Origin of the sequence: Candidatus Symbiopectobacterium sp. NZEC127, assembly GCF_025962675.1 — a bacterium.
In the GTDB taxonomy this organism is placed as follows: domain Bacteria; phylum Pseudomonadota; class Gammaproteobacteria; order Enterobacterales; family Enterobacteriaceae; genus Symbiopectobacterium.
In genome coordinates, this window is record NZ_JAGFPG010000001.1 from 461,374 (window position 1) to 519,044 (window position 57,671).

Sequence of the window (57,671 nt, forward strand, 5' to 3'; positions counted from 1 at the left end):
CACGGCTCCCCGCTTTAAGGGCGAAACCTCACCGCTGACCAGTGTCATTTTGCAACAACCGCACACGCCCGCCCGGCACGAATAAGGCACGCGCACGCCGTGCTGCTCCAGTTGCTCTAACAAAATCTGCTGATTATTGCCTGACAGCGTTTGGCCCTGATAGTGCAGGGAAAGGCCTTGTTCCGCCTGAACCGGCGCATCCAAGGTGGCGGCTGGGGTCCCTGCACCATAGAGACGCGGTGGCTTGGTTGCCAGCACCTCAACGCTATCGCCCACGCGAATGATACCGCTTTGACGCGCCACCATATTCTGACCAAAATCCACGTCGCCGTTTTCCGCCGTGCGGAAGGCTTGCAGCGTGGCGAGCGGCTCTCCCGAGGGATGCTTGCGCCCGCGCTCGGTGCTCACGGTGGTTAATATGCAGCGGCTACACGGTTTGACCACATCGAAGGTCACCTCACCGATACGCAGTGTCTGCCAACTGTCTTCCGCGAAGGCATCCGCGCCGGTCACTACAATATTAGGGCGGAACTGAATCAGCTTGATGCCTGCATTACAGCGCTGGCGCAGTGCTTGAAAAGAGGCTTCATTGACCAACAGAAAAGGGTATCCATCGGCGAAACCCAGCGGGATATCAGGAAAGCGTTTCACGCGACGAGAGGGCGCATCACCTACCCAGCGCAACTGTACCGGACGTTTAAAATAACCGCTCAGCCACTGGTTGATGTTATCGGGAGCGATGCAGGCAGAAAAGTGCGTGCCCCAGACTTCGGTCGGCTGCGGCGTGTGGGCGAAATCTGTATAGCGTACTAGCGCCTGCGCGCCATCGGGTGCAGTGAGAAACAAGCCATCAGGCAGCAACGCCGGTGTAAACAGCACCATCTCGGGAAACTGGCGCGCGGTGATAAAAGTCCCATCGGGTTCCGTCACCATAAAGGAACGGTCATACGCCAGACCGCTGGGCGTTGCCAACGCATGGGAAAGTTGCAAGCCGCGCAAGGATTTGACCGGATGAACGTACAGTTGGGAAACACCAATCATCAAGAGTGCCTATCTGTTCGAAGGTTTTAACGCGGCAACTTTATGACAAGTCGCTGGGATTAGCTATAATGCGCCTCAATTTTATGTTTTACACCCGTGATACTTCACATTGCAGGTGCGCTGGCTGTGTCGGTTTACCCGAACCACTCACCGCGTTCAAGCAACCCGAAGTCGTCTGGGTCTACCCTTTTACCTTGGTGGTCGTCGTATTATGAATTCTCTGTTTGCCAGCACGGCGCGTGGTCTGGAAGAACTGCTTAAAAGTGAACTTGAAGCGTTAGGTGCGCAGGAATGCAGCCTGGTTCAAGGCGGCGTGCATTTTCAGGGTGACGATCGCTTGATGTATCACAGCTTGCTGTGGAGTCGCCTGGCATCACGCATTTTATTGCCGCTCGGCCAATGCAAGGTTTACAGCGATCTCGATCTCTACCTCGGCGTTCAGGCCATTGACTGGACCTCGGTGTTCTCGGTTGACAGCGCTTTTGTGGTTCACTTTACCGGCACTAACGACGAAATCCGTAATTCCCAGTACGGTGCGCAGAAAGTGAAAGATGCCATTGTCGACAGCTTCGTGCGTAAAACCGGTCAGCGCCCCAACGTGGCTAAACAGCAACCGGATATTCGCATCAATGTGTTTTTGCAACGCGAGACGGCCAGCATTGCGCTGGATCTCAGCGGTGACGGCTTACACCAGCGCGGATATCGTGAAGGCACCGGCGCTGCGCCGCTGAAAGAAAATCTGGCGGCGGCGATTGTGCTGCGCTCGGGTTGGCAACTGGGTACGCCAATGATCGATCCGCTGTGCGGTTCCGGCACGCTGCTGATTGAGGCCGCCATGATGGCCACCGATCGCGCACCGGGCCTGCGCCGCGATCACTGGGGATTCAGCGCCTGGCTGAACCATAACGCCGATTTGTGGCGTGAGGTGGTGGCCGAGGCGCAGGTGCGGGCCAAGCAAGGCCTGCAAACCACTACCTCCCGCTTTTACGGTTCAGACAACGATAGCCGGGTGATTGAGCTGGCGCGCGCCAATGCGCGCCGTGCCGGTGTCGGTGAATTGATTACGCTCTCGGTACAGGACGCGGTGCAACTGCGTAATCCGCTGCCGCAAGGGCCGGCGGGCACGGTGCTCAGCAACCCGCCTTACGGTGAGCGTCTGGAGAGTGAACCGGCGCTGATTGCACTGCACAATATGCTGGGCCGCAAGCTGAAAAGTGAGTTCGGTGGCTGGACGCTGTCGCTGTTCAGCGCGTCACCGGAGCTATTAACCAGCCTGCCGTTGCGCGCTGAGCGCCAGTTTAAGGCCAAAAACGGGCCGCTGGATTGCGTACAGAAAAACTACCGTATCAGCGCTGCGCCTGACGCCTCGGCGGATGACGCCAGTGTGCCGCGGGTGAGCGCCGAGGTTGCGCCGGATTTTGCCAACCGACTGCGCAAAAACTGCCGTAAACTGGAAAAATGGGCTAAGCAGCAAGGGATAGAATGCTATCGCCTGTATGATGCCGATCTCCCTGAATACAATGTGGCTATCGATCGCTACGGCAGTTGGGTGGTGGTGCAGGAATACGCGCCGCCGAAAACCGTCGATCCGCAAAAAGCGCGTCAGCGCGTGTTCGATATCATCAACGCCACGTTGCACGTGTTGGAACTGCCTGCCAACCGTCTGGTGTTAAAAACCCGTGAACGGCAAAAGGGCAAGAGCCAGTATGAAAAACTGGCGCAGAAAGGCGATTTCCTGCTGATGCAGGAGTATAACGCCAAGCTGTGGGTGAATCTGACCGATTATCTGGATACCGGGCTGTTTCTCGATCACCGCATCGCGCGCAAGATGCTGGGCGAGATGAGTCAAGGAAAAGACTTCCTCAACCTGTTCGCTTATACCGGCACGGCCAGCGTCCACGCGGGGCTGGGCGGTGCGCGCAGTACTACCACGGTGGATATGTCACGCACCTATCTGGAGTGGGCGGAGAAAAACCTGAGCAGCAACGGCCTGGCAGGCCGTCAGCATCGCCTTATTCAGGCGGATTGCCTGTCATGGATGCAGGAAACGCGCGAGCAGTTCGATCTGATTTTTATCGATCCGCCTACGTTCTCAAACTCGAAACGCATGGCCGATGCCTTTGACGTGCAACGCGACCATCTGGCGTTGATGAAAGATTTGCAGCGTATGCTGCGTCGAGGCGGTACCATTCTGTTTTCCAACAACAAACGCGGTTTCCAGATGGATCAGGCGGGCATTGCAGCCCTTGGGCTTCGCGCCACGGAAATCAGCGAGAAAACCCTTTCATTAGATTTTGCCCGCAATCGCCAGATCCACAACTGCTGGTTGCTGCGACACGCGGGCGAGGAAAAGTAAGTCATGTCATTAATTAGCGTCTCGGATGCCTGGCTGTCGTTCAGCGATGCGCCTTTACTTGATAACACCGAACTGCACATTGAAGAAAATGAACGCGTCTGTCTGGTCGGGCGTAACGGTGCGGGGAAATCGACCCTGCTGAAAATCCTGGCGCGCGAAGTGCGGCTGGATGATGGGCGTATTGTTTATGAGCAGGATCTGATCGTCTCGCGCTTGCAGCAGGATCCGCCGCGTGACATCGCGGGCAGCGTATTTGATTTTGTGGCGGAAGGGGTGGCCGAGCAGGCGGATTACCTGAAACGCTACCATGAAGCCTTGCGTCTGGTCGAACAGGATCCCAGCGATAAGAACCTCAACCAGTTAGCGGTACTTCAGGAAACGTTGGAAACCCAAGGGTTGTGGCAATTAGAGAATCGTATCCACGACGTGTTGGCGCAATTGGGACTGACGGCGGATGCGCCCTTGTCCTCGCTCTCTGGTGGTTGGCTGCGCAAGGCGGCGCTGGGCCGCGCATTGGTCAGCGGGCCGAAAGTGTTGCTGCTGGATGAACCCACCAACCACCTGGATATCGAAACCATCGACTGGCTGGAAGGTTTCCTCAAAACCTTCCAGGGCAGCATCGTCTTCATCTCCCATGACCGTTCCTTTATCCGCAACATGGCGACACGCATTGTCGATCTCGATCGCGGTAAGCTGGTCTCCTGGCCCGGCAATTACGATAAGTATCTGCTGGGTAAAGAAGAAGCGTTGCGCGTAGAAGATCTGCAAAACGCCGAGTTCGATCGCAAACTGGCACAGGAAGAAGTGTGGATCCGTCAGGGCATCAAGGCGCGTCGTACCCGTAATGAAGGCCGGGTGCGTGCGCTGAAAGCGATGCGTCAGGAACGTTCACAACGCCGTGAAGTGATGGGCTCTGCCAAAATGCAGGTGGAAGAGGCGGCGCGCTCCGGCAAGATCGTATTTGAGCTGGAAAACGTCGATTATCACATCGGTGACAAAAATCTGGTGCAGGGATTCTCTGCACAGGTGCTGCGCAGCGACAAGATAGCGCTGGTGGGGCCAAACGGCTGCGGCAAAACCACGCTGCTGAAACTGCTGTTGGGCGATCTGCAAGCGTCGCACGGTCGCGTTCACTGCGGTACCAAGCTCGAAGTCGCCTATTTTGACCAGCACCGCGCCGAGCTCGATCCAGAGCGCACCGTGATGGATAACCTGGCCGAAGGCAAACAGGAAGTGATGGTGAATGGCCGTTCTCGCCATGTGCTGGGCTACCTGCAAGATTTCCTGTTTCATCCCAAACGGGCGATGACGCCGGTAAAAGCCCTGTCAGGCGGTGAGCGTAACCGCCTGCTGCTGGCGCGTTTGTTCCTCAAACCCAGCAACCTGCTGATCCTTGACGAACCGACCAACGATCTTGATGTGGAAACGCTGGAACTGCTGGAAGAGCTGATTGACAGTTATCAAGGCACCGTGTTGCTGGTGAGCCACGACCGTCAGTTTGTTGATAACTCGGTCACTGAGTGCTGGATTTTCGAAGGTGATGGGCGTATTAACCGCTATGTTGGCGGTTATTATGATGCACAGCAACAGCGCGCTGAAGCGGTGCCACTGCGTAAATCCATGGCGGCGGCGGTGGAAAAATCCGCAGAGAGTAAAGAGAGTGCCCAGAGCGCACCCAGCGCTAAACGTCAAACCGGGAAACTCAGTTATAACCAGCAGCGCGAACTGGAACAACTGCCCGAGAAACTCGAACAACTGGAGCAGTCCATTGCGGCGTTACAGGCGCAAATGAATGATGCCGATTTCTTTACCCGTCCGCGTGATGAAACGCAAAAGGTATTGGATGCTTTGGCAGACGCGGAGCAAGCGTTGGAAGTGTGTTTCGCACGTTGGGAAGCGTTGGAAACGCAGAAAAACGGCTAACGTTGGTATACTAGCAGAAGGCAAAGGCCTTCCAAGGACCACGGCGGAAATGCTACCGCGTTGTGGGAAACACCAGCCTTCGACAGGTTAACGGCGGCGGCGCTCCTGACTGGGGTGCCGCTCGGCGAAAGATAAAGGAGGCAGAGCGTGTGCAATCATAACGCGAGACATGACGACTACATGTTGTGCCCCCAGTGCGACATGCTGGTGGAGTTACCCATCCTGAAGCACGGGCAGAAGGCAGTGTGTCCGCGCTGTAAATCAACCCTGGCCAACCGCCAGAATCAGGCGCACCAGCGCTCCATTGGCTTTGCCTTCAGCGCCTTGCTGATGCTGACATTGGCGAACGCCTTCCCTTTTGTTTATATGCGCGTGGCGGGCATCACCAGTGAGATATCGCTGTTTGAGATCCCGCAGGTGATGGTGTCCGATAATTACGCCAGCGTCGCCTTCCTGTTTATGCTGTTTGTTCAGGTGATCCCGGCGCTCTCCATGGTGATGGTTATCCTGCTGTCGCTGCGCGGCGATATGCCATTACGGCTGAAACGGGTAATGGCCATCTGGCTATTCTGGCTGAAAAGCTGGGGAATGGCCGAAATCTTTCTTGCTGGCGTGCTGGTGAGCTTCGTGAAGCTGATGTCTTATGGTGACATTGGCGTCGGCACCGGTTTTGTTCCCTATGTCCTGTTTTGTCTGCTGCAACTGCTGGCCTACCAAAGTCTGGATCGGCGCAGCGTGTGGAATGACGTAGCGCCTGCTCCGCCGTTACCCTTTGTGCCGCAAACCGCACGATCGGGGTTGGCACAAGGGCTGCGTTCCTGCACCTGTTGTACGGCAATATTGCCCGCCGATCAGTGGGAATGCCCGCGTTGCCATCGTCACGGCCACGCACGGCGTAAAAACAGCCTGCAATGGACGCTGGCGCTGCTGTTGACCTCGGTGTTGCTCTATATTCCCTCGAACCTGTTGCCGATCATGATCACTGAGGCGTTAGGGAGTAGTGAAACGTCCACCATTATGTCGGGGGTCATTCTGCTATGGGGCATGGGATCTTATCCGGTAGCGCTGGTTATCTTCATTGCCAGCATTATGGTGCCGTCGCTGAAAATGCTGGCGCTGGCATGGTTATGTTGGAGTGCGGCGGGCAACGGGCGTCAGGATAACGAGCGGCTGCACGTGGTGTATGAGATGGTGGAGTTTGTCGGTCGCTGGTCGATGATCGACGTATTTGTTATTGCGGTGCTGTCTGCCATGGTGCGCATCGGCCAGTTAATGAGTGTTTATCCGGCAATCGGTGCGGTGCTATTCGCGCTGGTGGTCATTTTGACCATGTTTGCCGCCATGACGTTTGATCCCCGTTTGCTGTGGGATCGCCAGCGTGATAATGACCAAGAGGGATCAGCCATTGGCGAAAAATAACTATTCTGTCGCGAACGTGGAAGCGATTAAACGCTGGTCGCCCGTGTGGATTGTACCCATTGTGACGGTGCTGATCGGTGCCTGGATTTTATTCTACCATTTCAGTCACCTGGGGCCACAGATCACGCTAACGACGCAGAGCGCCGAAGGGATTGTCGCCGGTAAAACCACCATCAAAAGTCGCAGTGTGGACGTGGGTGTGGTGGAGAGCGTGGTGCTGAGTGAAGACCTGCGCCAGGTGGAGATTGTGGCTCGCTTGCATTCTGGTATGGGTAAGCTGCTGCGTCATGATTCTGTGTTCTGGGTGGTAAAACCGCAGATTGGCCGCGAAGGGGTCTCCGGGTTAGGCACGCTGTTGTCCGGTGCGTTCATTGAACTTCAGCCGGGTGTCAGCGGTGAAGCGCGCAGTGAATTTGCGTTGTTGGACTCACCGCCGCTGGCACCGCCGCACGCCAAAGGGATCCGTGTTCTGCTCGACAGCGAGCGTTCGGGCCAGTTGAATGCCGGCGATCCGGTACTGTTTCGCGGTTACCGCGTTGGTTCGGTTGAAACCAGCGAGTTCGATACCAAGGCGCGACAAATGCGCTATCAACTGTTTATCACCGCGCCATACGACAGTCTGGTGACCAGCAATGTCCGTTTTTGGAAAGACAGCGGCGTTACGCTGGATATGTCGGCGCAGGGGATGCGGGTGGAAATGGGATCGCTGACCACCTTGTTCAGCGGTGGCGTGAGCTTTGACGTGCCTGCCGGGTGGGAACTGGGTGAGCGCGTGCAAGATCGTGCGCACTATCAGCTGTTTGATAATGAGCGCAGTATTCAGGATTCGCTCTACACGGAATACAAAGAATATGTGATGTTCTTTGATGAATCGATCCGCGGGTTGCAGGTAGGCGCGCCGGTGGAGTTCCGTGGCATTCGCCTGGGAACCGTTGCTCAAGCGCCGCTGGTGACGACCAACTTTAAGCAGGACATGGATATGGATTACCGCATTCCGGTGCTGATCCGCGTTGAACCTGCTCGTTTTGAAAAGATCATCGGCAAGCAGTTTGATTACCAGAAACAGCTCGCCGACGCACAGACCATGGGGCTGCGTGCCTCATTGAAAACGGCTAACCTGTTGACCGGTGCTTTGTTTATCGATCTCGACTTTTACCCGAAAGCACGCGGTAACAGCACGGGGCCGCTGCGGGTGGTTGATGGGTATCCGGTGTTGCCGACCATGGGCGGCGGTTTGTCGCAAATCCAGCAAAAACTGATGGCGGTGTTGGATAAGATCAACGATCTGCCGTTAACGCCCATGGTGAGCGAAGCCACCAAGACGCTGGCAGAGGGCCAGTCAACGCTGCGTGAGTTGAAAAAGACGCTCGCTTCGTTAAACCAGATAACCTCCAGCAAAGCGATGCAATCGCTGCCGCAGGATATGCAACAAACGCTGCAAGAGCTGAACCGCAGTATGCAAGGCTTGCAGCCAGGCTCACCGGCCTATAACCGCCTGGTGGCAAATATGCAGCGTCTGGATCAGGTATTAAGAGAGTTGCAGCCGGTGTTGCGCACGCTGAATGACAAAAGCAATGCACTGATCTTCCAGGCGCCTGAGAGCGAAGATCCCCAACCGAAGAGGGCGAAACCATGAGTAAAGGATGGCTGGTGGCAGTGGCGTTGCTGTTGAGTGCATGCAGCAGTACAACGCCAAAAACCTATTACCAACTGCCGCAGCCGTCTGTGGCGGCAGCGGGAAAAACCGATCTGACCGCGGCCCGCACGCTGTGGCTCTCCCACGTTGCGCTGGCGGATTATCTCAGCACCTCGGGGCTGGTTTACCAGACCAATGATGTACGTTATGTCATTGCCAGCAATAATCTGTGGGCCAGCCCGCTGGAACAACAGTTGCAACAGACGCTGCAAAGCAGCCTGAATGCCGGGCTGCCGGGTTGGACGGTAAGTTCGCAACCGTTGGGGGCCTCCCCCTCGGAGCTGGCTGTTACCGTGAAAGCCTTCCACGGCCGGTTCGACGGAAAAGCGGTGGTGCAAGGGGAGTGGACCTTGCAGCGCGGCGATCGGCTGCTGCGTCAGCCGTTCAATCTGGTGCTGCCGGTTAAAGACGATGGCTATGACGCGTTGGTGACAACGCTGGCACAGGGTTGGCAGCAGGTCGCGCAATCCATTGCCGCGCAGATTCAACGCAGCGAGTAGTTTGCAGCGATAGGAAATTCTTATCTAACGCTATGTAATGTAACGGTTTATTGGTTTTTTCGGCACTGTTTTCATGCATTTGCCTGCACGCAGTGCGCCATGATGGCGCACTGCACCTTTCTCAAAACCCTCAAAAATTCATCATCTCTATAAATATCAATTGGTTATTTTTTGGCACGGATACTGCAATGTTAATCGCATAACATTATGACCGCGAATGACAGGGCACTAACATGCAGCAAGATGACGCCTCTTCCGCTAACCCTGACGCCAATGTGCGCATTGATCTTATCGCACGTATCGAAGCGTCGTTTAGTCAGCAAACCCCCAGCGGTAAGCGTATTGCCGGTTGGTTGCTGAATAATCTGGCACAGATACCGTTTGAATCAGCGGATAGCATCGCCGGCTATACCGGCACGACGGGGATCACCGTGGGGCGTTATCTGCGCAAACTGGGCTACCGCAATCTGGAAGATGTCAAAGCAAGCCTGCGTGCCGATGCGCTGGCCCCATACCGCCCCTGGGGCGTTACCGACCGGTTGGATGCCTGGCAGCAGCAGCGCACCCTCTCGGATCGTCTCAGCGCCTCTCTGCGTCTGGAGGTCGATGCCATTCAGGACGTCTATCGTCTGGCGCAAACGGAGGCTTTCGCGCGCATCAGTCAGCAACTGGCCGAAGCAGAGGCGGTGTTTATTCTCGGTATCCAATCTACGCGCGGCATCGCCAACGCGTTTTTTAGCCATCTGGAGTATTTGCGCCCGCGCGTGAGCTATGTCGATGGGCTGTCTGGCACCTGGGTGGAGTCGCTCAATTCAGAATACCAACGCCCTTATGTGGTGGTGACCGACACGCGCGCCTACTCCACCGTGGCCCGGCAGTATTGCCGCGCCGCCAGCGATCGGCAGATCCCGTTGGCGCTGATCACCGATCTCTGGTGCCCCTGGGCGCGTGATTACCCGATGGATTTGCTGCAAGTCAAAACCGATACCGGCCATTTCTGGGATTCGCTGGCTCCGATTACCTGCCTGTTTAATCTGCTGCTCTCCGCAGTGGTGGAGCAGTTGGGCGACAACCTGTCGGCGAGACTGGCGCTCAACCGCGCTTTGCAAACGGAATTCGGCCAATTTGAACCGTAAACAGGACAACACATGACGGATGTTATCGACCTGGTGGATCTGGCGCAGACGCTACCCCAACTGATTATCGATATGAAATATGCCACGGCGGATAACCTGACCGGTCATCCCATTTATGCTGAAGCGCTTTGCCTGTTGCACCCGGACGCGGCGCGTGGACTGGCTCGCAGCGTGGCCGTTGCCGAACAGAGCGGCTATCGGCTGCAACTCTACGATGCCTATCGTCCCCATGCGGCGCAAGTACGCCTGTGGGATGCCTGTCCCGATCCGCGCTTTGTCGCCTCGCTGGCGGTTGGCTCGCACCACAGTCGCGGCGTGGCGGTGGATGTCACGCTGTTGGATCGACAGGGCAAGGCGCTGGATATGGGCACCGGCTTCGATGAAATGAATGAAAAGTCCTATGCGTGGTGTGCGGCGTTGCCCGTCGCCGTGCAACGTAACCGACTGCAACTCTATGCCGTAATGGCGGCGGGCGGCTTCGTCGGGATTGAAACGGAATGGTGGCATTTTGAACTGCCGGATGCCGATCGTTACCCGCTGTTGCCCGACCGGTTTGGTTGCACCTTGCCCAACTGTAGGACGGCTGTTTGATTGTTGCGCGCTGCGCGAACCCTTTGACTATCACCAGGAGCTGAATCATGAAGACGCACCACACTGCATTGTTACGACCTCTGCTGTTAGCTACCGCAATGGCTGCCGTATTGCCTGCCTGGGCTGCGGTGCCGAAAGATATGCTGGTGATCGGCAAAGCCGCCGATCCACAAACGTTGGACCCTGCGGTCACCATCGATAATAACGACTGGACCATTACCTATCCCTGTTATCAGCGGCTGGTGCAGTACAAAACGGAAAACGGCAAAGGCGCTACCGATGTGACCGGGGATTTGGCCCTGAGCTGGGAAGCATCTCCAGACCAAAAAACCTGGACCTTCACGCTCGATCCCAAGGCAAAATTTGCCGATGGCAGCGCGGTCAGCGCCGAGGCGGTAAAAATCTCCTTTGAACGCCTGCTGAAAATGGGCCAAGGTCCTGCTGAAGCCTACCCCAGTGATTTAAAGGTTGAAGCGGTCGATGCCCATACCGTGCGCTTTACCCTGAGTGCGCCCTTTGCGCCGTTCCTGTATACGCTGGCCAATGACGGTGCCTCTATCATTAACCCGGCGGTATTGCGTGAACACAGCGGCGATGAAGGCAAGGGCTGGTTAGCGGAAAATACCGCCGGTTCCGGGCCTTATCAGGTACAGCGTTGGCAGAAAGGCCAGCAGGTGGTGCTGGTGCCTAATCCCCATTACAGCGGCAATGCGCCCGCGTTTAAACGTGTTTCGGTCAAAATCATCGGTGAGAGTGCCACGCGCCGCCTGCAACTGGAGCGCGGCGATATTGATATTGCTGAGTCGTTACCGGTCGATCAGCTTGCCACGCTGAAAGCAAAAAACAGCGTGTCGGTACAGGAACACCCCTCGCTGCGCGTGACCTATCTCTATCTTAACAATGGCAAAGGGCCGTTGAGTCAGGTTGATCTGCGTCGCGCGGTCTCCTGGGCCACGGACTATCAGGGCATGGTGAAGGGCATTTTGGGCGGTAACGGCAAGCAGATGCGCGGCCCGATCCCGGAAGGCATGTGGGGCTATGACAAAGAGGCCATGCAGTACAGCCTGGACAACGACAAAGCACAGGCGGCAATGAGCAAGGTAGCGCAAAAGCCGCAGCAATTAACCTTCCTCTATTCGGATAACGATCCCTCCTGGGAGCCGATTGCCATCTCGACCCAGGCCACGCTGAAATCGTTGGGGGTCAATGTCAGTCTGGAAAAACTGGCAAACGCCACGATGCGCGAACGGGTCGGTAAAGGGGACTTTGATATTGCCATCGGGAACTGGAGCCCGGATTTCGCCGATCCCTACATGTTTATGAATTACTGGTTTGAATCCAACAAGAAAGGGTTACCGGGCAATCGTTCCTACTATGAAAACCCGGCGGTCGATGGGTTGCTGAAAAAGGCAATGGCGACCACCGATCAGGCCGTGCGCACTGAGGATTACCAGCAGGCGCAGCGCATCGTGATTGATGAAGCCGCCTATGTTTATCTGTTCCAGAAAAACTATCAGGTGGCGATGAACGGTGCGGTGAAAGGCTTTGTGTTTAACCCAATGCTGGAACAGGTGTTCAACATAGGCACGATGTCGAAATAAGTTCACTAGCAACAGGCGGCGAGGCCGTGAGATCGCCGCACGATAATCAGCCCGATGCGCTAAACCGGTTTGGTGCCGCATCGCGTGGAGTAACACTATGACGTTCTGGAGTATTTTGCGGCAACGCTGCTGGGGATTGGTGCTGGTGGTGATGGGTGTTTGCGTTATCACCTTCATCATTTCGCACCTGATCCCCGGCGATCCTGCGCGTTTGTTGGCAGGCGATCGCGCCAGTGATGACATCGTACGCCATATTCGCCAGCAACTCGGGTTGGACCAGCCGCTTTATGTGCAGTTCTGGCGCTATGTTACCGCCCTGTTTTCTGGTGATTTAGGCACCTCGATTCGTACGGGCCGTCCGGTGCTGGACGATATTCGGACCTTTTTCCCGGCCACGCTCGAACTGGCATTTTGCTCTCTGCTGCTGGCGCTGGCAGCCGGTATTCCCCTTGGCGTGCTCTCGGCGGTCTATCGCGATCGCTGGTTGGATCATGGCGTGCGGTTACTGGCGATCGGTGGGATATCCACGCCCGCTTTTTGGCTTGGTTTGGGGGTTATCGTGCTGTTTTACGGGCATCTTGATCTGCTGCCCGGCGGTGGCCGGTTGGAGGACTGGCTGGAGCCGCCTGCGCATGTCACTGGATTCTACCTGATTGACAGCCTGTTGGCGGGTGACCATGAGGCCTTTTGGAACGCCTTGCAGCACCTGATATTGCCGTCGCTCACGCTCTCGTTTGTTCATCTCGGTATTGTGGCGCGTCAGATTCGATCCGCCATGCTCGAGCAGTTGAGTGAGGATTACATCCGCACCGCGCGCGCCAGTGGGTTAACCCCGTGGCGCATTGTGGTATGCCACGCGCTGCCCAATGCGCTGATCCCGTCAGTGACCGTGTTGGGACTGGCGCTCGGCGATCTGCTGTATGGCGCGGTGTTAACGGAAACGGTGTTCTCCTGGCCGGGCATGGGGGCTTACGTGGTGGCGTCGATTCAGGCGCTGGATTTCCCGGCGGTGATGGGCTTTGCCGTGGTGGTGTCCATGGCCTATGTCGGGGTTAACCTGGTGGTGGATCTGCTCTATCTGTGGCTGGATCCGCGCATTGGACGAGGAGAGGCGTGATGAATGTAACGCAACAACACACCGCGCCACTGCGCGTACCGTCTCCGCGCATCGCCTATTGGCAAAAGCAGTGGTGGCTGGTCAAGCGTAGCCCGTTAACGCTGCTGGGAGGCGCGATTATCGCAGTGATTGTGCTGATGATGGCGTTTGCCCCCTGGCTGGTGCCCTACGATCCTAATGCTATCGATTTTTCTGCCCGCTTGCAGCCACCGTCGGCAACCCATTGGTTTGGCACCGATGAAGTAGGGCGCGACCTGTTCAGCCGGGTGGTGATGGGAAGCCAGCAATCTGTCGCTGCCGGGCTGGCCGTGGTGGCGATCGCCGCTGTTATCGGCTCGCTGCTTGGGTGTTTTTCAGGGGTGTTAGGCGGTTTTGGCGATGCGCTGATCATGCGGATTATGGACATCATGCTGTCGATCCCCTCATTGGTACTCACCATGGCGCTGGCGGCGGCCTTGGGGCCCAGCTTGTTCAACGCCATGCTGGCGATTGCCATTGTGCGCATTCCGTTTTACGTCCGGCTGGCGCGCGGACAAACGCTGGTGGTGCGCCAGTTTGCCTATGTACAAGCCGCGAAAACCTTCGGTGCCAACCGCTGGCATCTGATTACCTGGCATATTCTGCGTAACGCGCTGCCGCCGCTGGTGGTGCAGGCATCGCTGGATATCGGTGCCGCGATTTTGATGGCTGCCACGCTCGGTTTTATCGGATTAGGTGCACAGCAACCGACGGCGGAGTGGGGCGCAATGGTCGCCAATGGCCGCAGTTACGTGCTCGATCAGTGGTGGTACTGCGCGTTTCCCGGTATGGCGATTTTGATCACGGCGGTCGGATTTAATCTGTTCGGTGACGGCGTGCGCGACCTGCTGGACCCGAAAACCTCAGGAGGACACTGATGGACGATACCCTGTTGACGATTGATAATCTGGCGCTCAGTTTTCCTGTCTATCGCGGTGAGGTCCACGCGCTTAATCAGGTCTCGTTGAGCGTAAAGCGCGGTGAAATTGTTGGCGTGGTCGGGGAATCCGGATCCGGCAAGTCGGTAACCTCGATGCTGGTAATGCGACTGCTGAGACCGGGCAGCTATAACATCAACAGCGGCAGCATCACCCTGTTGGGGCAGGATATGCTCAATGCGTCGGAGCGCACCCTACGCCAGATGCGCGGTGCCAAGGTTGCCATGATCTTTCAGGAACCGATGACGGCACTGAACCCAACGCGCCGCGTCGGGGATTTGATGCGAGAAGTGATCCAACAGCATCAACCGTTGAACAAGCGCGATGCCCATGCCCATGCGCGGGTATTGCTCTCAGACATGCAGATCTCCGATGCTGAGCAAGTGATGAAGCGCTACCCGTTTGAACTCTCCGGTGGCATGCGACAGCGTGTAATGATCGCGCTGGCTTTTTCCTGCAATCCTGAATTGATCATTGCCGATGAGCCCACCACCGCACTGGATGTCACGGTGCAGCGTCAGGTGTTGCGCCTGTTAAAACAAAAAGCGCAGGAGCGCGGTACGGCAGTGTTGTTTATCAGTCACGACATGGCGGTAGTGTCACAACTGTGCGATCGCCTGTATGTCATGTATGCCGGTACCGTTATCGAGAGCGGAGCTACACAGGCGGTTATCCAGCGTCCCGCCCACCCCTATTCTCAAGGGTTGTTACGCTGTGCGCCGGATGATGCGGTACCACGTGCCGTGCTTCCTGCCATCCCCGGCACCGTGCCTAACTTATCGCAGTTGCCAGAAGGCTGTGCTTTTCGACCACGCTGCACGGCGGCGACGGAACGCTGCTATCGACGCCCTGAACTGCACACGCTGGCGGCATCTTCCCAGCAGGTGGCCTGCTGGAATCCTCAGAGAGAGGTGGAAAATGAATGACGCATTATTGACGCTGCGTGATGTGCATGTGCGCTTCCCGGCAAAGCGTAACTGGCGTGGCAACGTGGTCGAGCAGGTGCATGCGCTTAACGGCCTCGATCTGACGGTTAACGATGGCGAAACCCTGGGGGTAGTCGGAGAGTCCGGCTGCGGAAAAAGCACCTTGTCACAGGTATTGATGGGGATGTTGGCACCTTCGCAGGGCGAGTGCGTACGAGCGCGAGCGCCGGGATCCTGGCTGGCAAACGGGATGCAAATGGTGTTTCAGGACCCTCTGTCATCGCTCGACCCGCGACTGCCCGTGTGGCGCACCATCACCGAGCCGGTGTGGTTACAGGGGCACGGCAGTGAAACGGAACGCAGAGAGCTGGCGTGCGAATTGGCGACGTTGGTTGGTATTCGCCATGAGTATCTTGATCGTTTGCCCCATGCGTTTTCCGGCGGTCAGCGCCAGCGTATCGCCATTGCGCGCGCGCTTTCTGCACAGCCCGATATCATTTTATTGGACGAACCCACCTCAGCGTTGGATATCTCTGTTCAGGCACAAATTCTGAATTTGCTGGTGATGCTTCAGCGACAGCGTAAGCTTACCTACGTGCTGATATCTCACAATATTTCTGTTATCCGCCACATGAGCGATCGCGTAGCCGTCATGTATTTAGGGCAAATTGTTGAGTTAGGCACGGCGCACAACGTCCTGAACCATCCGCGCCATCCCTATACCCGTTTGCTGTTGGATTCGGTGCCTCGCCTTGACAGGCCGCTGTTGCAACACGCTGGAGAAACGATGAAAACGGGCGAATTACCCAGTAATCGACGGTTGCCGCAGGGCTGTTTTTTTCGAGAGCGTTGCCCGTATGCGAGCGTTGATTGTGGGCAGCCACAATCATTGACGCCACTGAATGAAACCGATGGTGTGCGCTGTTGGCGTGCCGTCGCTGGCTCGTAAGAATATTCCTATTTTTTGGCGCGTGTGAAGAGAGCGTCGCTCACTTTTTTCCCTGTGTGGGGGAGGCAGCAGCGGAAAAGCTACCCGAAGATCAACCATTCTGCACACAGGAGAAAACGTTCGCTGCGAAGCTTATCGTATAAATGTGACAGGATAGTGAATTTTTAGCCTTGACCTTCGTGCCCAGAATCGCTATTGATACCTTGTGGGTGCTCGAAAAGCAGTCACTGTTTTCTTTCCACCAGATGAACAATGAGGGAAATGAGGCATGAAGAGACAGAAACGAGATCGTTTGGAACGGGCGCAGTCGCGCGGCTATCAAGCAGGACTTTCCGGTAAATCGAAGGAACTATGTCCTTATCAATCCATTAATGCCCGGTCTGAATGGTTGGGAGGCTGGCGGCAAGCCATGGAGGATAGGGCGGTTACCGCGTAGTCTCCTTTTGTACCGGTGCCTATTGCGCCGGTCTCATTGATTTATCCTAAAATGACCTCCGCACACCTGCGGAGGTTTTTGTTTTAATGTGCGATCGTTTTATCTCCCCCATTATTATCAAACGAGCCCTTAATGATATATAGAATGATGATGAGTTAATTAAATGGGATGTAATAGAACGCAATAAATAGCCTTCGGATTGAAAACTAGAAGGGCATAATGGCGTGATGCTGATATTTTTTTATTTTTATAAAAGGGTATTCTATGAAACCACTCTCGTCACATCATGCTTGCTCACCAATAATTTATCCTGTTTCGGAAACTGGAAACAACAGTAATGCCAATACGCTTCCCTTGATGGTGAGCGCTTTAAATAAAATAAATAATTCATCACTGAATCTTTATGGTGGTTCAGTGGTGGAAAGGTCAGGCTTTTTTGCACCGTCAACATCGACGATAAAGGCTAGCGCACAGGCGGCAACAACATGTTGTCACGCCATTTATGGCCGCGCCATCAGCTATGGTGATGCCGCGTGTTACAGCCCATCGTTCAATAACCGTACCGTTTCACGCACCCACCTGCCGCCGGATATACAACCTGTTTCGCGAAGAGAGGTAATAAGTCAAAGCTCGCTAACAGCAGAGGCTGTATCGCGTATCCAAGAATCAACAAGACCGCATGAAATGAGAAAAAAACAGGGACTAAGAACACAATATTTTGTGAGGAATTTATCCACAACAATAGTAATGCTTAGCCGCGCGGGCATTGATATCCCAGACGGAATGTCCCCACATACGATTTATTGTAAATACACGCGTGAGAAACGACAGGCAGAGCTATTAGGCTATCACTTCAATAAGGCTGATTTTCAACATCGCATCAACATTCAGGCGACACGGAGGCTCCCTGAATTGATAAACCAATATCATTCAAGCAATGTGATGGCATTAAATATATTTTCAGCATTGCATTCGCGCTCTGCACAAAAAGCTATTTTACAATTTATCAGTCAGAGCAAATGAGCGTAGGGTTATTGCAAAAACAAAACGCCCCTGATTTCTCAGGGGCGTTTTGTTTACTGTTTGGCGGTGAGAGAGGGGTTCGAACCCTCGATACGCTTTCACGTATACACACTTTCCAGGCGTGCTCCTTCAGCCACTCAGACACCTCACCGGATTGTTCGCTGCCGATATGCTGCGGCGACGGGCGCTAATGTAGGTAAATTGCTGGGCAGCGTCAACGGGTTTATGCAACAAAATGCGCGTTTAGCCAAACTTAGTGCAATTTGCTGATTTGCTGACCAATTTTGGTTCGTATCGCGCGCGATAGTGATGTTAAATTTTGGTTATAGCTGCGGCGCAGGCTGCCAGTGCCGATGATAAATGGTATGCTGAAGATGAAATACCTAGCCAGGAGAGACCATGTATCCCGTCGATTTACATATGCATACTGTCGCCAGTACCCACGCCTATAGCACCCTGCATGACTATATTGCAGAGGCCAAGCTGAAAAATATCCGCCTGTTTGCTATTACCGATCATGGTCCTGATATGGCAGATGCGCCGCACTATTGGCACTTTATGAATATGCGTGTCTGGCCACGGTTGGTCGATGGCGTTGGCATCCTGCGTGGTATTGAATCCAATATCAAAAACCGTCAGGGCGATATCGACTGTACCGGGATCATGCTGGAGCAAATGGACGTGGTCATTGCCGGCTTTCATGAACCGGTGTTTCCACCGCAGGATCGTGTTACTCATACCGAGGCGCTGATTGCCACCATGGCGAGTGGCAACGTACATATCATCAGCCATCCGGGCAACCCCAGATATCCGATTGATATTGCCGCCGTGGCACAAGCCGCAGCGCACTATGACGTTGCATTAGAGCTGAATAATTCCTCATTTATGCATTCACGCAAAGGCAGTGGACCCAACTGTCGCGCCATTGCTGAGGCGGTACGCGACGCGGGCGGAAGGCTGGCGCTTGGCTCTGATTCCCATATTGCATTCACATTGGGCGATTTTACCCACTGCGAACGCATTTTGCAGGAAATCGATTTTCCGCAAGAGCGCATACTGAACGTCAGTCCTCGTCGCGTTTTAGATTTTCTGGAACAACGTGGTCGTCCAGCTATCGTTGAACTGGCGGCTTTGTAATCATTAAGTGACGTTGTCACTTAATCACCATAATAACAACAGGTATGACATGAACGAATTCTCATTGGTATGCCGGCTGCTCGGTACGCTGTTTAATCGGGCTCCTGACGACGCCGTGGTTACCCCCTTGTTGACGATGATTGAACAGGGCAAACTCAAGCCGCATTGGCCGCTTAATCAGGATGCTTTGCTGGAGCGCATGCAGCAGAGCGTTGATATCAGTGCATTAACGGCTGATTATCACGCGCTGTTTGTTGAACAGGGCGGTGCGGTTTCCCCTTGGCGCTCTGCCTATGTCGAAGATGACGCGCAAGACGCTGTGCGCGTTTTTCTACAACAGCGTGGTATGCCGCTCAAAGAAGGCGCTGTCGACCACTTTGGTGCATTGCTGTTGGCCGCTTCATGGCTTGAAGATCAGGCACAGGCAGATGAAAGTGCCGCACAGTTGGCCTTGTTTGACGAGTTTCTGCTGCCGTGGAGCGATCGCTTTCTTGGCAAAGTCGAGAGCCACGCCACCACGGCGTTTTATCGCACGCTGGCGCTATTAACACGCGAAGCGCTGGAAGCGTTACGAGAAGATTTGGTGGAAGAAGAGGACGATGAGGACGCGCAGGATAGTCAAGAAGCGTGAATCTGGTTATCAGTATCAGGGCGGAGGAACCCGCCCTGATAACGGCTTAATCGGTCAACTGAATAGCGATTTGTCCCGGTTTTACCTCGATGCCTTTCGCCAGCTTTTTGGCTAACGCTTCCGTTTTGCTGTGTTCATCGCTGAGCACATAGGCTGGTTTCTGATCAAAATAGTTCTTCAATGCCTGATTCAAATAGGGCGTCAGCGTGTTGAATACGGTATCCATTTTCTCTGGCGTCACCTGATAATCCACCAACTCCATCTCTTTGAGGTAAACGGCGCTGTTGGTTTTATCAAACACTGGCTGTGCTTTTAGCGTAAGCACCGCATCCGCTGACTGGGCACCCAGCAGCGAACTGATGTCCACTTTGGCATGACCCGACAGTGTGACCTTGCCCGGTTCGGCACGTCCGATCTGGCTGCTGAGATCGCTCAACACGATGGTGGCATCGACTACGCCCGGAATACCGATCTGTTTTTTGAAATCATTGTGCTTTTGCAGATAACCGTTTACATCTTGCTCGCTAAGCGAATATTGCGTGAGTCGATCGCAGCCACTCACAAGTAACGTCAGCGCCACTGCGGCAATGGCGGCTATCCCTGATTTTTTCATTGATGTTCCTCTGCACGTGCTGTGTTTCAAGGTATGGCGGTTTAAAGATAGCAAGGGTGTCCTGAGCGTAGCAGAAAATCTGCGGGCTAACGGACGAGGGTATACACTGCCGCATTAGCCCCAGCAAAACTATCAGATAGCGCCGAAAGCACTAAAATTGGCAGTTAGCGCCAGCATTACCCTTAATGTTCGCCAAGCATGGCCGATGCTATTTTACGCAGATTGAACTGCCAATACAGGGTAGCTAGCGTAACTAAACCGATGATGCCTAACATAAACCACGGCAGTTCCGGCATATGCAGCCGATGCCCGGTATCAAACAACCACCCGCCGCCGCTGTAGCCTAACGCGCCGCCCAGTGCCAGCCCCAGACGACTGAAACCCATGTAACTGCCGCGCGCACGCGCATCGGCCAGTGACGCGCTCAATGTTTCACGCGCCGGTTCAGCAATAATCGATCCCATGTAAAACAGACTGATAAGCATCAGCAGCGTCGGCAGTGTGGTGGTCATGCCGATGGGAAACAGGCTCAGCGTCATGATAAACAACCCTGCCATCAGACGTTGTTCCAGACGAAAGCGCTTTTCGCTCCAGCGCGCAATCGGATAGAGCAAACTGAGCGACAGCATGGCTTCAATCGCATACATCCATTTCACCGCTGAGGGCGTGCCCGCAATCTCATTGACCATGATCGGCAGCATTAACAGAACCTGCACGCCGAGCATGTAGTAACCGGTCAGCGTCAGTACATAAATCAGGAAGCGCCGATCGCGAATGACGCGCAGCAGACCTTCTGAAATCGGCGTACGCACGGTCGAGATACGATAGGCGGGTAACAGCCAGGCGTTCAATGCCGCCGCCAGCACGAACAGGACAGCACCGCCCCAGCACACGACGGTAAAGTCATATTGCAGCAGCCAACTGCCAATCAGCGCACCGATAACCGCCCCGGCACTGTCTTGCATCATCAGCAATGAGTAGAAGCGCCCACGTTCCTGCGGACGAACCAGTTTTACCACCAGTGCGGTGCGCGGAGGATCGAACAGCGTGCCGCCCAGGCCAGAGAGCGCACAGGAGAGCCAGAGCAGCCAGGGTTCGGTGGCGATAGCCATAAACATAAAACCCGCGGCGCGCAACAACATGCCAGTGATGATCATCGGTTTAGCGCCAAACCGGTCGGCAATGGCACCGCCAAAAACACCTAATCCCTGTTGAATAAACTGACGTAATCCGAGTGCGATACCCACCAGCAAGGCTGCCCAACCCAGATCGTCAACAAAGCGTATGGAAATAAGCGGGAAGACTACAAAAAAACCCAGAACCACCAGCATATTGTCTAATAGAAGGAAATATTTGCCGAGACTCCGAGCTTGTGACATCAGAGGCATGTTTCACCACAAGAGAAAAAAAAGAAAGAGTTACAACACGTCTATTTTGTACCCTAATCGGATGGCGGGATAGTCTTTACAGGACAATATTTTTTTATCGTACCGAACGTCTGTGAGTGCAGTTTGAATGGCTTTTTTTTAGCCAAAGTGCGGCGATATTGCAGTAATTGCGTAATAAGTCACCGCAGGAGGTTTTACGCCAGAGAATTGATGCGGTTATAGTAGCGAGTATCGGTGTTTTTCGTGGTTAGGCGTGTGGTTCCCTGTTTGGGGGCTGGTTTTTCCAGTTAAACCTGTACTACAAATTATCGCGATAAATTTTTCTTATCGAACAACGCAAAAAACGAGGCAGAGATGTTTGGCTATCGTTCAACCCCGGCACGGGTATATATGACAACGGACAGGCTGGTCGTGCGTTTAGCCCACGAACGTGATGCCTGGCGTCTGGCGGAATACTATGCGGAGAACCGTGATTTTTTAAAACCCTGGGAGCCGGTGCGTGATGCCAGCCATTGTTATCCTTCGGGCTGGCAAGCGCGGCTTAGTGTGATCAATGACATGCATAAGCAAGGATCGGCTTATTACTTCCTGCTGCTCGATCCGAATGAAAACGAGGTGCGTGGGGTTGCCAATTTCAGTAACGTACTGCGTGGCTCCTTCCACGCCTGCTATCTGGGCTATTCGCTCGGTGAGAAATGGCAGGGGCAGGGCATGATGTATGAAGCCTTGCAGCCTGCGCTGCGCTATATGCAGCGCCAACAGCACATGCACCGTATTATGGCTAACTACATGCCGCACAACCAGCGTAGCGGTAATCTGTTGACGCGGCTGGGTTTTGAACGTGAAGGCTATGCTAAAAAATACTTGTTAATCGACGGCACCTGGCAGGATCACGTTCTGACTGCCTTGACGAATGAACATTGGACGCCGCAGCGATAGGAGCCCAGAGAATGAAATATCAGTTTGATGCTAAAGCGTTGCGCGTGGTGGGCTGTTTGCTGGAAAAACAGATCACCACGCCAGAACAGTACCCCATGTCGCTAAACGGTGTGGCAACGGCATGTAATCAGAAAACCAACCGCGAGCCGGTGTTGGATCTCAGTGAAAGCGAGGTGCAACAAACGCTCGATCTGCTGGTTAAAAAACACGTTGTCAGAACCCTGAGTGGTTTTGGTAATCGCGTGATGAAGTATGAGCACCGATTTTGCAACTCTGAGTTCGGTAATCTGAAGTTTTCCTCGGCGGAAGTGGCGTTGGTCGCGACGCTGCTGCTGCGCGGGGCGCAAACGCCGGGTGAATTGCGCACGCGTGCGGCGCGCTTGCATGAATTTGCGGATGTCGATGAAGTCGAACAGACGCTGACACTGCTGCAAACCCGGGAGGATGGCCCCTTTGTGGTGCGTTTGGCGCGTGAGCCGGGTAAGCGGGAGCACCGCTTCATGCACCTGTTTGGCGATGATGAACCCGTCGCGACCGCCGCTGACAGCGCTGAAGAGCGCCTAGAAACTGACTCGACGGATCTCGCGCAGCGCGTGCGTGTGCTGGAGCAAGACGTGGCCGAATTGAAACAGCAATTGGCGCACTTGCTGTCGCAACAATCCTGAGTAATGCCCGAGAGAATGGTTCCCTTAGTGAAGGTGACACAATGAATACAGCGAAAACGGACGCACAGCCGATCCGTATCGGCATGGTTGGGCTCGGTTCGATTGCGCAAAAGGCCTATCTGCCGGTGCTGAGCCAGGAAACACGCTGGAGATTTGCCGGCGTCTTTTCCCCGGATCAGCAAAAAATGCGCACGCTGTGCCAGCAATATCGCCTGTCAGGTTATTCGTCACTGGAAGCGTTGGCGAATGCGTGCGACGCCGTGATGGTACACAGCAGCACCGCCAGCCACTACGAGGTAATCAGCGCGTTATTGCGCCTTGGCGTGCACGTGTATGTCGACAAGCCGTTGGCGGAAACGCTGCCGCAGGCCGAGGCGTTGTTAGCGTTAGCCGAGCGTCAGGGAAAAACCGTGATGGTCGGATTTAACCGCCGTTTCGCCCCCGGTTATCAATCGCTGAAATCAACGTTACCGCATCCGGATTCTGTGCGGGTGGAGAAACACCGCGCGGATAACGTGGGTCCGCAACCGGCACGTTTCACCCTGTTGGATGATTACCTGCACGTGGTTGATACGGCTCTGTGGCTGGCGGGCAAGGGCGCGGTGTTACAAGGCGGCGTCATTCGCAATAATACGGCAGGGCAGCTTGTTTTTGCTGAACATCTGTTTGCTTCAGCAACCTGTCAGATTGTCACCAGCATGCATCGGTGCGCGGGCAGCCAGCGTGAGTCGGTGCAGATGATCGGGCAGGGGGCTATTCACCATGTCGATAATCTTAGCGATTGCTGGCAGGAGAGCGGTGGGATTGTCACGCGACACCCCGCACCGTCCTGGCAAAGTATTTTGGAACAGCGCGGTTTTGTGGGGGCGATTCACCATTTTGTTGACTCACTGGAGCAAGGTGTTCAACCACAGACGTCAGGCGAGCAGGCGATTCTGGCGCAGCGAGTGGTTGAGTCGCTGCTCACATCATGCTGAATCCTGCGATGGCTTAGCATCAAGGGTGGCTATTCCGCCCCTGATGCGTAGACTGTCGCCACGCTTGGCGGGCTGCGTTCCGCTGTAACTCTCGACACAACAGAATCGAATCGAATCGGATGAATTTATTAAAATCATTGGCTGCGGTCAGTTCAATGACCATGTTATCGCGCGTTTTGGGCTTTATCCGCGATGCCATTGTCGCACGGGTGTTTGGTGCCGGGATGGCAACAGACGCCTTTTTCGTCGCCTTTAAACTGCCGAACCTGCTGCGTCGCGTTTTTGCAGAAGGCGCCTTCTCGCAGGCATTTGTTCCGATACTGGCTGAATACAAAAGCCAACAAGGGGATGAGGCGACGCGTACCTTTCTTGCCTATGTGTCAGGCATGTTGACGCTGGTGCTGGCGCTAGTGACCGTGGCCGGGATGATCGCTGCGCCCTGGGTTATTGTGGTGACGGCTCCGGGGTTTGCCGCCACGCCCGATCGGTTTGCGCTGACCTCAGCGCTGTTGCGCATTACCTTCCCGTATATCTTGCTGATATCACTGACATCCATGGTGGGATCGGTATTAAACACCTGGAACCGTTTCTCCGTTCCGGCGTTTGCGCCGACCTTTCTCAATATCAGCATGATTGGTTTCGCCCTGTTCGCCACCCCCTATTTTGATCCACCGGTGTTAGCGTTGGCCTGGGCGGTGTTGTTGGGCGGCGTGTTGCAATTGGTTTACCAACTGCCGCATCTCAAGAAGATCGGAATGTTGGTCTTGCCGCGCTTTAAATGGCGTCACCCCGGCGTCGGGCGAGTGATGAAACTGATGGCCCCTGCGATTCTGGGCGTGTCCGTTAGCCAAATCTCGTTGATCATTAACACCATTTTCGCCTCCTTTCTCAGTGAGGGCGCGGTCTCGTGGATGTACTACGCTGACCGACTGATGGAGTTCCCTTCCGGCGTGCTGGGTGTCGCTTTAGGCACGATTTTGCTGCCATCGCTGGCGAAAAGCGTTGCCAGTGGCGATCAGGAGGCCTATTCACACCTGATGGATTGGGGGCTGCGTCTCTGTTTTCTGTTGGCGCTGCCGAGCGCGGTTGCCTTGGGCATTTTGTCGAAACCGTTGATTGTTGCGCTGTTCCAGTATGGCAAGTTCAGCGCGCTGGATGCATTGATGACCCAGCGGGCGTTGATTGCCTACGCCATCGGATTAATGGGACTGATTGTGGTGAAAGTGCTGGTGCCGGGGTTCTATTCTCGACAGGATATCAAAACGCCGGTGAAAATTGCGCTGGTCACGCTGGCGCTGACGCAGGTGATGAACCTGATCTTTATCGGGCCGCTACAGCATGCCGGGCTGGCACTTTCCATTGGGTTGGCCTCTTGCCTGAATGCCGGGCTGCTCTATTGGCAATTGCGCAAACAGCAGCTTTTCCAACCACGTCCGGGATGGGGCTCGTTTCTGGTCAAACTGGTTATCGCTGTGCTTGCCATGTCGGCGGTATTGATAGCGCTGTTAGTGTGGATGCCCGCCTGGGACATCGGCGGCATGACAGTGCGTATTTCGCGTCTGATGCTGGTGGTGGTGGCGGGGGCTGGCACCTACTTTGCGATGCTGGCGCTGCTTGGCTTCCGTCCGCGCGATTTTGCGCGTCGCGGTCTGTGACCGAAGCCGGTATGTGATAAAACCAAAGAAAAACGGTGGCCTGAGCCACCGTTTTTTTATAACGTGATGCTGTTACATCTTATCGACGGTTTCAATGCCCAGGGTGCTTAATCCTTGTTTCAGCGTTTCTGCGGTCAACAGGGCCAGTTTCAGGCGGCTTTCGCGCTCCGCATCGCTGTCGGCATTCAGAATCGGGCAATGCTCGTAGAAACCAGAGAACAAGCCGGCAAGATCGTACAAGTAAGCACACATCACGTGCGGCGTACCTTCGCGCGCCACGGTGGTGATGGTTTCTTCAAACTGCATCAGGCGGGTTGCCAGCGCCGTTTCTCGCCCATCATTCAGTACCACAGGCTGCGTCAGTGAGGCTTTATCCAGATTAGCGCGTTTGAAAATCGAGGCGACGCGGGTGTAGGCATACTGCATATAGGGGGCGGTATTGCCTTCAAACGCGAGCATGTTATCCCAGTCAAAAACGTAGTCCGTGGTACGGCTTTTTGACAGATCGGCATATTTCACTGCACCGATGGAGACAACGCGCGCCAGTTCACGCAACTCATCTTGTTCCATATCCGGGTTTTTACCGGCGATCAGCGTTAATGCGCGCTCATAGGCTTCGTCTAACAGGTCCGCCAGCTTGATGGTGCCACCCGCACGGGTTTTAAACGGTTTGCCATCTTTGCCCAGCATCATGCCGAACATATGGTGTTCCAGCGATACCGAATCTGGCACGTAGCCCGCTTTGCGCACAATAGTCCATGCTTGCATCAAATGCTGGTGCTGGCGGGAATCGATATAGTAGAGAACGCGATTGGCCTCCAACGTCTCGTAGCGGTACTTGGCGCAGGCAATGTCGGTGGTGGTATAGAGATAGCCGCCATCTTTCTTCTGAACGATGACGCCCATCGGTTCGCCTTCCTTGTTTTTGAACTCATCAAGGAAAACCACCGTCGCCCCTTCACTTTCAACGGCCAGGCCTTTTGCCTTCAGATCGGCAACAATCTCCGGTAACATAGCGTTATAGAGGCTTTCACCCATGACGTCATTTTTGGTCAGAGTGACATTCAGACGATCATAGGTGAGCTGGTTTTGCGTCATGGTGACATCAACCAGCTTGCTCCACAGTTCGCGGAAATAAACATCACCGCCCTGTAACTTCACCACGTAGTGGCGGGCGCGCTCAGCGAAGGCGGCATCTTCATCGTAACGCAGTTTCGCTTCACGGTAGAAGGCTTCCAGATCGGGTAATACCAGCTCGCCGGAGGTGTCTTTCTGCACATCTTCCAGATGGGCAATCAGCATACCGAACTGTGTTCCCCAGTCACCGACGTGGTTGGCGCGAATAACCTTGTGTCCGAGAAACTCAAGGGTGCGGACCGCTGCATCGCCAATAATGGTGGAGCGTAGGTGGCCGACGTGCATTTCTTTGGCAACGTTAGGCGCAGAATAGTCAACCACGATGGTTTGCGGCGTGACAGGGGTGATACCCAACTTCGGTGCGTTCAAAGCCCGTTCGGTTTGTTGTGCCAGCCACTGCGCATCCAGAAACAGGTTGATAAATCCCGGACCGGCGATCTCTATTTTGGCGACAACGCCTTCCAATGCCAGATGCTGAACTACCGTCTCTGCCAGTTGTCGTGGAGCAAGCCCAAGTTTTTTCGCTGCCGCCATGACACCATTGGCCTGGTAATCACCAAACTGAGCCTTGGCTGACTGGCGCACCTGCGGGTCTGTGCCGTTGGGCGCACCCGCTGCAACCAATGCCTGGCTGACTTTTTCCGAAAGAAGAGCCTGAATATTCACCTGGATACCTTTAATAAAAATTTAGCCCTCGCTTATACCATATTTGGGCTGAGACGTCAGCAGGGCAAGCCTTCCCCGCGAGAATTTTCCTGAGAAAATGCAAGGGGGATAGAGCACGAAGAGGTGGGTAACGCGTCGAAAAGAGGGGCAAAGAAGAAGAATAGAGCCAGCGCTAACAAAATAGGGTTAACGCTTTCTTCCCCGATGGTTGGTTCCGATACGTTGACTTTCCCTTGTTTTAAAATGTTTAAAAATTGCATATGCCGCAATGGCAATAAGCAGAACCGATAAAATGGCTAAAATCATAATTATTTCTCTGTATACTATTGCGATACGATAACAAATTACCTGTTTTTGTTAGGTGTTACAATGTAGGTCAAGAGGTTTAAGATTAATCTTTTCTTTTAAGAATATTCCCTAAATCCGTATAATTGACGTAGGAATTAGGTGTATTTAGTTATTGTGTACTATTTACTGCGCTGTGTTTATAAATTCCGCTGCCGTTCGATATCCTTATCAAATACGGTGATGTGATTAACAATGAAGGGATATAGCATAAAGTGATGTTTATCACGTTATGTTTCAGAATGTTACAGCATCTGTTGCATGCACCAGTAGGCTTTTTGTGCGGTGCCCGATGAGCCAGAGCGCTCTGCACCTGGCTTGTGCCGGAATGGTGGCAAAAAAAGCACAGGCGTTACTATTTGAAAATTAATTATTTTTACTGTTAGGAAATGCAATGTCTGGAATGCTTCCCCCTGCGCTTCAACAAGATTTGGCCCGCTTTGAGTGCGCGTTGTTACAGTTAGCGGATACGCTGGCATTGGATTTGTCGCAATTTGAAGCAGATCATATCGCGTTGCGCTGCAACCAAAATACGACAGCGGCACAATGGAAAGAAGCGTTATTAACGATGGGGGTATTAATTTCTGAAAATCACATTAACGGACGTCCTATTTGCCTTTTTTCGCTGAACGAAAAAATAACCGTGGGCCCGTTGAGCATAGACTGTATTGAATTACCCTGGCCCGGTCAGCGCTTTTATCCCAATGAAGGGTGGGAGCATGTCGAATTTGTATTAGCGGGCAATCCAGAGACGTTGCATGCACGCGCGCTGGCTTGTCTCTCCGATCGGGCGCTAGCCTCTCCGCGTATTACGCTGAAATTCAGCCAACCCGGCAGCGATAAAGAACGACTGCCCAATCCCACGTTGGCCGTGAGCGACGGGACAACCACTATCAAGTTCCATCCGTATTCGATCCGTGAGGTCATCGCCAGCGAGCGGGAGTGAGCCGGATGCTGCTATCTGCTGAAGGCTTTTGGTAAAAATTGTGTGACACGTCATGGATAGCCTCGGGGCAATCCTGCCCTCTGTGACTCGGCTCTCCTTTGCATTTTTATTCAGATGCCATATTTACCCTAAAGCCATAGCGTGCTGGTAAATGGTGCAATGGTCACAGCGCAATGTGACGCAGGCGGGAGAGAGTAAATGTCTAAGTTGGAAGTATGCTGTTACAGCGTTGATTGCGCACTTACGGCGGAACTGGCGGGAGCCGACCGCATTGAACTCTGTGCAGGCCAGCGTGAGGGCGGACTGACGCCCAGCTATGGTGTTCTGGCAGAGGCACGGAGCAGGGTACGGCTGCCGGTGCATCCGATTGTACGCCCGCGCGGCGGGGATTTCTGCTACAGCGACAGTGAGTTTCGTACCATTCAGTATGATATTCAGCGTATTAAAGAAATGGGTTTTCCCGGCGTGGTGGTCGGTGTGTTGGATGAAGAAGGGCATATCGATCTGCCGCGCATGAAAGCCGTGATGGCGCTCTGTGAGGGGATGGCGGTGACATTCCATCGCGCCTTCGATCTGTGCTTGAATCCCCACATGGCGCTGCAACAGCTCACCGATTTGGGCGTGGCGCGCGTGTTGACATCAGGCCAGCAGCAGCAAGCTGAAAACGGATTAACGTTATTGCGTGAACTAACCCATGCGAGCCGTGGTCCAATTATTATGGCGGGAGCAGGCGTGCGTTTGACCAACCTGCATAAATTTCAGCGAAGCGGTATTCAGGAACTGCACAGTTCAGCCGGACACTGGCTTCCCTCGGCGATGCGGTTTCGCAAAGTGGGCGTCTCTATGTGTTCAGATGCTGAAAGCGATCTGGACGAATTCAGCCACTATTGCGTTGACGGCGACATCGTTGCCGAAATGAAGCGCGTACTGAATGCGGGGTGTCAGCCGGTTCCTGTCCCCTGAGTGCTGAAAGCCCGTCGAACGAGTCCTTTACCGCGCAGCATTCCCTCGGGTTTGCTTGCGAGTACCAAGCCCCGGCGGTTTGCCGGGGCTTTTTTTCTTACGCTATCCCATCGCGTACACAATTATTGGTCCTGAATAATCAGGGTCTTGGTCGGCGAGGCGCAATTTCTGAAAGGTCTCTACTGAAAGTGGGTTGCCAAGAAGATCAATGTCGGCTTTGGGCGACAAATTCATGATGCTGTCAGGTATTTCTTTTATTTGATTATATCTTAAGTCAATATATTTGGTCTTTTTAGAGAAATCGCATAATATATGTTCGATTTTATTATGGCTTAAATCTATTCTTTTTAGTTTTTGAGGGCAGTTTGTAATTGCCCCTTCGATGCTGTTTTCACTTAGGTCTAAATGTTTTACGAAAGGCGGTAAGTCTTCAGGGTATTTCTTCAAGGCATTTTGGCATAGATATAATTCAGAGATATTTTCGGGCAGGTTTTTAGGCAACGACTCCAGTCTGTTATTATAAAGTGATAAGAAAGTGAGGGTTTTAGGAAGTGTTTCTGGTAAAGTTGTCAGGCAATTATTCATTGCGTATAGTTGTTGAAGGTTTTCAGGAAGTCGAGTCGGTAATTTATCAAGTTTATTGTTCGAAACATTTAATTTTATTAGCTGGTCGGGGATAACATCAGGTAATGAACTCAGTTCAAGGTTAGCTAAGTCAAGAGAAGTGCTTGCCCTTTCAAGACAATCTTGCATTCGCAAAACTGCAACGTTCCGTAGTTCACCTTCACCTTGGGGAGCATTACTCTCCCATGTTGACCAGATAGCTTGATATTGCTCCTGACTCGGTTGAGTTTGCGAGGATTGAGAAACACTGCCTGCATGATATTCTTCAGCACGCTGCGATGGTGTTATGTTTATTAACGATGCTGAATGTGAAAGAGCGTTATTTTTAATCGTGAACATATCACTTCCCCGTATGAATTAAGTTCCCTGTACTATGTTCGCCTACGCAGGAGGATGAGTGATATCAAAAAAGAGAATTACTCAAGGTTGTATGATGTCCCATGCAGTCCCGAGCGGTGTAATAACCCTATGATTACCCATTTCTTTCTTTAGAAGGCACTGCTGTGAAATTAAATGCAGTGCATCACAAACCCCGACCAGTCGGTCGGGGTTTGTGACCGCAATGATTATATATTCTGCTTGCGTTGAAAACTACACTACGAATCCCGCCATACCGGACGCCCATTATTGTCCACCGCCCAGTGTCCTTCACGGGGCGTAAGGCAAACCCCGCCCACCCAGCGAGACTGCGGTGCAACATCAAGCCAGTAAGCGTTGCCGTTGAGCATGTCATTCCCGAGCGGCGTTAATTCCACCGTTTGCAGGGCTTCAGTATCTGCCGCCGTGTTGATACGTAGCAGTGGGTTTGGACCTAGTATCAATGGTCTGATGGCGGAATAGAACATCATGTCACCCATATAAGGCAGCGGATCGCGCTGGCCGATCAGCTCTCTGAATACCTTTCTGAGGCTGACAGGGCCGGACTGCGCAATATACTGTAATGACAGGCGTTCAGTCAGAGAAAGACCGTCGTTGATACCCGGCAATTCTTGCAATAATCGGCGCAAGGAACGGGAGAGATAAGGCAATGTGGCGTGTTCACGCTGAGTGAGCGTAAAGAGCGCTACCGGTGAGGGCGCGCACCAGGCCGACCAGGCAAGGCGCGCCAGCGTTAGTGCATCGGCAGGCACCGTTTGGCGCTGCGTCCAGAGCCAGGCCAATACATCGGGTGATAGTTGCCCGAGCCCAATAAAACGCTTCACGCCCGGTATATCGTCAACAGCGATAAGCTCAAGCTTTTGTGGCTGCTTTTCGAGTGTCGAGAGCGTGCGGATCAAAAACAGTTGGTCGTAAGGATCGGCTTCGCACCACAGCACCGCATGTTCTGCATCGGGTAAACGTTGCCACTGCGCCTGCTCCTCGTCAAAACGACGCATCACGTCATCGGCGTCCAATTGAAATGCCTGCTGGATATAGGTGCAGCGCGCCGTGCGGTAGTCTGCAAAGGGGATGTCCTGAACGGGGCCCATCGCCAGCGGGTCGGTATAGCTGTGAAATGTGCCGCGAAAACCGGCGAGTCGCAGACTGTGTTCAATATCATTGCCGCAGCGCCAGTGCTGGGTTTTGCTTTCATCATCAGCGGCGAAATGGGGATGACGCCGGGCAAATGCAATGGCATCCACATGCGCTTTAAGCTTTGGCCAACTGTCAAACCCCACATCACGCGCAATTAACCACTGTGCGCTGGCAAGGGTAACGTTGGACGTTGGATTAAGACGATGAAGCAGCGCTAATTTTTCAGGCTCGAGGCCTGCCTTGATACGTTGCAGCAACTCTTTTGCGCGTTTGCGTTGTTGCACAAGGCTGATGTGACCATTACTTATCGGATGTACAGACATACGAGCTCCTTTCCAGAACCTTATCCGCATTCAGGTGGGGAGTCGTAACCTTGAGGTTGCCTACTTGTCTTGGGCGCAGCCCTTTCCGCGGATGGCGGCGCAGATCACGCCGAACCATCACTATATCCCGCCAGCGGGAGGGCTGCAATACGCGTACTAGTGATTACCGTTGAAATGTTATAACGGGTTTCCTCTGACCAGCGTTTAATTACCGTACGCGCAGTGGTATCAAAAAAACGAAAATCGGTGTAACCGTTCCGCTATTGTTATTATTTAAACCAGCGCTTGAACTCATTTTTAGCTTGTTGCTTAATACGTTCAGTTCCTCGTTCAACTTGTTGCTCAACACGTTCAGTTTCTCTTTTAACTTTTGGCACAAATCGATCAATTTCTCGACCTACTCGCTCGCCAAAACTGGGCTTTTCACACTCACCGGACTGAGTCAATTTATCAATATCATCTTTTGATTGATTAAGATGATCTTGTTTTTCAATACAGGCGTGATCGGGCGTTACCGAAGATAACTTTTTTGTTACCAGCCCCGATGTTGACACTGTCGCAGTGTTTCCGTGTGACGAACTCTGGGATGTCGAAATTGAGTGAGTTGAAAGCGTTGCACTTGACGTGGACGGTATCATATTGATGACTCCCTGTTAATATGAGGAGTGATGATATGAGGAAAAAAATTATTTTTATATCAGGTTATGGCCTTATTTAATGTGGCGCGATTATGCATTACGAAATCTTGCGGAAGTAAATATAACGCGTAGTCAGAAATATCAAAGCATGTAGGCTAGATCAGGAACGGATGCAACGATAAATAGCAAGTAAAACCCCGGCATGGCACCGGGGTGAGACACTAAGGATTACGTGCCACTATCACCGCACGCAGCGGCGCGGGGTAACCTTCACAGGTTTTACGGTGATCGTTGGGATCGAGAAAATCGGCCAATGATTCCGTGGTCATCCATGAGGTTCTGCGCTGCTCTTCAAGGGTGGTGACGCAATGATCGACGATACGCACGTCGACAAAACCGCACTTTTCCAACCAGCGCACCAGCGCCAGAGCAGAGGGAATAAAGTAGACATTGCGCATCTGCGCGTAACGCTCGCCGGGTACCAGCACGGCATTTTCATCACCCTCGATAACCAGCGTTTCCAACACCAGCTCTCCGCCGGAAACCAACTGATTTTTCAACTGCCACAGATGATCGAGCGGTGAGCGGCGGTGATAAAGCACGCCCATGGAAAATACCGTATCGAAGGCGGCGAGTTCCGGCAGCTGTTCGATGCCCAGCGGTAATACATGCGCCCGTTGGTCGTTACCCAGTAGTTTGCGTACCGCTTCAAATTGGCAGACGAAAAGCTGCATCGGGTCGATGCCCACGGCCAGATGCGCACCGGCACCGACCATGCGCCACAGGTGATAACCGCTGCCGCAGCCGACATCCAGCACCAGACGGCCCTGCAAAGGGCTGATATGGGGCGTCAGACGTTCCCATTTCCAGTCAGAGCGCCATTCGGTGTCGATATTGACACCATAAAGCGAATAGGGTCCTTTACGCCACGGCATCAGTTGACGCAGGCGCACTTCAAGCCCTTCACGTTGACCCTCGCTGAGGTCCGGCTGTAAAGCGGCGGTGACGCTGTGTTGCACATCTAACTGCGAGGGGGTTAATTCGGGCAAGGCTTCAACGGCATTGAACCACTGTTTAAATTTGCCGTGCAGTGATTCCCGTTGCCATGCACTCAACTGTGCAGGCAGCGTGTTTAACCAATGGCTTAATGGACCTTTCGCGATAAGCTGATAAAAATTGCCAAAATCGATCACGCATTATCCTCAGCTTTTAGCGCCAGTAACGAACCAAAATTAAAGCACTGGAACCACACTTCGCTGTGTTGAAATCCGGCCTGTGCCAGACGAGATTTATGGGTTTCCACCGAATCGGTCAGCATCACATTTTCCAGCATATTGCGCTTTTGGCTGATCTCTAATTCGCTGTAGCCATTTGCCCGTTTGAAATCGTGGTGCATGTTGAATAACAGCTCGCCCACCTTGCTATCTTCAAAGCTGAATTTCTCCGATAACACCAGCGCCCCACCGGGGTTCAAGCCTTGATAGATCCGCGTTAACAGCGTCTGCCGTTCTTCCGGTGCCAGGAATTGCAAGGTGAAGTTGAGCACCACCAGAGAGGCATTCTCGATGACGATATCGCGGATATCAGCCTCGATCACCTTAACGGGGGTGGCAGCGCGAAAAGCGTCAATATGGCGACGACAGCGTTCTATCATCGCGGGTGAATTGTCAACGGCGATAATGTGGCAGCCCGCTGCCTGAATATTACGCCGCATCGACAGCGTAGCGGCACCGAGCGAGCAGCCCAGATCGTAAATCTGGGTATCGGGTTTGGCGAAACGCTCGGCCAACATGCCGATCATGGAAATAATATTGGAATAACCGGGGACGGAGCGCTGAACCATATCGGGAAAGACTTCAGCGACGCGTTCGTCAAAGGTCCAGTCACCGAGGTGGGCTATGGGAACAGAAAAAAGCGTATCGCGATTTGGCATGATGGACACGGGGTAACGGTGCGGTTAATAAAAAAGGTGGCACAGTCTAGCAAATATCGAGAGGAAAGTCTGTGTCCTTGCGGCGCGCCATCGCACGTGCAGCGCGCCAGAGTCACAGGCGCCGTTAATACAGCGTGAGCACCAATTCCCAGGGAAGGTAGTAAAGATTGAACAGTGACATCAATACCAATGAGGCATAGGTAGCGGCCATTCCGGTGCGACGCCAGCGGAATTCACGTTGGCGTAACCCGACGTAGTGAAACAGCCGGCCAATAATCAGCAACATCCCGCACAGGTGGATCATGACGATCAATGCACCGTTCATTTCCATCAGCACCAGAAGAATCGCACCGATGGGGAGGTATTCTACGGCATTGCCGTGCACCCGAATGGCGGTCTGTAATTCATAAAAACCACCGTCTCCGTAGGCTACGCGATATTGCATCCGCAGTTTAACCACATCGAGAGACAGTTTTACCAGCAACAATGCGCCAAGCACCACGTAGAGCGCGCTTACCATGTTCCACTCCATTGTCGGGCAAACCTTGCCTGACAGAAAATATTAACCGACTTCGGCTGGCAGAATGATAGCTGTCTGCTGTCAGACTGTCGCCTGTAATGTCTGCTTTTAAAAAAAAAGCAGTTCAAAACCTGAAGTTATAATAAAAAATACTAAAAAAAGCCTTTTAATATATTGCTGTTTTATCTTTGTTTAAAATAAGGCGTCCTGCTGCGGCCAGTCAGGGCGCGGCGGGCAGGCTGCGATAACCGGCTCTAACAGCGGCCACATCGCCTGCGCCAGCGGTAGCACATTGCCAATGTCAGGCGTATGGATAAACAGATACGGAGAATGTTCTTGCCAGAGCGTCAGTTTATCAATCCAGGGGGCAAACCAGCGCAAATTGTCGGCAATATCCTCATTGCCAATGAATCGGATGGCGGGTTGCTGTGCGGTCAGCACCGCATGAACCGGTAAACGCGGTTTTTTCCGTTGGGCTTCGAGCAGGGCGGGCGTATCAGGCAACGCGTGGTGCACCGGGCGGCTGTCGAGCATGATCCTGTCGATGCCCCGTTGTTGAAGTCCTTGGTTCAGTTGCCGTTCATCCTCGCCTTTGGCAAAAAACGCAAGGTGACGAACTTCCACGCCATAGCTGAACTCCTGCGGTAACGTATCGAGAAAACGCCATAAATCGGGGAGTTGCTCGGGCGAAAAGGCCGCTGGAAGCTGCAACCAGAATTGCCCAACGCGCGAGGCGAGCGGTTGCAGGCAATGAAAAAACTGGCGCGTTTCCTCTTCACAGTGGCGCAGCCCCGCCTGATGGCTGATGGTGGCCGGAAATTTGAAGCAGAAGCGGAAACTGTCAGAGGTCATGTCGCGCCAGCGTAATACGCTGTCGGCGCTGGGTAGCGCATAAAACGTGGTGTTGCCTTCCACACAGTTGAAATACCGCGCGTAGTCCGCCAGCGTGCGCAGTCCGAACTTGTGCCAGGCGGGATGTTGCCATTGTGGTAAGCCAATAAACATTCCGTTGCAACCCATTAACAGAGTGAGAGACAGTAAAACATTTTTTTAACCGAGAGGGAATTCTCACGATTCTTGCGACATATCACTGCCCGGAAACCGCTTCACTCTTATCGTTCCGGGGAATATCCTTTATAATAGCCACCTTTTTTTACTGAACAGCAATCCAGAACTACCATACCGTGTAAAAAAACACCGTTGTGACCTGATGCGTGGGGAAACGTTGCTGTGTTTGTGAAATCCGTGAGTGTTGTGGAACCGATAGGTTTTATGGATCCTGCGTGTTGCACTCACTGCGACGATGCGGTTTGGCCGGTGCTCTCTGGCGTGGTGGTTGTAGGTGTGATTATATCTCGTTGAGATTGTTTCTAGCGTGATTGCTCAAAAGGACATCGTAATGCGTACTGAATATTGTGGACAACTAAACGCGTCCCATGTGGGCCAGGAAGTGACATTGTGCGGTTGGGTTAACCGTCGCCGCGATCTGGGTGGTTTGATATTTATCGATATGCGTGACCGCGACGGCGTGGTCCAGGTGTTTTTCGACCCCGATCGGCAGGATGCTTTCACTCTGGCGTCAGAACTGCGTAACGAATTCTGCATTCAACTGACCGGCGTGGTGCGTGCACGCCCTGAAAGTCAGGTGAATAAGGATATGTCTACCGGCGAAGTGGAAGTGTTTGCGACCGCGCTGACCATTATCAACCGCTCAGAGCCGTTGCCGCTGGATGCTAACCAAACCAACACCGAAGAAGCGCGTTTGAAATACCGCTATCTCGACTTGCGCCGCCCGGAAATGGCGACGCGGTTAAAAACCCGTGCGCGTATTACCAGCTTTGTGCGTCGCTTTATGGACGGCCACGATTTTCTGGATATTGAAACGCCGATGCTGACCAAGGCGACGCCGGAAGGGGCGCGCGATTACCTGGTGCCAAGCCGGGTGCACAAAGGCAAATTCTACGCGCTGCCGCAATCGCCGCAGTTGTTCAAGCAATTGCTGATGATGTCCGGTTTCGATCGCTACTACCAGATTGTTAAATGCTTCCGTGATGAAGACTTGCGTGCGGATCGCCAGCCAGAATTTACCCAGATTGACGTCGAAACCTCCTTCATGACGGCACCGCAGGTGCGTGAAGTGATGGAGAAACTGGTGCGTGAACTGTGGCAGGAGATTTTGAGCGTCGATCTGGGTGATTTCCCGATCATGACGTTTGCTGAAGCCATGCGCCGTTTTGGCTCCGACAAACCTGACCTGCGTAACCCGCTGGAACTGGTGGATGTCGCCGATCTGCTTAAAACGATCGACTTTAAAGTGTTCTCCGGCCCGGCTAACGATGCCAAAGGCCGTGTGGCGGTGATTCGCGTACCGGGCGGTGCGCAATTAAGCCGCAAACAGATTGATGAATACGGCAAATTTATTGAGATCTACGGGGCTAAGGGCCTTGCCTATATTAAAGTTAACGAGAAGGCGAAAGGGCTCGAAGGAATTTCCAGTCCGGTGGCTAAATTCCTGAATGAAACGCTGCTGACAGCCCTGTTGGAACGCACGGCGGCCGAGGACGGCGACATTCTGTTCTTCGGTGCGGACAGCGCGAAAGTGGTGACAGACGCGTTGGGTGCGCTGCGTCTTAAACTGGGACGCGATCTCGGCCTGACCAATCTGGCGAGCTGGAGACCGCTGTGGGTCATCGACTTCCCGATGTTTGAAGACGACGGCGAAGGCGGTTTGGCTGCCATGCACCACCCGTTTACTTCACCGCGTGATATGACGCCTGAAGCACTGGAAAGCAACCCGGTTTCAGCCATCGCCAACGCCTACGATATGGTGCTGAACGGCTATGAAGTGGGTGGCGGTTCCGTGCGTATTCATAGCAGTACAATGCAACAGACGGTGTTCCGCATTCTGGGTATCAATGAACAGGAACAGCGTGAAAAATTCGGCTTCCTGCTGGACGCGCTGAAATACGGTACACCGCCGCATGCCGGTCTGGCGTTTGGTCTGGACCGTCTGGTGATGCTGTTGACCGGCACCGAGAACATTCGCGACGTTATCGCCTTCCCGAAAACCACCGCAGCGGCCTGTCTGATGACGGAAGCGCCGAGCTACGCCAATCCGGCATCGTTAGCCGAGCTGTCAATTGCCGTGGTGGCGAAAGCGAAACCTGTGCAGGATGCGGAGTAACCGCCGATGGCTTATAAGCGTCCCGTTTCGGCCCTGATCGTTATTTATGCTCAGGATACCGGGCGGGTGCTGATGCTTCAGCGTCGCGACGATCCCGATTTTTGGCAGTCGGTTACCGGCAGCCTTGAGGAAGGCGAAACCGCGGCGCTTACCGCGCAGCGCGAAGTGAAAGAAGAAGTTAACATCGATATCGCCGCTGAGGGGTTATCACTGTTTGACTGTCAGCGCTGTGTCGAGTTTGAGCTTTTTGCTCATTTGAGACGTCGCTATGCCCCCGGCATCACGCACAATATGGAACACTGGTTCTGTCTGGCGTTGCCGAGTGAACGCGAGGTGATTCTCACCGAGCATCTTGCCTACCGTTGGTTAGCGGCGTCCGAGGCGGCGCAACTGACCAAATCGTGGAGCAACCGGCAGGCGATTGAAGAATTTGTTATTTATCCGGCCTGAAGAGGCTTTTTTCGGAGATTTTTATGGCAGGTCATAGTAAGTGGGCCAACACAAAGCACCGTAAAGCGGCGCAGGATGCAAAACGCGGCAAAATCTTTACCAAAATTATCCGCGAACTGGTGACGGCGGCTCGTTTGGGCGGCGGCGATCCGGGCTCCAACCCGCGTCTGCGTGCGGCCATCGATAAAGCGCTCTCCAACAACATGACGCGCGATACCCTGAACCGCGCCATTGCACGCGGTGTCGGTGGCGATGAAGATAACAACATGGAAACCATCATTTATGAAGGTTACGGCCCTGGCGGCACGGCGGTGATGGTGGAATGTCTGAGTGACAACCGCAACCGTACCGTATCCGAAGTGCGCCATGCCTTCACCAAATGCGGGGGTAACCTGGGTACCGATGGTTCCGTTTCCTATCTGTTCACCAAAAAAGGCGTTATCTCTTACGCGCCGGGCCTGGATGAAGATCAGGTGATGGATTCTGCGCTGGAAGCCGGTGCTGATGACGTTGTGACCTACGACGACGGCGCTATTGACGTCTTTACCCCGTGGGAAACCTTCGGTCAGGTGAAAGATGCGCTGGATGCCGCCGGTCTGAAAGCCGAATCCGCAGAAGTTTCCATGATCCCGTCGACCAATGCCGACATGGATGTAGACACCGCACCGAAACTGATGCGTTTGATCGACATGCTGGAAGACTGTGATGATGTGCAGGAAGTTTATCACAACGGTGAAATTTCCGACGAGGTAGCGGCAACACTGTAATGGTGTTTTCGCAGCTTACGGTTAACGCGTCTACAGGGGGCGATGCACGATGACGCTAATTCTTGGCATCGACCCCGGTTCACGCATTACCGGATATGGCATTATCCGCCAACAAGGGCGTCAGCTCAGCTATGTCGGCAGCGGCTGTATTCGCACCGGGGTGGACGATCTCCCGACGCGATTGAAGCTGATTTATGCGGGGGTGAGCGAGATAATCACCCAGTTTCAGCCCGATTGTCTGGCGATAGAGCAAGTTTTTATGGCCAAAAATGCGGATTCAGCCCTGAAACTGGGGCAGGCGCGCGGCGTGGCGATTGTGGCGGGTGTCAATCAAGGGTTACCCATTTTCGAGTACGCTGCCCGACAAGTAAAACAGACGGTTGTTGGCACCGGCGCGGCAGAAAAAAGTCAGGTGCAGCATATGGTGCGTACCTTGCTGAAGCTGTCAGCGAATCCGCAGGCAGATGCCGCCGATGCGCTCGCCATTGCCATTACGCACTGTCATTTGAGTCAGAATGTGGCACGCATCGGCCCCGACAGGTTGAATTTAGTGCGCGGGCGACTGCGTTGAACATCAGGCTGGATATTCATCCAGCCTTTTTTATGCTATAAGCTAGCAAAAAGGTTTTAACGTAACGAAAAGGAAGGTCAACGTGATTGGTCGTCTCAGAGGCATCATTCTGGAAAAACAACCGCCGCAGGTGCTGATCGAAGTCAACGGGGTTGGCTATGAAGTCCATATGCCGATGACCTGCTTTTATGAACTGCCCGATTTGAACCAGGAAGCGGTCATTTTCACCCAGTTTGTGGTGCGGGAAGATGCACAGTTATTGTTTGGTTTTAACAACAAGCAAGAGCGCGCGCTATTTCGTGAGTTGATTAAAACCAACGGCGTTGGGCCAAAACTGGCGCTGGCTATCCTCTCAGGGATGTCCGCCCAGCAGTTCGTGAGCGCCGTTGAGCGAGAAGAGATCGCTACGTTGATCAAACTGCCGGGCGTCGGTAAGAAAACGGCAGAGCGGTTAGTGGTAGAAATGAAGGACCGCTTCAAAGGTATGAGCGGAGACCTGTTTAATCCAGCGGCCCTCGATGTCCCGCTCAGCAGCTCAGCATCCACCCCGGCACCGGAAGAAGATCCGGAAAGTGAAGCGGCCTCAGCGCTGGTGGCCTTGGGCTACAAACCGCAGGAAGCCAGTCGGATGGTATCGAAAATTGCCCGACCCGGTGCGGACTGTGAGATGCTGATCCGCGAAGCGCTGCGCGCCGCACTGTAAGGAAATTGCCATGATTGAAGCCGACCGCCTGATCTCCTCGCAAGAAATCCCTGAAGAAGAGATCATTGACCGTGCGATCCGCCCACGCATGCTGGCGGAATACGTAGGGCAACCCGTGGTGCGCGAACAGATGGAAATCTTTATTGAGGCGGCACGTAAACGGGGTGATGCACTGGATCACCTGCTGATTTTTGGTCCACCCGGTTTAGGGAAAACCACGCTCGCCAATATTGTCGCCAATGAGATGAACGTGAACCTGCGCACCACGTCAGGGCCGGTGTTGGAGAAGGCCGGCGACCTGGCGGCACTGCTGACCAACCTTGAACCGCATGATGTGTTGTTTATCGATGAAATCCACCGTTTATCGCCCGTGGTGGAAGAGGTGCTCTATCCCGCGATGGAAGATTACCAGCTGGATATCATGATCGGTGAGGGGCCCGCCGCGCGTTCAATCAAACTCGACCTTCCTCCGTTTACCCTGATTGGCGCGACGACCCGCGCTGGCTCCCTGACATCGCCACTGCGCGATCGTTTTGGCATTGTGCAACGCCTCGAATTTTACAAGGTGGAAGACTTACAGCACATTGTCAGTCGCAGCGCGGCTTGCCTGGGGCTGGAGCTTACCGATGAAGGCGCGTTAGAAGTCGCTCGACGCTCTCGCGGCACGCCGCGTATTGCCAATCGCTTGCTGCGCCGGGTCCGTGATTACTCAGAAGTAAAATCGAGCGGTGCCATCGATGTCGAAACGGCAAAGCTGGCGCTGGATATGCTGGCGGTAGACACGGAAGGCTTCGATTATATGGATCGCAAATTGCTGCTGGCCATCATCGATAAATTTACCGGCGGACCGGTCGGGCTGGATAATCTGGCGGCGGCTATCGGTGAGGAGCGGGAAACCATTGAAGATGTGCTGGAGCCTTACCTGATTCAGCAGGGGTTTATTCAGCGCACGCCGCGCGGGCGTATTGCCACCGCGCATGCGTATCGCCACTTCGGTATTGACAGAAGCTGACCCGCCCTCAGGCGGGTTGCTTGCGAATCAGACTCAGCATAAACAGGAACGAGGCGCTCAGCACCACGGAAGGGCCCGCTGGGGTGTTGTACAAGGCGGAAAAGATCAGACCGCCGGTCACGGCCAGCATCCCCAGCACCACCGCTAAACCCGCCATCTGTTCCGGCGTGCGTGCAAAACGGCGCGCGGTAGCGGCAGGAATGATCAGTAATGAGGTGATGATCAGCGCACCGACAAATTTCATGGCAAGCCCGATGGTCAACGCGGTTACCAGCATCAGAATCAAACGGGTGCGCTGTAAATTGACACCGTCCACGTGCGCCAATTCCTGGCTGATGGTCATGGAAAGCAACGAACGCCACTGCCAGCACATGATGGCGATCACCACCAGTACTCCAGGTCCAATCAGCCACAAATCTTGCGTGGTTACCGACAGCAAATCACCAAACAGGTAGGCCATCAAATCAACGCGAATGTTGTTCATCAGGCTAACGACTACCAACCCTAACGACAGCGCGCTGTGCGCCATGATGCCAAGCAGCGTGTCGATGGCGAGATAGGGGCGACGCTCCAGCCATACCAATCCCAGTGCCAGCAGCAGGGTTACCAGAATAACCGCGTAATAGACGTTGATATCCAGCAGAAAACCGATGGCAACGCCCAGCAGGGAGGCATGGGCCAGCGTATCACCGAAGTAAGACATCCGTCGCCAGACCACGAACGAACCGAGCGGACCCGCCGCGCAGGCGAGAAAAATACCGGCCAGCCAACCGGGGAGCAAAATATCAATCATGCGTCGTTGCCGCCCTGTCGTTTTAAAATAATGCGTCCGTTTAAATCGTGACGATGATTATGGTGGTGGCGATAGACGGCCAATTGTTCTGCGCCGCGTGGGCCAAACATGGCGAGAAATTGAGGATGCAGAGAGACGACTTCTGGCGCGCCAGAGCAGCATACATGCTGATTCAGACACAGCACTTCGTCGGTCTTGGCCATCACCAGATGCAAGTCGTGCGAGACCATCAACACACCGCAGTCAAATTCCTGTCGCAACTGGTTGATAAGGTCGTACAACGCCAACTGTCCGTTGACATCCACCCCTTGCGTCGGCTCATCTAACACCAACAATTGAGGCTGATTGAGCAGCGCGCGCGCGAGCAGCACCCGCTGTGTTTCGCCACCGGAGAGCTTTTGCATCGGTTGATCTAACAAGTGGGCGGCCTGCACCCGCTTGAGCGCGGGCAAGATATCCTGCTGTTTAACGCCGGGGCGTAAACGCATAAAACGACCCACGGTCAAGGGCAGGGTGACATCCAGATGCAGTTTTTGCGGTACGTAGCCAATGCGTAAATTGGGCTGCTTGTGCAGGGTGCCAGCAGTAGGTGCCAGCAGCCCGAGCACCACGCGTACCAGCGTGGATTTTCCTGCACCATTGGGTCCAAGCAGGGTAAGAATGCGGCCCGATTGCAGGTTCAGCGAAATGTCGCTAAGCACGTTACGTTCACCAAAGGCGACGGAAATGCGATCGAGCGAAACGAGTGTAGACATAAAATTCAGTTTGCAGAGTGTCTGTGACGTTATAATATTACAAAATTAACGGTAAATGAATGAGAAAACGCGCATGCCATCCAGCTTTACACCGAAAAAATCGCCAAATGAACAAAAATTGAAAGCCCTGTTTGTCGCGGGTGCACTATTCTTTGCGGGTATCACTGTAGAAAGCGCGCAGGCGGCGGTCGTCAGCTCCGTTCGTCCTCTCGGGTTTATCGCGGCGGCCATTGCCGATGGGGTAACGCCTACGGAGGTGCTGTTACCTGATGGCGCATCGCCTCACGATTATGCCCTGCGCCCGAGCGATGTCCAGCGTTTACAGTCGGCAGAGCTGGTTATTTGGGTTGGGCCGGAAATGGAAGCGTTTTTAACCAAGCCGCTGGCATCTCATGCTGCATCACAACAGATTGCCTTGGCGAGCTTGCCTGCCATTCAGAACGCACTGATTAAAGAGAGTGAGCACCACGACGATGAGCATGCTGAAGCGGCGGAGCATGACCATCATGACGCTGCGGATCATGATGAAGCCGAGCACCAACACGGGCACGTTCATGGCAGTGCTGATGCGCATCATGACCATGGCGTAGATGATACGGCTGACGCCCATGAAGGGCACCACCATGGCGAGTACAACATGCACATTTGGCTGTCACCGGAGATGGCAAAACAGACAGCGATCGCAATTCATGCAAAATTGTTGGAACTAATGCCACAAAAGAAAGACAAATTAGACGCGAATCTACTTAATTTTACAGATCAACTCGCGCAGACAGAAGAAAAAGTTGTTAATATGCTGGCACCTGTGAAGGGGAAGGGCTACTTCGTGTTTCACGATGCCTATGGCTATTTTGAAAAGCGTTTTGGGTTAAGCCCCTTAGGCTATTTCACAATCAACCCAGCCATTCAACCCGGTGCACAGCGTTTACACCAAATACGAACACAACTGGTTGAGCAGAAGGCGGTATGCGTCTTTGCTGAGCCACAATTCAGGCCAGCGGTTATCAATGCTGTTGCCAAAGGAACGGAGGTACGCATTGGCGTACTGGATCCATTGGGAAGCAACATCGCGCTAAGTAAGGACAGTTATGCCGAGTTTCTGCTACAACTATCCGATCAGTATAGCCGCTGCCTGGAGAAAAGATCATGAGGATGCCGATAAGTGCAGCAGATAGTCCGAACTATCGCTATAGCGTATAACAACTTACCGCGACCCCATCGCATAATGCTGGGGTCGTTGAGTGTCATCACCCTGGCCGTCGCCGTCTGGCGGCCCGTGGTCTATCCCCCTGCTGATGATACGCCCGTTACTGTCAAAGAAACCCCGATTAGCACTGCACCCACGCCAACTCAAACCGTTATGCAACCGCAGACGCTCGCGCCTGAGGCCAGTGAGCCGATGGATAGCGAAAGCATTGAGCAACCGACGCCGCCGGTGGCGATCCCGGCGGATGAGTTGGGGACAACCGGTAGCGATGACAGCAGCGTGCATGAGTATGTGGTTTCAACCGGTGATACTTTAAGCAGCATTTTGAACCAGTACGGCATTGATATGGTTGATGTGTCGCTGCTGGCCGATAAACACGACGACTTGCGTAATCTCAAGATCGGCCAGCAGCTCTCCTGGACAGTCAACGATGACGGTGAATTGCAAAGCCTGACGTGGCAGATGTCGCGTCGTGAAACCCGTATCTATGAGCGCGGCGATAACGGTTTTAAAGAACGCGTGGAGATGCAGAAAGGGGAGTGGCACAACCGTGTTATCAACGGTCGCCTGAGTGGCAGTTTTGTGCAGAGTGCCAAAACGGCGGGTCTGACCGACAGTGAAGTCAATGCGGTGATCAAGGCGCTGCAATGGCAGCTCGATTTCCGCAAACTGCGCAAAGACGATAATTTCTCGGTATTGCTATCGCGGGAAATTCTCGACGGCCGCAGTGAGCAGAGCGAATTGATCGGTGTTCGGCTGAACACCGGTGATAAAGATTACTTTGCTATCCGTGCGGCCGACGGTAAGTTCTACGATCGGGAAGGCTCAGGGTTAACCCGTGGGTTTATGCGTTTCCCTACCATGAAGCAGTTCCGCGTCTCTTCGAATTTTAATCCGCGTCGCCTTAATCCCGTCACCGGACGTGTGACGCCGCATCGCGGTGTAGATTTCTCCATGCCGGTAGGAACCCCGGTGCTGTCGGTTGGGGATGGTGAAGTGGTTGCGGCATCGCGCGGGCCGGACACCGGCAACTTCGTTGAGATCCGTCACGGACGCCAATATACCACGCGCTATATGCACTTGAATCGCCTGCTGGTGAAACCTGGGCAGAAAGTGAAACGCGGCGATCGTATCGCGCTATCCGGCAATACCGGGCGCTCAACCGGTCCGCATCTGCACTATGAGTTCTGGATCAATCAGCAAGCGGTAAACCCGTTGACGGCCAAACTGCCGCGTTCGGAAGGGTTGGCAGGTCAGGATCGTCGCGAATATCTGGCGCAGGTCAGAGAGGTGACACCGCAGCTCAAGTTTGATTAGTATCTGACCGTGTTCATCTTCAGCCGACAGCTTGCTGTCGGCTGTTTTATTTATACCGGTCATGCGTTTATCGGGAAGATGATTGCAAAACCTGAGCGGACAATTATCATTACCCTATGTTGTATATGAAGAGTTAAGGCATGAATACAGAGAAAAAAAATAGCGCCGAGTTTATTCCCGAGTTCAAACGCGAGTTTTATCTACCGCGCTATTGGGGAGTATGGCTAGCCGCAGGAGCCATGGCGGCAACGGCTTATGTTCCCGCCCGCTGGCGCGACCCGGTGTTGGGTCATTTGGGCAAACTGGTCGGCCGCTTTGCCAAAGGTGCGAGAAGACGCGCCCGAATCAATCTGCTCTATTGCTTCCCTGAACTGTCAGAATCTAAGCGGGAAGCGATTATTGACCGGATGTTTGCTACCGCACCGCAAGCGATGGTGATGATGGCCGAAGTGGCGGTTCGCGGGGCTGAACATGTGCAGAAAAAACTGCGTTGGCACGGTTGGGAAACCGTCGAAGCGCTCCAGCAGCAACAACGCAATATCATTTTTTTGGTTCCTCACGGCTGGGGCGTTGATATTCCCGCCATGCTGATCTCTGCCAAAGGCCAGAAAATTGCGGCAATGATGCATAATCAAAAAAATCCGCTGGTGGATTATCTGTGGAACAGCGCACGCCTTTGCACCAATGGCCGCGTTCATGCCCGAAATGATGGTATCAAGCCTTTCGTCAGCTCAATTCGTAATGGCTACTGGGGGTATTATCTGCCGGATCAGGATCACGGTCCTGAGCACAGCGAATTTGTTGATTTTTTTGCCACCTACAAGGCTACCTTACCCGCCATTGGCCGCTTGATGAAGGTCTGTAAAGCCTCGGTGGTGCCGCTGTTCCCGGTGTACAACGCCGCAGAAGGGGTACTGGATGTGGTGATCCGCCCGCCGATGGATGACTTGCTTGAGGCGGATGACACCCAGATAGCACGCCGAATGAATGAAGAAGTCGAACAATTGGTCGGCCCGAACCCGGAGCAGTACACCTGGATTTTGAAGATCTTGAAAACCCGCAAACCGGGAGAGACGGAACCCTACTGCCGGGATGAACTGTTTCGCGACTAAGTCGCTTTCTTGCCAACGCGGCGGTAGCAGGCGTGAGCCTGTTACCGCGTATTCTGTCGTGTCCTCTGCTGCCCCCACCGTTAAATTACGTGTTTTTTTTAATTATAATAAAAATATTTTAACGTAACCCTCAAGTGTTTCAATAACATGTCGATAACCTTAACGCATTGAGCGTTACACAAGTATGGACAATTACGGCCCGCAGGTTGACTTGCGCGGTTTTCACGCAAGGAAGCATGGATTTGGTTCACACCGATGAACCCCTAATCATTACCTTTCCAGGGCTGATATTATGAATTTTATCCGCGATACCAAAATAAGAACCATGCTGGTGCTTATCCTGATCCTGTTTTCCTTGCTGTGGGGCGGCGTTTCGGCGTTCGCACTCTACTCGCTTAGCCAACTAAACGATGAAATTGATCTCACCAACGTACAGCAAATTAACGGCGACATTATCAACGGTGCCAGCGGTCAATATTATCGTGCGAAAAGTGCATTGGACCGCGCTGCTGAAGCCAAAACCGGTAACAATCCCACATTACTCGCCACGGAATTGCGCACGGCAGAGGAAGAGTTGGCCCGTTTAAAACAAGGGCTGGAAACGTTTAAGGTGACCGATCACGCCAATATCAATAACGTTACGGTAGATGAGATCTATAACAGCTCCTATCGGCTGTATAGTCAGGCCATGGTCCCGATGTATGAGGCGTTGAAAGGCGATCGCGCAGATAGTTTCCAACAACTCTCCAGCGGTGCTTACCGCGAACTGCGTCGTGATTTCACTACGGCTATCGATAAATACAACGCGGTTATCGCCGGTTTAAAAGAGCAGGCGCAGCAACGTATTAGTGGTTGGGTTGAGTGGTGCAAACGTATCCTGATTGCCGCGCTGGCCGTGGGCGCAGTCATTGTGGTACTGACCGATCGCTACCTGGCGGCGTTCGTGGTGCGCCCGCTGGAGCGCATTCAGCAGCATCTGCAAGTGTTGGCAGAAGGCATTTTGCATACGCCCTTGGAGCAGATGGGGAGAAACTGTGTCGGCAGGCTGGCTCCTTTCGTTCAGCAAATGCAAGGCAATTGGGTGAAGACCGTATCGGATATTCGCGGCAGCGCTGAAGAAATTTACCGCAGCGCCGGGGAAATTGCGTCGGGCAACACCGATCTTTCATCGCGCACCGAAGAGCAGGCGTCTGCGTTAGAACAAACCGCCGCCAGCATGGAACAATTGAGCGCGGTGGTGAAACAGAATGCGGATAACGCTAATCAGGCCAGTCTGGTCGCGAAGAACGCCTCACAGACCGCCAATGAAGGCGGTGATATCGTCAACGGCGTGATCAAGACCATGAGCACGATCAGCGGCAGCTCACAAAAAATTGCCGATATTATTTCCGTCATTAACGGTATTGCCTTCCAGACCAACATTCTGGCGTTGAATGCGGCCGTTGAGGCCGCGCGCGCTGGCGAACAGGGGCGGGGCTTTGCCGTGGTAGCCGGGGAGGTGCGTAACCTGGCCCAGCGCAGTGCTCAGGCGGCAAAAGAGATTGAAACCCTGATCGATGAATCTGTCAATAACGTCAAGATTGGCTCGGATCAGGTCGCGCTGGCAGGCAGTGCGATGGAAAATATCGTCAAGGCGGTGACCAGCGTGACGGATATCATGGGGGAGATTGCTTCTGCGTCGAGCGAACAGAGCAAGGGGATCAGTCAGGTCGGCCAGGCCGTGGTGGAAATGGATAGCGTGACACAGCAGAACGCCGCGTTGGTGGAGCAATCGGCTTCCGCCTCTGCCTCGTTAGAAGAGCAAGCGCGTCATCTCAATCAGATCGTCTCTATCTTCCAATTGGCGACGCTGGGGTCAGCGCCAAAAGCCGTGGCGGTACGTAAACCGGTAGCAACCAGTCCGGTGCCAGCATTAACCGCGCAAAAATCTGCACCTAAAGCGGAAGGAAATTGGGAAACGTTTTAAGTAACCCGAGATAAACAATAAAAAAGCCCCTGATTCAGGGGCTTTTTTTATGCAAGCAGCAAAGGGTTATTCTACGCGCAGGATGCGGCAGGTGTTGGTGGTGCCTACCGTACTCATTACGTCGCCTTGCGTGACGATAACCAGATCGCCAGACACCAGGAACCCTTTGTCACGTAACCGAATCACCGCATCGTTGGCTGCGGCAACACCGTCGGTATAACTGTCAAAATGTACCGGCGTAACCCCACGGTAGAGCGCCGTGAGATTCAACGTGTGCTCATGGCGAGACATGGCGAATATCGGCAAACCGGAACTGATACGAGACATCATTAGCGCGGTGCGGCCAGACTCGGTCATGGCGATAATCGCGGTGATGCCTTTCAGGTGATTCGCAGCATACATTGTGGACATGGCAATCGATTCTTCGATGTTATCGAATTGCACATCCAGGCGGTGCTTGGAGACATTGATACTCGGAATTTTTTCCGCACCAAGACATACGCTGGCCATCGCTGCGACGGTTTCGGCAGGGTACTGACCGGCAGCGGTTTCGGCTGACAGCATCACGGCATCGGTACCGTCCAACACGGCGTTGGCGACATCCATGACTTCGGCACGGGTCGGCATCGGGTTGGTGATCATGGATTCCATCATCTGGGTCGCGGTGATCACCGCACGGTTCAACTGACGTGCACGACGGATCAGTTTCTTCTGAATACCGACCAGCTCCGGGTCACCAATTTCAACGCCCAGGTCGCCACGCGCCACCATTACCACGTCGGAGGCGAGAATGATGTCGTCCATGGCTTCGTCCGTAGCGACCGCTTCGGCACGTTCTACCTTGGAAACAATCTTCGCCTGACTGCCGGCATCGCGTGCCAGACGGCGGGCGTAATTGAGGTCTTCGCCGCAGCGCGGGAAAGACACCGCCAGATAATCGACGCCAATCTTGGCCGCTGTGATGATATCGGCTTTGTCTTTTTCAGTTAATGCCTCGGCAGACAGACCGCCACCGAGCTTGTTAATCCCTTTGTTGTTGGACAGCGGGCCGCCAACGGTCACTTCGGTAAACACCTTCATGCCGTCCACGCGCAATACTTTTAACTGTACGCGGCCATCGTCAAGCAACAAGATATCACCCGGTACCACATCGGCCGGCAAGCCTTTGTAGTCGATGCCCACTTTTTCTTTGTCGCCTTCACCTTTGCCCAGGTTGGCGTCCAGCAGGAATTTGTCGCCAACGTTCAGGAAGACTTTGCCTTCTTTAAAGGTCGAAACGCGAATTTTTGGCCCCTGGAGGTCGCCCAGAATTGCCACATGGCGGCCCAATTTTGCTGCGATTTCCCGCACTTTGTCCGCACGCAGCAGATGATCTTCAGGCGTACCGTGCGAAAAATTCAGGCGGACTACGTTAGCGCCTGCGGCAATGACCTTTTCCAGATTATTGTCGCGGTCGGTAGCTGGCCCCAGCGTAGTGACGATTTTGGTTCTTCTGAGCCGTCTGGACATGTATAACTCCGTTGACTTGTGAAGCAATAGTGAAGTGAGTAGTGCCGAACCGTGCTCTAGCATCAGGTAAAGCGCAAACGCGGCCCGCATCCGTGGTTAAGTACGGGTGGCAGTACTGGGCAATGGTCATGTATAGCAGCCATTACTCCTTAAGGATAGCCAACCCTTCCCCTTGTTATGATTATCATGTTGGGTAAATCGTTAAATACAAACGCATTGTGCTAACAAAAACAATATGTTAATAAAAACACCTGTTTATATAAACACAAAATTATAAAAACAGATGTTTAGTGCTCGTTACCGTAAGAACCGCCAAAACGGTCGCTTTTATCAAAGCGCGATTCCCGTAAGGCTTCCTTGACGCGCTTAAGGTTATCTCTGAATTTGGCGCCTCGGCGCAGCGTAAACCCGGTCGCCAGTACGTCAATCAGCGTTAATTGTGCGATACGGGACACCATGGGCATATAAACATCAGTATCTTCCGGCACATCGACGCGTAGCGTCAAAGACGCCTCATGGGCGAGGGGGCTATCATCTGAGGTGATGGCGATAACCGTTGCATCGTTTTCCCGCGCTAACTGGGCCATTTCAACCAGACTTTTAGTTCTGCCGGTATGGGAGATCAGCACCACGACATCCCCATCGCTGGAGTTCATGCAACTCATGCGCTGCATAACAATGTCATCAAAGTAAACGACAGGGATATTAAAGCGGAAAAATTTATTCATCGCATCGTGCGCGACGGCGGCCGACGCACCAAAGCCGAAAAATGAAATTTTCTTGGCCTGCGTCAGCAAATCGACGGCGCGATTGACCGCGGTGATGTCCAGATTCGATTTGGCGTGCTCCAGCCCAGCCATAGTGGATTCAAAAATTTTGCTGGTATAGGAATCGACGCTGTCATCTTCATCGACGTTACGGTTAACATACGGCGTGCCATTGGCAATGCTTTGCGCCAGATGAAGTTTGAAATCGGGAAAGCCTTTGGTTTCCAGACGGCGGCAGAAACGGTTGACAGTGGGCTCGCTAACCTCCGCCATGCCAGCCAGTGTGGCAATACTGGAGTGGATGGCGGTATGTGGCGCCGCCAAAATAACCTCTGCCACTTTTCGTTCTGACTTGCTGAGGAGCTCAAGGTGGCTCAGAATTTTGTCCAGCATGTTCATATAATGAGACCGTGTGCGGTTTTATCGATTTCAACCAGAGGGAAACCGATGCAGAATTCATGGGAATATACTACGCCCCATGCTGGGTTGGCAGGGAAAACTGCGTAAGGCCGCGCATTTTTTTTCTGAGAACATGACGTGTGTCTAACTTTCAAAAAAGTAACCGACTGTCAGAAAAGACAGAAAATTTCTCTTTTGGAGGAACGCCTAAACCGTTTCAGTCATTCATACAGTGGGTTTTTTTTCATCATTACGTGATGCCCATTGTGAAACTTAATGACATTTATTGACGGGTTTACGGGTCCTAGTCAAAAAGAGTACATTATTGCTGTAATAAAATTACAGCATCCTGCAACGAGGAGATGAACATGGCGGTAACTTCAACAGCCCAGGCGTGTGATCTGGTTATTTTCGGTGCGAAAGGCGATTTGGCGCGCCGAAAACTGCTGCCGTCTCTGTATCAATTGGAAAAGGCCGGTCATATTCATCCGGACACGCGCATCATCGGCGTGGGACGTGCAGAGTGGGATAAGGAAAAATACGTTAGCGTAGTCCGTGAAGCGCTGGACACCTTCATGAAGGAGTCTATTGATGACGGGCTGTGGCAAACGCTGAGTGGGCGGCTGGATTTTTGCAATCTGGATGTGCAGGATACCGCCGGTTTCAAACGGCTGGGCAAAATGCTCGACCAAAAGAACCGCACCACCATCAACTATTTCGCCATGCCGCCCAGCACCTTCGGTGCAATTTGTCGCGGGCTGGGTGAAGCGGGGCTGAACAAGTCGCCGTCGCGCGTGGTAATGGAGAAACCGCTGGGTTCGGATCTGGCTTCTTCTCGCGAGATCAACAATCAGGTAGCCGAATATTTCGAAGAGTGTCAGGTATACCGTATCGACCATTATCTGGGTAAAGAGACGGTACTCAACCTGCTGGCGCTGCGTTTTGCCAACTCGCTGTTCTCTGCCAATTGGGATCATCGCACCATCGACCATGTGCAGATCACCGTGGCGGAAGAGGTGGGCATTGAAGGTCGTTGGGGCTATTTCGATCAGGCCGGGCAGATGCGCGACATGATCCAAAACCACCTGTTGCAGATCCTGACCATGATCGCCATGTCTCCGCCGTCGGATTTAAGCACCGACCGGATTCGTGACGAAAAAGTGAAAGTGCTGCGCTCGCTGCGCCGCATCGATCGTTCCAACGTGCATGAAACCACGGTGCGCGGCCAATATACCGCCGGCTTTGTCCAGGGCCATAAAGTACCTGGCTATCTGGAAGAAGAGGGTGCCAACAAAAGCAGTAACACCGAGACCTTTGTGGCGATCCGCGTTGATATTGACGACTGGCGCTGGGCGGGTGTGCCGTTCTATCTGCGTACCGGCAAGCGTTTGCCCACCAAGTGTTCGGAAGTGGTGGTCTATTTCAAAAACCCGGCGTTGAACCTGTTCCACGATTCTTACCAGCAGCTGCCGCAGAATAAACTGATCATCCGCTTGCAGCCTGATGAAGGCGTTGAGATTCAGATTTTGAACAAAATCCCCGGGTTGGAGCATAAACACCGTCTGCAAACCGTGAAACTGGACCTGAGTTTCTCCGAAACCTTTAATCAACAGCATCTGGCAGATGCCTACGAACGTCTGTTGCTGGAAACCATGCGCGGTATTCAGGCGCTGTTTGTGCGTCGTGATGAGACGGAAGAAGCCTGGAAATGGGTCGACTCCATCATGGAAGCCTGGGCGATGGATAACGATGCACCGAAACCGTATCAGGCAGGCACCTGGGGGCCGGTGGCGTCTGTTGCCATGATTACCCGTGATGGCCGTTCCTGGAACGAAGTGGAATAAAGGGTTGGGTTCTGCCGCGCGTACAGCGTGCGGCAGTGCCCGGTAATCGATTGAATTTTTGTTTGTAATGTTTGGCTAACTCGGTGCGGTCGGACGTCTGCTTTTGGCAGATCCCTGTGGCAGGGGCGCGCTATATGACTAATGATGCCTCCGGGCATGACAGGAGATGATGAATGAAAAACTGGAAAACGAGCGCAGAGCAAATTTTGACCACGGGTCCTGTGGTTCCAGTCATTGTGGTGAACAAACTGGAGCACGCAGTGCCGATGGCGAAAGCCCTGGTCGCAGGTGGCGTTCGCGTTCTGGAAGTCACGTTGCGTACCGACTGCGCAGTAGACGCGATCCGTGCCATTGCCAAAGAAGTACCTGACGCGATTGTCGGTGCTGGCACAGTAACCAATCCTCAGCAACTGGCTGATGTGATTGCTGCTGGCGCACAGTTCGCTATCAGCCCAGGCTTGACAGAGCCGTTGCTGAAAGCTGCCGTGGAAGGCCCGATTGCGTTGATTCCGGGGATCAGCACCGTTTCTGAACTGATGCTGGGTATGGATTACGGTTTGCGTGAGTTCAAATTCTTCCCGGCGGAAGCGAACGGCGGCGTAAAAGCGCTGCAAGCGATTGCAGGTCCGTTCTCCCATATCCGTTTCTGCCCGACTGGCGGTATCTCACTGAAAAACTACCGCGATTACCTGGCGCTGAAAAGCGTGCTGTGCGTGGGCGGCTCCTGGCTGGTGCCGAACGATGCGCTGGAAAGCGGCGACTATGCGCGCATTACCGAGCTGGCGCGTGAAGCAGTAGCAGGTGCTACAGCGTAAAACGCTGTTACGACAAAAAAGCCACGCATTGCGTGGCTTTTTTTTGGGGCCGGAGGCGATTATCCGGTCACGTTGACGGCGCTTGCGACCGAGACGGCCAACCCTACTGCGTCATCGATGTTATCAGCCACGGCCAGTGCCACACCCATTCGGCGTTTACCTTCGATATCCGGCTTGGCAAACAGGCGAATTTGCGTACCGGGACGCAGGGCATTTTCTAATCCACTGTAGCTGACGTTATCGCTCACCAACTCAGGCAAAATAACGGCAGAAGCGGCGGGGCCATATTGCCGTACCGCGCCGACAGGTAAACCCAGGAAAGCGCGCACGTGCAGGGCAAATTCGGAAAGATCTTGCGAGATCAGCGTGACCATGCCGGTATCATGCGGGCGCGGTGACACTTCGCTGAAGATGACCTCATCACCGCAGACAAACAGCTCCACGCCAAACAGACCATAACCCCCCAGCGCACTGACCACATCGCGGGCGATCTGCTGCGCACGCGCCTGAGCCAGTTCGCTCATTTGCTGCGGCTGCCATGATTCGCGGTAGTCGCCGTCCTCCTGACGGTGGCCGATGGGCGCACAGAAGTGGATACCGTCGCTGGCGCTGACCGTTAATAACGTGATTTCGAAATCAAAGTTGACCAGGCCTTCCACGATCACCTTACCGCCACCCGCACGTCCACCTTCTTGCGCGTATTTCCAGGCCTGATCCCGTTGTTCTTCACGACGGATCAAACTTTGTCCTTTACCTGAAGAACTCATGACCGGCTTGACGATACAGGGGTAACCGATTTCGGCAACGGCCTGTTGAAACGCGTCTTCGCTGGCCGCAAAACGGTAGGAGGAGGTAGGCAAACTCAACGTTTCTGCCGCCAGACGACGAATGCCTTCACGGTTCATGGTCAGACGCGTGGCTTTGGCACAGGGCACTACATGGTGGCCTTCCTGCTCTAACGTCTCTAGCGTGTCGGTGGCAATGGCTTCAATTTCCGGCACAATGTAATCAGGACGCTCAAGTTCGATAACGGCACGCAGCGCTGCGCCATCCAGCATGTTAATGACGTGGCTGCGGTGAGCGATATGCATAGCGGGAGCATTGGCATAGCGATCGACACCGATCACCTCAACGCCCAGCCGCTGGCACTCTATCGCCACTTCTTTACCCAGTTCTCCGCAACCTAATAACATCACGCGTGTTGCGCCTGCGCGTAGCGCTGTTCCAACCGTTAACATTATGCTTTCCTGATCTGTATTGACATGGCGCGCAGTATAAAGGAAAACGTTTGCGTACGCATCCGCGGCGAGGATATCTGCGGCAACAAGCCATGCATATAAACAGCATCGCTTGGCTTTCTCTAAGAATCGTGCCACGATTTTCTTTCCAGAAAACAGGATGGCACGCAATGAAAGCACCTCAGGCAGAAAAACGTCCGTACCCCCTCACGACCCACGGTGATACCCGCATTGATAATTACTACTGGCTACGTGACGATGCGCGGGAAGATCCGGCCGTATTGTCGTATCTGCAAGCAGAAAACGCCTATTGCGCCTCGCATATGCAACCCTGCGATGCGGTGAAAGAAACGCTTTATCAGGAGATGGTGGCGCGGATCCCGGCGCAGGATGCGTCGGTGCCTTATGTTAAACGTGGTTATCGCTATCAGACGCGCTACGAATCGGGTAAAGAGTACGCGCTCTATGTGCGCCAGCCTGCATCGGAAACGGAACAGTGGCAACTGTTGCTGGATGAGAATGAACGTGCCGCAGACAGCGAGTTCTATCATCTGGGGGTGCTGTCCGTCAGCCCGGACAACCGACTGCTGGCGTTGGCAGAGGATAAAATTTCTCGCCGTCAGTACGACATCCGTTTTCGCAACCTGGAGAGCGGGGAGTGGTTGCCGGACGTCATTGAGCATGTCTCGGCAAACATGCAGTGGAATGCTGATGCCTCCGCGATTTACTACGTGCGCAAGCACCCGCAGACGCTGCTTCCCTATCAGGTCTATATGCATCGCCTCGGTGATGATGTCAGCCAGGATCGTCTGATCTATGAAGAGCAGGATGATACCTATTACGTCAGTCTGGGTGAAACCACCTCTGAAGCGTATATCGTTATCTTCCTGAGCAGTACCACCACTACCGAAGTTCGCTTGCTGGATGCGCACGACAGTCAGGCCGTGCCGCAGGTGTTTATTCCGCGCCGTAAAGATCATGAGTATGGGGTGGACCACTATCAGGGCGCATTCTATCTGCGCTCGAACCGTGAGGGCAAAAACTTCGGCCTGTATCGCACTGTCGGTTGGGATGAGTCGGCGTTGGAAACGCTCATCGCGCCGCATAACACCCGCGTGCTGGAGAGTTTTGAGCTGTTCCGCGATTGGCTGGTGCTGGAAGAGAGAGAGAAGGGCTTAACCTCCCTGCGTCAGGTGCATTGGCAGACCGGCGCCGAAAAGAACATCAGCTTTAACGATCCCAGCTATGTTACCTGGCTTGCTTACAATCCGACGCCTGAGACCTCATTGCTGCGTTTTGGTTATTCATCCATGACCACGCCAACCTCGCTGTACGAGATCAATCTGGACAGCGGTGAACAGTGCCTGCTCAAACAGGCGGAGGTTAAACACTTTGCCGCTACGGATTATTGCAGCGAACGCCTGTGGATTACCGTGCGCGATGGCGTTGAAGTGCCGGTGTCGCTGGTGTATCGCCGCGACTGCTATCAACCTGGCAAAAATCCGCTTCTGGTGTACGGCTACGGTGCCTATGGCAGCAGCATGGAGCCGGATTTTAGCGTGAGTCGCCTGAGCCTGCTCGACAGAGGGTTTGTGTTTGCGTTGACCCACATTCGCGGCGGCGGGGAGTTGGGGCAGCAATGGTATGACGACGGCCGCTTGCTCAATAAGATGCACTCCTTTACCGATTTTATTGATATATCTCGCGCATTGGTGGCGCAGGGGTATGGTAATGAAAAGCAGCTTTATGCCATGGGCGGCAGTGCGGGAGGCTTGCTGATGGGCGCAGTCGTTAACCTGGCCCCTGCGCTGTTTAAAGGCGTGGTAGCGCAGGTCCCGTTTGTCGATGTGCTGACCACCATGCTTGATGAGTCAATTCCATTGACCACCGGCGAATATGACGAGTGGGGGAACCCTGGTGAGCCGCGTTATTATGACTACATCAAAAGCTACAGCCCTTATGACAATGTCAGTGCTC

Annotated in this window: 51 protein-coding genes and 1 tRNA gene (2 of these 52 only partly in view); 35 read left to right on the top strand and 17 right to left on the bottom strand. The window is 53.8% G+C overall.

What is annotated here, in order from left to right; genetic code table 11:
* On the bottom strand, positions 1-1,041 hold the 5' portion of the coding sequence (locus J5069_RS02050) for a YcbX family protein (protein WP_264642281.1). It extends 63 nt beyond the left edge of the window; the window shows 1,041 of its 1,104 coding nt (coding positions 1-1,041); it begins with the start codon at positions 1,039-1,041; its stop codon lies off the left edge, out of view.
* Positions 1,042-1,252: 211 nt separating this feature from the next.
* On the opposite strand from J5069_RS02050, the gene rlmKL reads away from it, so the two are divergent.
* The 14 genes from rlmKL to J5069_RS02120 all read left to right on the top strand — a co-directional run bounded on the left by rlmKL (position 1,253) and on the right by J5069_RS02120 (position 17,670).
* A complete protein-coding gene (rlmKL, locus tag J5069_RS02055) occupies positions 1,253-3,397 on the top strand; it encodes a bifunctional 23S rRNA (guanine(2069)-N(7))-methyltransferase RlmK/23S rRNA (guanine(2445)-N(2))-methyltransferase RlmL (protein ID WP_264642282.1) in 2,145 nt (714 codons plus the stop codon).
* 3 nt (positions 3,398-3,400) lie between these two features.
* Complete coding sequence (locus tag J5069_RS02060) at positions 3,401-5,320, top strand: ABC transporter ATP-binding protein (RefSeq protein ID WP_264642283.1); 1,920 nt, start codon at positions 3,401-3,403, stop codon at positions 5,318-5,320.
* A 180-nt stretch (positions 5,321-5,500) separates the two neighbouring features.
* A complete protein-coding gene (gene pqiA / locus J5069_RS02065; protein ID WP_413542213.1) occupies positions 5,501-6,739 on the top strand; it encodes a membrane integrity-associated transporter subunit PqiA in 1,239 nt (412 codons plus the stop codon).
* Positions 6,726-8,375 carry an intermembrane transport protein PqiB gene (pqiB, locus tag J5069_RS02070; RefSeq protein WP_264643699.1) on the top strand — a complete coding sequence of 550 codons (1,650 nt, stop codon included), beginning with the start codon at positions 6,726-6,728 and terminating at the stop codon, positions 8,373-8,375. Before pqiA ends, pqiB begins: the two co-directional genes overlap by 14 nt.
* The gene (pqiC, locus tag J5069_RS02075) at positions 8,372-8,935 is read left to right on the top strand and encodes a membrane integrity-associated transporter subunit PqiC (protein WP_264642285.1); all 564 of its coding nucleotides are present in this window, start codon (positions 8,372-8,374) and stop codon (positions 8,933-8,935) included. Before pqiB ends, pqiC begins: the two co-directional genes overlap by 4 nt.
* Positions 8,936-9,168: 233 nt before the next feature.
* Positions 9,169-10,071 (top strand): MurR/RpiR family transcriptional regulator, encoded by a 903-nt coding sequence (locus J5069_RS02080; RefSeq protein ID WP_264642286.1) that lies wholly within the window; start codon positions 9,169-9,171, stop codon positions 10,069-10,071.
* Between the two features lie 12 nt (positions 10,072-10,083).
* Positions 10,084-10,662 carry a D-alanyl-D-alanine dipeptidase gene (gene ddpX, locus J5069_RS02085; protein ID WP_264642287.1) on the top strand — a complete coding sequence of 193 codons (579 nt, stop codon included), beginning with the start codon at positions 10,084-10,086 and terminating at the stop codon, positions 10,660-10,662.
* 47 nt (positions 10,663-10,709) lie between these two features.
* The gene (locus tag J5069_RS02090; RefSeq protein WP_413542194.1) at positions 10,710-12,263 is read left to right on the top strand and encodes an ABC transporter substrate-binding protein; all 1,554 of its coding nucleotides are present in this window, start codon (positions 10,710-10,712) and stop codon (positions 12,261-12,263) included.
* A gap of 97 nt (positions 12,264-12,360) precedes the next feature.
* Positions 12,361-13,380 carry an ABC transporter permease gene (locus J5069_RS02095; protein ID WP_264642288.1) on the top strand — a complete coding sequence of 340 codons (1,020 nt, stop codon included), beginning with the start codon at positions 12,361-12,363 and terminating at the stop codon, positions 13,378-13,380.
* On the top strand, positions 13,380-14,276 hold the full coding sequence (gene ddpC, locus J5069_RS02100) for a D,D-dipeptide ABC transporter permease (RefSeq protein ID WP_264642289.1): 897 nt from the start codon (positions 13,380-13,382) through the stop codon (positions 14,274-14,276). The genes J5069_RS02095 and ddpC overlap by 1 nt, the downstream gene beginning before the upstream one ends.
* Entirely contained in the window at positions 14,276-15,262 is a 987-nt protein-coding gene (locus J5069_RS02105; protein ID WP_264642290.1) for an ABC transporter ATP-binding protein, read from the top strand. Before ddpC ends, J5069_RS02105 begins: the two co-directional genes overlap by 1 nt.
* On the top strand, positions 15,255-16,211 hold the full coding sequence (locus J5069_RS02110; protein WP_264642291.1) for an ABC transporter ATP-binding protein: 957 nt from the start codon (positions 15,255-15,257) through the stop codon (positions 16,209-16,211). Before J5069_RS02105 ends, J5069_RS02110 begins: the two co-directional genes overlap by 8 nt.
* A 268-nt stretch (positions 16,212-16,479) precedes the next feature.
* On the top strand, positions 16,480-16,647 hold the full coding sequence (rmf, locus tag J5069_RS02115) for a ribosome modulation factor (RefSeq protein WP_195312963.1): 168 nt from the start codon (positions 16,480-16,482) through the stop codon (positions 16,645-16,647).
* Between the two features lie 264 nt (positions 16,648-16,911).
* On the top strand, positions 16,912-17,670 hold the full coding sequence (locus J5069_RS02120; RefSeq protein ID WP_264642292.1) for a hypothetical protein: 759 nt from the start codon (positions 16,912-16,914) through the stop codon (positions 17,668-17,670).
* Between the two features lie 61 nt (positions 17,671-17,731).
* Here J5069_RS02120 and J5069_RS02125 read toward each other — a convergent pair.
* Positions 17,732-17,821, bottom strand: a tRNA-Ser gene (locus J5069_RS02125).
* Positions 17,822-18,069: 248 nt separating this feature from the next.
* On the opposite strand from J5069_RS02125, the gene J5069_RS02130 reads away from it, so the two are divergent.
* Complete coding sequence (locus tag J5069_RS02130; RefSeq protein ID WP_264628402.1) at positions 18,070-18,807, top strand: phosphatase; 738 nt, start codon at positions 18,070-18,072, stop codon at positions 18,805-18,807.
* 49 nt (positions 18,808-18,856) lie between these two features.
* Positions 18,857-19,438, top strand: a complete 582-nt coding sequence (locus J5069_RS02135) for a molecular chaperone (protein ID WP_264642293.1) — start codon at positions 18,857-18,859, stop codon at positions 19,436-19,438.
* Positions 19,439-19,484: 46 nt separating this feature from the next.
* On the opposite strand, the gene J5069_RS02140 is transcribed toward J5069_RS02135, so the two are convergent.
* Positions 19,485-20,051: a lipoprotein gene (locus tag J5069_RS02140; protein ID WP_264642295.1), complete on the bottom strand. Its 567-nt coding sequence runs from the start codon at positions 20,049-20,051 to the stop codon at positions 19,485-19,487.
* Between the two features lie 182 nt (positions 20,052-20,233).
* The gene (gene mdtH, locus J5069_RS02145; RefSeq protein ID WP_264642296.1) at positions 20,234-21,439 is read right to left on the bottom strand and encodes a multidrug efflux MFS transporter MdtH; all 1,206 of its coding nucleotides are present in this window, start codon (positions 21,437-21,439) and stop codon (positions 20,234-20,236) included.
* Between the two features lie 354 nt (positions 21,440-21,793).
* Between mdtH and rimJ the strand changes: the two genes are divergently transcribed.
* The 4 genes from rimJ to murJ all read left to right on the top strand — a co-directional run bounded on the left by rimJ (position 21,794) and on the right by murJ (position 25,675).
* Complete coding sequence (rimJ, locus tag J5069_RS02150; RefSeq protein ID WP_264642297.1) at positions 21,794-22,378, top strand: ribosomal protein S5-alanine N-acetyltransferase; 585 nt, start codon at positions 21,794-21,796, stop codon at positions 22,376-22,378.
* An 11-nt stretch (positions 22,379-22,389) separates the two neighbouring features.
* On the top strand, positions 22,390-23,043 hold the full coding sequence (locus J5069_RS02155) for a YceH family protein (protein WP_264642298.1): 654 nt from the start codon (positions 22,390-22,392) through the stop codon (positions 23,041-23,043).
* 41 nt (positions 23,044-23,084) lie between these two features.
* Positions 23,085-24,020 carry a Gfo/Idh/MocA family protein gene (locus J5069_RS02160; protein WP_264642299.1) on the top strand — a complete coding sequence of 312 codons (936 nt, stop codon included), beginning with the start codon at positions 23,085-23,087 and terminating at the stop codon, positions 24,018-24,020.
* A gap of 119 nt (positions 24,021-24,139) precedes the next feature.
* The gene (gene murJ, locus J5069_RS02165) at positions 24,140-25,675 is read left to right on the top strand and encodes a murein biosynthesis integral membrane protein MurJ (protein WP_264642300.1); all 1,536 of its coding nucleotides are present in this window, start codon (positions 24,140-24,142) and stop codon (positions 25,673-25,675) included.
* A gap of 72 nt (positions 25,676-25,747) precedes the next feature.
* On the opposite strand, the gene argS is transcribed toward murJ, so the two are convergent.
* Complete coding sequence (argS, locus tag J5069_RS02170; RefSeq protein WP_264642301.1) at positions 25,748-27,478, bottom strand: arginine--tRNA ligase; 1,731 nt, start codon at positions 27,476-27,478, stop codon at positions 25,748-25,750.
* A 748-nt stretch (positions 27,479-28,226) separates the two neighbouring features.
* Between argS and J5069_RS02175 the strand changes: the two genes are divergently transcribed.
* Together J5069_RS02175 and cutC are read left to right on the top strand one after the other, a co-directional pair.
* Positions 28,227-28,769 carry a VOC family protein gene (locus tag J5069_RS02175; RefSeq protein ID WP_264643701.1) on the top strand — a complete coding sequence of 181 codons (543 nt, stop codon included), beginning with the start codon at positions 28,227-28,229 and terminating at the stop codon, positions 28,767-28,769.
* A gap of 198 nt (positions 28,770-28,967) precedes the next feature.
* The gene (gene cutC, locus J5069_RS02180) at positions 28,968-29,732 is read left to right on the top strand and encodes a copper homeostasis protein CutC (RefSeq protein ID WP_264642302.1); all 765 of its coding nucleotides are present in this window, start codon (positions 28,968-28,970) and stop codon (positions 29,730-29,732) included.
* A gap of 102 nt (positions 29,733-29,834) precedes the next feature.
* On the opposite strand, the gene J5069_RS02185 is transcribed toward cutC, so the two are convergent.
* From J5069_RS02185 to J5069_RS02215, 7 genes are all read right to left on the bottom strand, one after another.
* Positions 29,835-30,695: a leucine-rich repeat domain-containing protein gene (locus J5069_RS02185; protein WP_264642303.1), complete on the bottom strand. Its 861-nt coding sequence runs from the start codon at positions 30,693-30,695 to the stop codon at positions 29,835-29,837.
* Between the two features lie 257 nt (positions 30,696-30,952).
* On the bottom strand, positions 30,953-32,194 hold the full coding sequence (locus J5069_RS02190) for a DUF1835 domain-containing protein (RefSeq protein WP_264642304.1): 1,242 nt from the start codon (positions 32,192-32,194) through the stop codon (positions 30,953-30,955).
* A 269-nt stretch (positions 32,195-32,463) separates the two neighbouring features.
* Complete coding sequence (locus J5069_RS02195) at positions 32,464-32,748, bottom strand: hypothetical protein (RefSeq protein ID WP_264642305.1); 285 nt, start codon at positions 32,746-32,748, stop codon at positions 32,464-32,466.
* A gap of 305 nt (positions 32,749-33,053) precedes the next feature.
* Positions 33,054-34,025, bottom strand: coding sequence for a tRNA 5-methoxyuridine(34)/uridine 5-oxyacetic acid(34) synthase CmoB (gene cmoB / locus J5069_RS02200; protein ID WP_264642306.1), 972 nt, complete (start codon positions 34,023-34,025; stop codon positions 33,054-33,056).
* Positions 34,022-34,765, bottom strand: a complete 744-nt coding sequence (gene cmoA / locus J5069_RS02205; protein ID WP_264642307.1) for a carboxy-S-adenosyl-L-methionine synthase CmoA — start codon at positions 34,763-34,765, stop codon at positions 34,022-34,024. Before cmoA ends, cmoB begins: the two co-directional genes overlap by 4 nt.
* Before the next feature lie 124 nt (positions 34,766-34,889).
* On the bottom strand, positions 34,890-35,285 hold the full coding sequence (locus tag J5069_RS02210; RefSeq protein WP_264642308.1) for an MAPEG family protein: 396 nt from the start codon (positions 35,283-35,285) through the stop codon (positions 34,890-34,892).
* Between the two features lie 192 nt (positions 35,286-35,477).
* Positions 35,478-36,290 carry a DUF72 domain-containing protein gene (locus J5069_RS02215; protein WP_264642309.1) on the bottom strand — a complete coding sequence of 271 codons (813 nt, stop codon included), beginning with the start codon at positions 36,288-36,290 and terminating at the stop codon, positions 35,478-35,480.
* Positions 36,291-36,684: 394 nt separating this feature from the next.
* Between J5069_RS02215 and aspS the strand changes: the two genes are divergently transcribed.
* The 6 genes from aspS (at position 36,685) to ruvB (ending at position 41,972) form a co-directional block, all read left to right on the top strand.
* Positions 36,685-38,469, top strand: coding sequence for an aspartate--tRNA ligase (gene aspS / locus J5069_RS02220; protein WP_264642310.1), 1,785 nt, complete (start codon positions 36,685-36,687; stop codon positions 38,467-38,469).
* Between the two features lie 6 nt (positions 38,470-38,475).
* Positions 38,476-38,919 carry a dihydroneopterin triphosphate diphosphatase gene (gene nudB / locus J5069_RS02225; protein WP_264642311.1) on the top strand — a complete coding sequence of 148 codons (444 nt, stop codon included), beginning with the start codon at positions 38,476-38,478 and terminating at the stop codon, positions 38,917-38,919.
* Between the two features lie 23 nt (positions 38,920-38,942).
* Positions 38,943-39,686, top strand: coding sequence for a YebC/PmpR family DNA-binding transcriptional regulator (locus J5069_RS02230; RefSeq protein ID WP_264642312.1), 744 nt, complete (start codon positions 38,943-38,945; stop codon positions 39,684-39,686).
* Between the two features lie 49 nt (positions 39,687-39,735).
* Complete coding sequence (gene ruvC / locus J5069_RS02235; RefSeq protein ID WP_264642313.1) at positions 39,736-40,257, top strand: crossover junction endodeoxyribonuclease RuvC; 522 nt, start codon at positions 39,736-39,738, stop codon at positions 40,255-40,257.
* Positions 40,258-40,339: 82 nt separating this feature from the next.
* Positions 40,340-40,960 carry a Holliday junction branch migration protein RuvA gene (gene ruvA, locus J5069_RS02240; protein WP_264642314.1) on the top strand — a complete coding sequence of 207 codons (621 nt, stop codon included), beginning with the start codon at positions 40,340-40,342 and terminating at the stop codon, positions 40,958-40,960.
* Positions 40,961-40,970: 10 nt separating this feature from the next.
* Entirely contained in the window at positions 40,971-41,972 is a 1,002-nt protein-coding gene (ruvB, locus tag J5069_RS02245; RefSeq protein WP_264642315.1) for a Holliday junction branch migration DNA helicase RuvB, read from the top strand.
* Positions 41,973-41,979: 7 nt separating this feature from the next.
* Here ruvB and znuB read toward each other — a convergent pair whose 3' ends face one another.
* Positions 41,980-42,765 (bottom strand): zinc ABC transporter permease subunit ZnuB, encoded by a 786-nt coding sequence (gene znuB / locus J5069_RS02250; protein ID WP_264642316.1) that lies wholly within the window; start codon positions 42,763-42,765, stop codon positions 41,980-41,982.
* Complete coding sequence (znuC, locus tag J5069_RS02255; protein WP_264642317.1) at positions 42,762-43,520, bottom strand: zinc ABC transporter ATP-binding protein ZnuC; 759 nt, start codon at positions 43,518-43,520, stop codon at positions 42,762-42,764. Before znuC ends, znuB begins: the two co-directional genes overlap by 4 nt.
* 73 nt (positions 43,521-43,593) lie before the next feature.
* Between znuC and znuA the strand changes: the two genes are divergently transcribed.
* The 4 genes from znuA (at position 43,594) to J5069_RS02275 (ending at position 49,122) form a co-directional block, all read left to right on the top strand.
* On the top strand, positions 43,594-44,670 hold the full coding sequence (gene znuA / locus J5069_RS02260) for a zinc ABC transporter substrate-binding protein ZnuA (protein WP_264642318.1): 1,077 nt from the start codon (positions 43,594-43,596) through the stop codon (positions 44,668-44,670).
* A gap of 12 nt (positions 44,671-44,682) precedes the next feature.
* Entirely contained in the window at positions 44,683-46,044 is a 1,362-nt protein-coding gene (gene mepM / locus J5069_RS02265) for a murein DD-endopeptidase MepM (protein ID WP_264642319.1), read from the top strand.
* Between the two features lie 140 nt (positions 46,045-46,184).
* Entirely contained in the window at positions 46,185-47,156 is a 972-nt protein-coding gene (lpxM, locus tag J5069_RS02270; protein WP_264642320.1) for a lauroyl-Kdo(2)-lipid IV(A) myristoyltransferase, read from the top strand.
* A gap of 292 nt (positions 47,157-47,448) precedes the next feature.
* Positions 47,449-49,122, top strand: coding sequence for a methyl-accepting chemotaxis protein (locus J5069_RS02275; RefSeq protein WP_264642321.1), 1,674 nt, complete (start codon positions 47,449-47,451; stop codon positions 49,120-49,122).
* 66 nt (positions 49,123-49,188) lie between these two features.
* Here J5069_RS02275 and pyk read toward each other — a convergent pair whose 3' ends face one another.
* Entirely contained in the window at positions 49,189-50,631 is a 1,443-nt protein-coding gene (pyk, locus tag J5069_RS02280; RefSeq protein WP_264642322.1) for a pyruvate kinase, read from the bottom strand.
* A gap of 287 nt (positions 50,632-50,918) precedes the next feature.
* Positions 50,919-51,797 (bottom strand): MurR/RpiR family transcriptional regulator, encoded by an 879-nt coding sequence (locus tag J5069_RS02285; RefSeq protein WP_264642323.1) that lies wholly within the window; start codon positions 51,795-51,797, stop codon positions 50,919-50,921.
* 368 nt (positions 51,798-52,165) lie between these two features.
* On the opposite strand from J5069_RS02285, the gene zwf reads away from it, so the two are divergent.
* A complete protein-coding gene (gene zwf / locus J5069_RS02290) occupies positions 52,166-53,641 on the top strand; it encodes a glucose-6-phosphate dehydrogenase (protein WP_264642324.1) in 1,476 nt (491 codons plus the stop codon).
* A 173-nt stretch (positions 53,642-53,814) separates the two neighbouring features.
* Positions 53,815-54,456 carry a bifunctional 4-hydroxy-2-oxoglutarate aldolase/2-dehydro-3-deoxy-phosphogluconate aldolase gene (locus J5069_RS02295; protein WP_264642325.1) on the top strand — a complete coding sequence of 214 codons (642 nt, stop codon included), beginning with the start codon at positions 53,815-53,817 and terminating at the stop codon, positions 54,454-54,456.
* 59 nt (positions 54,457-54,515) lie between these two features.
* On the opposite strand, the gene purT is transcribed toward J5069_RS02295, so the two are convergent.
* Positions 54,516-55,694, bottom strand: a complete 1,179-nt coding sequence (gene purT / locus J5069_RS02300) for a formate-dependent phosphoribosylglycinamide formyltransferase (protein ID WP_264642326.1) — start codon at positions 55,692-55,694, stop codon at positions 54,516-54,518.
* Between the two features lie 170 nt (positions 55,695-55,864).
* Between purT and J5069_RS02305 the strand changes: the two genes are divergently transcribed.
* A protein-coding gene (locus J5069_RS02305; RefSeq protein ID WP_264642327.1) for a S9 family peptidase crosses the window boundary here: on the top strand, positions 55,865-57,671 show its 5' portion. The gene runs 227 nt beyond the window's last position; the window shows 1,807 of its 2,034 coding nt (coding positions 1-1,807); the start codon lies at positions 55,865-55,867; its stop codon lies off the right edge, out of view.

Bases quoted from the DNA above. Each gene is read 5' to 3' on its own strand.
- rlmKL (WP_264642282.1), top strand. From the start codon at position 1,253: ATGAATTCTCTGTTTGCCAGCACGGCGCGTGGTCTGGAAGAACTGCTT.
- J5069_RS02060 (WP_264642283.1), top strand. From the start codon at position 3,401: ATGTCATTAATTAGCGTCTCGGATGCCTGGCTGTCGTTCAGCGATGCG.
- pqiA (WP_413542213.1), top strand. From the start codon at position 5,501: ATGTTGTGCCCCCAGTGCGACATGCTGGTGGAGTTACCCATCCTGAAG.
- pqiC (WP_264642285.1), top strand. From the start codon at position 8,372: ATGAGTAAAGGATGGCTGGTGGCAGTGGCGTTGCTGTTGAGTGCATGC.
- J5069_RS02080 (WP_264642286.1), top strand. From the start codon at position 9,169: ATGCAGCAAGATGACGCCTCTTCCGCTAACCCTGACGCCAATGTGCGC.
- ddpX (WP_264642287.1), top strand. From the start codon at position 10,084: ATGACGGATGTTATCGACCTGGTGGATCTGGCGCAGACGCTACCCCAA.
- J5069_RS02090 (WP_413542194.1), top strand. From the start codon at position 10,710: ATGAAGACGCACCACACTGCATTGTTACGACCTCTGCTGTTAGCTACC.
- J5069_RS02095 (WP_264642288.1), top strand. From the start codon at position 12,361: ATGACGTTCTGGAGTATTTTGCGGCAACGCTGCTGGGGATTGGTGCTG.
- ddpC (WP_264642289.1), top strand. From the start codon at position 13,380: ATGAATGTAACGCAACAACACACCGCGCCACTGCGCGTACCGTCTCCG.
- J5069_RS02105 (WP_264642290.1), top strand. From the start codon at position 14,276: ATGGACGATACCCTGTTGACGATTGATAATCTGGCGCTCAGTTTTCCT.
- J5069_RS02110 (WP_264642291.1), top strand. From the start codon at position 15,255: ATGAATGACGCATTATTGACGCTGCGTGATGTGCATGTGCGCTTCCCG.
- rmf (WP_195312963.1), top strand. From the start codon at position 16,480: ATGAAGAGACAGAAACGAGATCGTTTGGAACGGGCGCAGTCGCGCGGC.
- J5069_RS02120 (WP_264642292.1), top strand. From the start codon at position 16,912: ATGAAACCACTCTCGTCACATCATGCTTGCTCACCAATAATTTATCCT.
- J5069_RS02130 (WP_264628402.1), top strand. From the start codon at position 18,070: ATGTATCCCGTCGATTTACATATGCATACTGTCGCCAGTACCCACGCC.
- J5069_RS02135 (WP_264642293.1), top strand. From the start codon at position 18,857: ATGAACGAATTCTCATTGGTATGCCGGCTGCTCGGTACGCTGTTTAAT.
- J5069_RS02140 (WP_264642295.1), bottom strand. From the start codon at position 20,051: ATGAAAAAATCAGGGATAGCCGCCATTGCCGCAGTGGCGCTGACGTTA.
- mdtH (WP_264642296.1), bottom strand. From the start codon at position 21,439: ATGCCTCTGATGTCACAAGCTCGGAGTCTCGGCAAATATTTCCTTCTA.
- rimJ (WP_264642297.1), top strand. From the start codon at position 21,794: ATGTTTGGCTATCGTTCAACCCCGGCACGGGTATATATGACAACGGAC.
- J5069_RS02155 (WP_264642298.1), top strand. From the start codon at position 22,390: ATGAAATATCAGTTTGATGCTAAAGCGTTGCGCGTGGTGGGCTGTTTG.
- J5069_RS02160 (WP_264642299.1), top strand. From the start codon at position 23,085: ATGAATACAGCGAAAACGGACGCACAGCCGATCCGTATCGGCATGGTT.
- murJ (WP_264642300.1), top strand. From the start codon at position 24,140: ATGAATTTATTAAAATCATTGGCTGCGGTCAGTTCAATGACCATGTTA.
- J5069_RS02175 (WP_264643701.1), top strand. From the start codon at position 28,227: ATGCTTCCCCCTGCGCTTCAACAAGATTTGGCCCGCTTTGAGTGCGCG.
- cutC (WP_264642302.1), top strand. From the start codon at position 28,968: ATGTCTAAGTTGGAAGTATGCTGTTACAGCGTTGATTGCGCACTTACG.
- J5069_RS02185 (WP_264642303.1), bottom strand. From the start codon at position 30,695: ATGTTCACGATTAAAAATAACGCTCTTTCACATTCAGCATCGTTAATA.
- J5069_RS02190 (WP_264642304.1), bottom strand. From the start codon at position 32,194: ATGTCTGTACATCCGATAAGTAATGGTCACATCAGCCTTGTGCAACAA.
- cmoA (WP_264642307.1), bottom strand. From the start codon at position 34,765: ATGCCAAATCGCGATACGCTTTTTTCTGTTCCCATAGCCCACCTCGGT.
- J5069_RS02210 (WP_264642308.1), bottom strand. From the start codon at position 35,285: ATGGTAAGCGCGCTCTACGTGGTGCTTGGCGCATTGTTGCTGGTAAAA.
- J5069_RS02215 (WP_264642309.1), bottom strand. From the start codon at position 36,290: ATGTTTATTGGCTTACCACAATGGCAACATCCCGCCTGGCACAAGTTC.
- aspS (WP_264642310.1), top strand. From the start codon at position 36,685: ATGCGTACTGAATATTGTGGACAACTAAACGCGTCCCATGTGGGCCAG.
- nudB (WP_264642311.1), top strand. From the start codon at position 38,476: ATGGCTTATAAGCGTCCCGTTTCGGCCCTGATCGTTATTTATGCTCAG.
- J5069_RS02230 (WP_264642312.1), top strand. From the start codon at position 38,943: ATGGCAGGTCATAGTAAGTGGGCCAACACAAAGCACCGTAAAGCGGCG.
- ruvC (WP_264642313.1), top strand. From the start codon at position 39,736: ATGACGCTAATTCTTGGCATCGACCCCGGTTCACGCATTACCGGATAT.
- ruvB (WP_264642315.1), top strand. From the start codon at position 40,971: ATGATTGAAGCCGACCGCCTGATCTCCTCGCAAGAAATCCCTGAAGAA.
- znuB (WP_264642316.1), bottom strand. From the start codon at position 42,765: ATGATTGATATTTTGCTCCCCGGTTGGCTGGCCGGTATTTTTCTCGCC.
- znuC (WP_264642317.1), bottom strand. From the start codon at position 43,520: ATGTCTACACTCGTTTCGCTCGATCGCATTTCCGTCGCCTTTGGTGAA.
- znuA (WP_264642318.1), top strand. From the start codon at position 43,594: ATGCCATCCAGCTTTACACCGAAAAAATCGCCAAATGAACAAAAATTG.
- lpxM (WP_264642320.1), top strand. From the start codon at position 46,185: ATGAATACAGAGAAAAAAAATAGCGCCGAGTTTATTCCCGAGTTCAAA.
- J5069_RS02275 (WP_264642321.1), top strand. From the start codon at position 47,449: ATGAATTTTATCCGCGATACCAAAATAAGAACCATGCTGGTGCTTATC.
- pyk (WP_264642322.1), bottom strand. From the start codon at position 50,631: ATGTCCAGACGGCTCAGAAGAACCAAAATCGTCACTACGCTGGGGCCA.
- J5069_RS02285 (WP_264642323.1), bottom strand. From the start codon at position 51,797: ATGAACATGCTGGACAAAATTCTGAGCCACCTTGAGCTCCTCAGCAAG.
- zwf (WP_264642324.1), top strand. From the start codon at position 52,166: ATGGCGGTAACTTCAACAGCCCAGGCGTGTGATCTGGTTATTTTCGGT.
- J5069_RS02295 (WP_264642325.1), top strand. From the start codon at position 53,815: ATGAAAAACTGGAAAACGAGCGCAGAGCAAATTTTGACCACGGGTCCT.
- purT (WP_264642326.1), bottom strand. From the start codon at position 55,694: ATGTTAACGGTTGGAACAGCGCTACGCGCAGGCGCAACACGCGTGATG.